The organism is Klebsiella sp. X13 (genome assembly GCF_003323835.1).
Taxonomy (GTDB): Bacteria; Pseudomonadota; Gammaproteobacteria; order Enterobacterales; family Enterobacteriaceae; genus Klebsiella; species Klebsiella ornithinolytica.
Window position 1 is genome coordinate 2117335 of the sequence record NZ_CP030874.1, and the last position, 57671, is coordinate 2175005.

At 58.0% G+C, this 57671-nt stretch carries 53 protein-coding genes, 2 tRNA genes and 1 other RNA gene (2 of these 56 only partly in view); 28 read left to right on the top strand and 28 right to left on the bottom strand.

Translation table 11 applies throughout. The features are described 5' to 3' along the window. The 10 genes from DSD31_RS10070 to DSD31_RS10115 all read right to left on the bottom strand — a co-directional run. Positions 1 to 677 carry the start of an aldehyde dehydrogenase family protein gene (locus DSD31_RS10070; protein WP_004863602.1) on the bottom strand. 838 nt of this gene lie to the left of the window's left edge, so 677 of the gene's 1515 nt are visible here — the first part of the coding sequence; it begins with the start codon at positions 675 to 677; its stop codon lies off the left edge, out of view. Positions 678 to 718: 41 nt separating this feature from the next. Next, on the bottom strand, positions 719 to 1504 hold the full coding sequence (gene pduB, locus DSD31_RS10075) for a propanediol utilization microcompartment protein PduB (RefSeq protein ID WP_015584072.1): 786 nt from the start codon (positions 1502 to 1504) through the stop codon (positions 719 to 721). Positions 1505 to 1525: 21 nt separating this feature from the next. Continuing rightward, a complete protein-coding gene (grpH, locus tag DSD31_RS10080; RefSeq protein WP_004863596.1) occupies positions 1526 to 1807 on the bottom strand; it encodes a propanediol utilization system shell hexameric protein GrpH in 282 nt (93 codons plus the stop codon). 203 nt (positions 1808 to 2010) lie between these two features. Continuing rightward, positions 2011 to 3222 carry a propionate kinase gene (gene tdcD, locus DSD31_RS10085; protein WP_004863591.1) on the bottom strand — a complete coding sequence of 404 codons (1212 nt, stop codon included), beginning with the start codon at positions 3220 to 3222 and terminating at the stop codon, positions 2011 to 2013. A gap of 25 nt (positions 3223 to 3247) precedes the next feature. Further along, on the bottom strand, positions 3248 to 3757 hold the full coding sequence (locus DSD31_RS10090; protein ID WP_048025091.1) for a GlcG/HbpS family heme-binding protein: 510 nt from the start codon (positions 3755 to 3757) through the stop codon (positions 3248 to 3250). 18 nt (positions 3758 to 3775) lie between these two features. Next, on the bottom strand, positions 3776 to 4048 hold the full coding sequence (locus DSD31_RS10095; RefSeq protein ID WP_004863583.1) for a EutN/CcmL family microcompartment protein: 273 nt from the start codon (positions 4046 to 4048) through the stop codon (positions 3776 to 3778). Beyond that, entirely contained in the window at positions 4030 to 4785 is a 756-nt protein-coding gene (locus DSD31_RS10100; RefSeq protein WP_044347083.1) for a hypothetical protein, read from the bottom strand. The genes DSD31_RS10095 and DSD31_RS10100 overlap by 19 nt, the downstream gene beginning before the upstream one ends. A gap of 11 nt (positions 4786 to 4796) precedes the next feature. Then, positions 4797 to 5615 (bottom strand): ethanolamine utilization protein EutJ, encoded by an 819-nt coding sequence (gene eutJ, locus DSD31_RS10105; protein WP_113991017.1) that lies wholly within the window; start codon positions 5613 to 5615, stop codon positions 4797 to 4799. Continuing rightward, positions 5608 to 6300: a phosphate propanoyltransferase gene (pduL, locus tag DSD31_RS10110; RefSeq protein ID WP_004863576.1), complete on the bottom strand. Its 693-nt coding sequence runs from the start codon at positions 6298 to 6300 to the stop codon at positions 5608 to 5610. The genes eutJ and pduL overlap by 8 nt, the downstream gene beginning before the upstream one ends. Before the next feature lie 124 nt (positions 6301 to 6424). Next, complete coding sequence (locus DSD31_RS10115) at positions 6425 to 7540, bottom strand: 1-propanol dehydrogenase PduQ (RefSeq protein ID WP_004863575.1); 1116 nt, start codon at positions 7538 to 7540, stop codon at positions 6425 to 6427. A 587-nt stretch (positions 7541 to 8127) separates the two neighbouring features. Between DSD31_RS10115 and DSD31_RS10125 the strand changes: the two genes are divergently transcribed. Beyond that, entirely contained in the window at positions 8128 to 8529 is a 402-nt protein-coding gene (locus tag DSD31_RS10125; protein WP_113991019.1) for a RidA family protein, read from the top strand. Here DSD31_RS10125 and DSD31_RS10130 read toward each other — a convergent pair. Beyond that, complete coding sequence (locus DSD31_RS10130) at positions 8473 to 9435, bottom strand: LysR family transcriptional regulator (protein WP_004863566.1); 963 nt, start codon at positions 9433 to 9435, stop codon at positions 8473 to 8475. The two genes, DSD31_RS10125 and DSD31_RS10130, sit on opposite strands and share 57 nt — an antisense overlap. Before the next feature lie 93 nt (positions 9436 to 9528). Here DSD31_RS10130 and DSD31_RS10135 point away from each other — a divergent pair, with 93 nt between their 5' ends. Then, the gene (locus DSD31_RS10135) at positions 9529 to 10347 is read left to right on the top strand and encodes an SDR family oxidoreductase (protein ID WP_113991020.1); all 819 of its coding nucleotides are present in this window, start codon (positions 9529 to 9531) and stop codon (positions 10345 to 10347) included. A 350-nt stretch (positions 10348 to 10697) separates the two neighbouring features. Next, positions 10698 to 11741 (top strand): fructose-asparagine asparaginase, encoded by a 1044-nt coding sequence (gene fraE, locus DSD31_RS10140; RefSeq protein ID WP_004863557.1) that lies wholly within the window; start codon positions 10698 to 10700, stop codon positions 11739 to 11741. A 390-nt stretch (positions 11742 to 12131) separates the two neighbouring features. On the opposite strand, the gene ychF is transcribed toward fraE, so the two are convergent. Further along, entirely contained in the window at positions 12132 to 13226 is a 1095-nt protein-coding gene (gene ychF / locus DSD31_RS10145; RefSeq protein ID WP_004863554.1) for a redox-regulated ATPase YchF, read from the bottom strand. Between the two features lie 117 nt (positions 13227 to 13343). Further along, entirely contained in the window at positions 13344 to 13928 is a 585-nt protein-coding gene (pth, locus tag DSD31_RS10150) for an aminoacyl-tRNA hydrolase (protein ID WP_004863551.1), read from the bottom strand. Positions 13929 to 14200: 272 nt separating this feature from the next. Between pth and ychH the strand changes: the two genes are divergently transcribed. Both ychH and DSD31_RS10160 read left to right on the top strand, forming a co-directional pair. Continuing rightward, complete coding sequence (gene ychH / locus DSD31_RS10155; protein ID WP_004121828.1) at positions 14201 to 14476, top strand: stress-induced protein YchH; 276 nt, start codon at positions 14201 to 14203, stop codon at positions 14474 to 14476. Between the two features lie 235 nt (positions 14477 to 14711). Next, entirely contained in the window at positions 14712 to 15758 is a 1047-nt protein-coding gene (locus DSD31_RS10160; RefSeq protein ID WP_113991021.1) for a MerR family transcriptional regulator, read from the top strand. On the opposite strand, the gene dauA is transcribed toward DSD31_RS10160, so the two are convergent. The 4 genes from dauA to lolB all read right to left on the bottom strand — a co-directional run bounded on the left by dauA (position 15759) and on the right by lolB (position 20153). Continuing rightward, the gene (dauA, locus tag DSD31_RS10165; protein ID WP_015584087.1) at positions 15759 to 17438 is read right to left on the bottom strand and encodes a C4-dicarboxylic acid transporter DauA; all 1680 of its coding nucleotides are present in this window, start codon (positions 17436 to 17438) and stop codon (positions 15759 to 15761) included. It abuts the gene before it with no gap. 124 nt (positions 17439 to 17562) lie between these two features. Next, entirely contained in the window at positions 17563 to 18510 is a 948-nt protein-coding gene (gene prs, locus DSD31_RS10170) for a ribose-phosphate diphosphokinase (RefSeq protein ID WP_004863536.1), read from the bottom strand. A gap of 180 nt (positions 18511 to 18690) precedes the next feature. Continuing rightward, complete coding sequence (gene ispE / locus DSD31_RS10180; protein ID WP_162786333.1) at positions 18691 to 19542, bottom strand: 4-(cytidine 5'-diphospho)-2-C-methyl-D-erythritol kinase; 852 nt, start codon at positions 19540 to 19542, stop codon at positions 18691 to 18693. Then, positions 19542 to 20153: a lipoprotein insertase outer membrane protein LolB gene (gene lolB / locus DSD31_RS10185; protein WP_004863531.1), complete on the bottom strand. Its 612-nt coding sequence runs from the start codon at positions 20151 to 20153 to the stop codon at positions 19542 to 19544. Before lolB ends, ispE begins: the two co-directional genes overlap by 1 nt. 273 nt (positions 20154 to 20426) lie before the next feature. On the opposite strand from lolB, the gene hemA reads away from it, so the two are divergent. From hemA to kdsA, 6 genes are read left to right on the top strand one after another with little or no spacing between them, the layout of a single operon-like run. Beyond that, positions 20427 to 21683, top strand: a complete 1257-nt coding sequence (hemA, locus tag DSD31_RS10190; RefSeq protein WP_004863529.1) for a glutamyl-tRNA reductase — start codon at positions 20427 to 20429, stop codon at positions 21681 to 21683. A 41-nt stretch (positions 21684 to 21724) separates the two neighbouring features. After that, positions 21725 to 22807, top strand: coding sequence for a peptide chain release factor 1 (prfA, locus tag DSD31_RS10195; protein WP_113991023.1), 1083 nt, complete (start codon positions 21725 to 21727; stop codon positions 22805 to 22807). Next, positions 22807 to 23658, top strand: a complete 852-nt coding sequence (prmC, locus tag DSD31_RS10200) for a peptide chain release factor N(5)-glutamine methyltransferase (RefSeq protein ID WP_015584088.1) — start codon at positions 22807 to 22809, stop codon at positions 23656 to 23658. The genes prfA and prmC overlap by 1 nt, the downstream gene beginning before the upstream one ends. Further along, entirely contained in the window at positions 23655 to 24047 is a 393-nt protein-coding gene (sirB2, locus tag DSD31_RS10205) for an invasion regulator SirB2 (RefSeq protein ID WP_113991024.1), read from the top strand. Before prmC ends, sirB2 begins: the two co-directional genes overlap by 4 nt. A 3-nt stretch (positions 24048 to 24050) precedes the next feature. Further along, the gene (gene sirB1, locus DSD31_RS10210) at positions 24051 to 24863 is read left to right on the top strand and encodes an invasion regulator SirB1 (RefSeq protein ID WP_004863515.1); all 813 of its coding nucleotides are present in this window, start codon (positions 24051 to 24053) and stop codon (positions 24861 to 24863) included. 39 nt (positions 24864 to 24902) lie between these two features. Continuing rightward, a complete protein-coding gene (kdsA, locus tag DSD31_RS10215; protein ID WP_004863512.1) occupies positions 24903 to 25757 on the top strand; it encodes a 3-deoxy-8-phosphooctulonate synthase in 855 nt (284 codons plus the stop codon). A gap of 107 nt (positions 25758 to 25864) precedes the next feature. Here kdsA and chaA read toward each other — a convergent pair whose 3' ends face one another. Then, positions 25865 to 26965, bottom strand: coding sequence for a sodium-potassium/proton antiporter ChaA (gene chaA / locus DSD31_RS10220; protein WP_004863510.1), 1101 nt, complete (start codon positions 26963 to 26965; stop codon positions 25865 to 25867). A 264-nt stretch (positions 26966 to 27229) separates the two neighbouring features. Here chaA and chaB point away from each other — a divergent pair, with 264 nt between their 5' ends. Then, complete coding sequence (gene chaB / locus DSD31_RS10225; protein WP_113991025.1) at positions 27230 to 27460, top strand: putative cation transport regulator ChaB; 231 nt, start codon at positions 27230 to 27232, stop codon at positions 27458 to 27460. A gap of 150 nt (positions 27461 to 27610) precedes the next feature. Then, the gene (locus DSD31_RS10230; protein WP_004863506.1) at positions 27611 to 28291 is read left to right on the top strand and encodes a gamma-glutamylcyclotransferase; all 681 of its coding nucleotides are present in this window, start codon (positions 27611 to 27613) and stop codon (positions 28289 to 28291) included. Positions 28292 to 28322: 31 nt separating this feature from the next. Here DSD31_RS10230 and DSD31_RS10235 read toward each other — a convergent pair whose 3' ends face one another. Together DSD31_RS10235 and DSD31_RS10240 are read right to left on the bottom strand one after the other, a co-directional pair. Beyond that, a complete protein-coding gene (locus DSD31_RS10235) occupies positions 28323 to 28565 on the bottom strand; it encodes a DUF1883 domain-containing protein (RefSeq protein ID WP_004863495.1) in 243 nt (80 codons plus the stop codon). Between the two features lie 240 nt (positions 28566 to 28805). Further along, positions 28806 to 29159 carry a DsrE/DsrF/TusD sulfur relay family protein gene (locus tag DSD31_RS10240; protein WP_004863493.1) on the bottom strand — a complete coding sequence of 118 codons (354 nt, stop codon included), beginning with the start codon at positions 29157 to 29159 and terminating at the stop codon, positions 28806 to 28808. Between the two features lie 70 nt (positions 29160 to 29229). Here DSD31_RS10240 and nasR point away from each other — a divergent pair, with 70 nt between their 5' ends. From nasR to DSD31_RS10275, 7 genes are all read left to right on the top strand, one after another. Then, entirely contained in the window at positions 29230 to 30417 is a 1188-nt protein-coding gene (nasR, locus tag DSD31_RS10245; protein ID WP_113991026.1) for a nitrate regulatory protein NasR, read from the top strand. A 269-nt stretch (positions 30418 to 30686) separates the two neighbouring features. Continuing rightward, complete coding sequence (locus DSD31_RS10250; protein ID WP_032717152.1) at positions 30687 to 31943, top strand: ABC transporter substrate-binding protein; 1257 nt, start codon at positions 30687 to 30689, stop codon at positions 31941 to 31943. Between the two features lies 1 nt (position 31944). Next, positions 31945 to 32829, top strand: coding sequence for a nitrate ABC transporter permease (gene ntrB / locus DSD31_RS10255; RefSeq protein WP_004863487.1), 885 nt, complete (start codon positions 31945 to 31947; stop codon positions 32827 to 32829). 10 nt (positions 32830 to 32839) lie between these two features. Continuing rightward, complete coding sequence (locus DSD31_RS10260; protein WP_004863483.1) at positions 32840 to 33628, top strand: ABC transporter ATP-binding protein; 789 nt, start codon at positions 32840 to 32842, stop codon at positions 33626 to 33628. A gap of 9 nt (positions 33629 to 33637) precedes the next feature. Then, positions 33638 to 37699 carry a nitrite reductase large subunit NirB gene (nirB, locus tag DSD31_RS10265; RefSeq protein ID WP_113991027.1) on the top strand — a complete coding sequence of 1354 codons (4062 nt, stop codon included), beginning with the start codon at positions 33638 to 33640 and terminating at the stop codon, positions 37697 to 37699. Beyond that, positions 37699 to 40299: a nitrate reductase gene (locus DSD31_RS10270; protein ID WP_113991028.1), complete on the top strand. Its 2601-nt coding sequence runs from the start codon at positions 37699 to 37701 to the stop codon at positions 40297 to 40299. Before nirB ends, DSD31_RS10270 begins: the two co-directional genes overlap by 1 nt. Positions 40300 to 40403: 104 nt before the next feature. Continuing rightward, the gene (locus DSD31_RS10275; protein ID WP_015584092.1) at positions 40404 to 41780 is read left to right on the top strand and encodes a YchO/YchP family invasin; all 1377 of its coding nucleotides are present in this window, start codon (positions 40404 to 40406) and stop codon (positions 41778 to 41780) included. Here the strand turns inward: DSD31_RS10275 and narL are convergent. Then, positions 41777 to 42427, bottom strand: coding sequence for a two-component system response regulator NarL (gene narL / locus DSD31_RS10280; protein WP_004863467.1), 651 nt, complete (start codon positions 42425 to 42427; stop codon positions 41777 to 41779). The two genes, DSD31_RS10275 and narL, sit on opposite strands and share 4 nt — an antisense overlap. A gap of 10 nt (positions 42428 to 42437) precedes the next feature. Beyond that, complete coding sequence (gene narX, locus DSD31_RS10285; RefSeq protein WP_004863464.1) at positions 42438 to 44216, bottom strand: nitrate/nitrite two-component system sensor histidine kinase NarX; 1779 nt, start codon at positions 44214 to 44216, stop codon at positions 42438 to 42440. A 311-nt stretch (positions 44217 to 44527) separates the two neighbouring features. Here narX and DSD31_RS10290 point away from each other — a divergent pair, with 311 nt between their 5' ends. From DSD31_RS10290 to narI, 5 genes are all read left to right on the top strand, one after another. Next, positions 44528 to 45919, top strand: coding sequence for a NarK family nitrate/nitrite MFS transporter (locus tag DSD31_RS10290; RefSeq protein WP_004863461.1), 1392 nt, complete (start codon positions 44528 to 44530; stop codon positions 45917 to 45919). Positions 45920 to 46263: 344 nt separating this feature from the next. Next, on the top strand, positions 46264 to 50007 hold the full coding sequence (locus tag DSD31_RS10295; protein ID WP_032717155.1) for a nitrate reductase subunit alpha: 3744 nt from the start codon (positions 46264 to 46266) through the stop codon (positions 50005 to 50007). Continuing rightward, positions 50004 to 51542: a nitrate reductase subunit beta gene (gene narH, locus DSD31_RS10300; protein ID WP_015584094.1), complete on the top strand. Its 1539-nt coding sequence runs from the start codon at positions 50004 to 50006 to the stop codon at positions 51540 to 51542. Before DSD31_RS10295 ends, narH begins: the two co-directional genes overlap by 4 nt. Next, positions 51539 to 52249 carry a nitrate reductase molybdenum cofactor assembly chaperone gene (narJ, locus tag DSD31_RS10305; RefSeq protein WP_004863449.1) on the top strand — a complete coding sequence of 237 codons (711 nt, stop codon included), beginning with the start codon at positions 51539 to 51541 and terminating at the stop codon, positions 52247 to 52249. The genes narH and narJ overlap by 4 nt, the downstream gene beginning before the upstream one ends. After that, positions 52249 to 52926, top strand: coding sequence for a respiratory nitrate reductase subunit gamma (narI, locus tag DSD31_RS10310; protein WP_004863445.1), 678 nt, complete (start codon positions 52249 to 52251; stop codon positions 52924 to 52926). Before narJ ends, narI begins: the two co-directional genes overlap by 1 nt. Before the next feature lie 18 nt (positions 52927 to 52944). Here narI and DSD31_RS10315 read toward each other — a convergent pair whose 3' ends face one another. Further along, positions 52945 to 53841, bottom strand: a complete 897-nt coding sequence (locus DSD31_RS10315) for a DMT family transporter (protein WP_004863441.1) — start codon at positions 53839 to 53841, stop codon at positions 52945 to 52947. A 108-nt stretch (positions 53842 to 53949) separates the two neighbouring features. On the opposite strand from DSD31_RS10315, the gene DSD31_RS10320 reads away from it, so the two are divergent. Beyond that, on the top strand, positions 53950 to 54393 hold the full coding sequence (locus DSD31_RS10320; RefSeq protein ID WP_044350989.1) for an Lrp/AsnC family transcriptional regulator: 444 nt from the start codon (positions 53950 to 53952) through the stop codon (positions 54391 to 54393). Between the two features lie 119 nt (positions 54394 to 54512). On the opposite strand, the gene DSD31_RS10325 is transcribed toward DSD31_RS10320, so the two are convergent. From DSD31_RS10325 to DSD31_RS10345, 5 genes are all read right to left on the bottom strand, one after another. Next, positions 54513 to 54642: non-coding RNA, RtT sRNA (locus DSD31_RS10325), on the bottom strand. A 46-nt stretch (positions 54643 to 54688) separates the two neighbouring features. Further along, a tRNA-Tyr gene (locus DSD31_RS10330) sits at positions 54689 to 54773 on the bottom strand. A gap of 135 nt (positions 54774 to 54908) precedes the next feature. Further along, positions 54909 to 54993: transfer RNA gene (locus DSD31_RS10335), tRNA-Tyr, on the bottom strand. Between the two features lie 159 nt (positions 54994 to 55152). Further along, positions 55153 to 55995 (bottom strand): formyltetrahydrofolate deformylase, encoded by an 843-nt coding sequence (gene purU, locus DSD31_RS10340; protein ID WP_004863432.1) that lies wholly within the window; start codon positions 55993 to 55995, stop codon positions 55153 to 55155. Between the two features lie 43 nt (positions 55996 to 56038). Then, positions 56039 to 56497, bottom strand: a complete 459-nt coding sequence (locus DSD31_RS10345; RefSeq protein WP_032716493.1) for a YchJ family protein — start codon at positions 56495 to 56497, stop codon at positions 56039 to 56041. Between the two features lie 111 nt (positions 56498 to 56608). Between DSD31_RS10345 and rssA the strand changes: the two genes are divergently transcribed. Then, positions 56609 to 57505, top strand: coding sequence for a patatin-like phospholipase RssA (rssA, locus tag DSD31_RS10350; RefSeq protein ID WP_004863428.1), 897 nt, complete (start codon positions 56609 to 56611; stop codon positions 57503 to 57505). A gap of 90 nt (positions 57506 to 57595) precedes the next feature. Further along, positions 57596 to 57671: the beginning of a two-component system response regulator RssB gene (rssB, locus tag DSD31_RS10355; protein ID WP_004863426.1), read on the top strand. It continues 938 nt past the right edge of the window; only the first 76 of its 1014 coding nucleotides appear in the window; it begins with the start codon at positions 57596 to 57598; its stop codon lies beyond the right edge, outside the window.

The window sequence follows — 57671 nt, forward strand, 5'->3', positions numbered from 1 at the left end:
GGGGCGCCAAGTCGGGCCAGCTGTTGATTGATTAGCGTGACGCAGTACAACGACACCTGGCGCGAACGCGGATGCGGGCTAAAGACCACGGCGTTGCCGGCGGCCAGCATACCGAGAGTATTGTTGATAATGGTCTCGGTCGGATTGGTGGTCGGGGTGATCGAACCAATGACGCCATAGGCGGAGTATTCGGTCAGCGTCAGGCCGCCATCTCCGCTGATTGCGGCGGTGATGAGATCTTCAACTCCTGGGGTTTTTTGCGCGGCAACGCGGTTTTTCACCATCTTGTCGGCATAATTTCCCATTCCGGTCTCTTCCACCGCCATGGTCGAGAGCGCGTGCAAAATCTCTTCCTGCAGGAAAAACTGGCGAATGCCGTCAACAAAGCGGGCGCGATCCTGCATTGAGCAGTGGCGATACTGGATGTACGCCTGCTGTGCCGCGGTAATCGCGGCATCCATGGTGGCAAAAACACCGTCACCGGCGCTCCCGTCGACAGGCGCTGCGGGAGCGGCTCCGGCCTGGCTTGCCAGTACGCTGGCCACAATCGCGTCGATGCTGCCGCGATCGAACGGTGTGGCGGCTGCCGGCGCAGGCTGTTCGGGCGCTGGTGCCGTCGTTTTGGTATATTTACTCAGCACGCGGGAGACGGCCTGAGTAATATCAAGATCGTTCATGCTGTATCTTCCTTACTTCGCTTCGCTCGTGGGTGCCACCATCAAATGTACGGCGTCGTGGTCGATTTGATCGGCGCCGGATCGAGCGTAGCCAGCAGCTGTTTCCCGACGTCTCTGGCGGCGATGACCGCCTGGCGTACCGCGCCGGAATCACCGGCAAACGTGAAGATCACTTCGTTACTGAAGCTGGTGCCGTGCGCCGGGCTGGCGTAACCCACCGGCTCGATGACGGCGGCTTTGGCTGCGGCGTCGGCGACTACCACGCCAATCGCCGCCGGTGAAGCGCAGGTCATGCCGAAAGATTTACCCAGCGGGGCACCGAAGGCTTTATTGAGCGCGCTGCTGGCGCGGGCGGTGTACTGGAACTCCAGATGACCGGCCGGCGAGCCATAAACATCGCCCATGGTGCGTTGAATTTCGCCCAACGCGACTTCAACCGCGCGACGAACATCGGAGACATCGGAGGCGCCGAAAATGATCAGGCAACCATGCCCACCGCCGCCCTCGGTATCGCGAGCCAGCTCAATAGAGAGAATTTCACTGTTGGTGGCTTTAATGGCCTCATCCGCGGCAAATATATGCGGGCCGGCCCCGGTCCGGGCGCCAAGAATACCGATAGAGCGATATTTCTTGTCGATATTCATGACTTCATGTAATTGATGATCAACATTGGCAATAACTAATCCAATGGTATGCCCGAGGGCCGTTCCGACAAATTCAGTTAAACCGCAACCGATAAAGCTGGCCGGCGTTTTATTATTTGCGCGATCATCAGTCTGTTTGTGCATTACTTCAGATATAATCTGCTCAACAAGATTATCTCTCATGGTCGGTATCCTCTGGCTTTATTAACTGACAGCTTTCGGCAGGATTTTTTCCACTTCAATATGTGGGCGCGGAATCACATGTACGGAGACCAGTTCACCGACTTTACCTGCCGCCGCTGAGCCTGCGTCCGTTGCCGCTTTGACTGCGCCGACGTCGCCGCGCACCATGACGGTAACCAACCCGGAACCAATTTTTTCATAACCGACCAGGGTGACGTTAGCGGATTTAACCATGGTATCTGCGGCTTCAATTGCGGAAACCAGACCTTTTGTTTCAACCATACCTAATGCTTCTTGTTGCATAACGACCTCAATATTTCCAGGTGAGAGTAAAAGCAAGTTATGAATTAACCGATAAAGGTTGAGTTCATAGACTTAATAAATTCATGCACTACGATGTTATTGCGTCAGAGACAAAATGTTTTGCCCGGCAGAGAGACTTTCTTGTTTTCCCGTTTTCAGCTGGACAATAAAATCCTCCCCGTATGACTACTTTCAGGACGCGCTCAGGCCGCGCCTTCCAGCAAGGGGGCAAGCGCGGCCGCATCCTCGGCAATCATCCGCTCTTCATTGGTGGGAATGACCGCCACAATCGGTGAGCCGGGGCGCGAGATAATGCCCTGCCGGCCGGCAAACATTTGCGCATTGCGCGCGGCGTCAAGCTGCACGCCAAATATCGCCAGCCGTTCGGCGGTCAGCTCGCGGATCAGCGCCGAGTTTTCCCCGATGCCGCCGGTAAAGATCAGCGCGTCAAAGCGATGCAGCGAAGCGAGATGGGCGCCAAGGTGGCGGGCAAGCCGGTGAACCATGACATCAATCGCGAGGGTGGCCCGGGGATCGCCGTTGTCGCGCGCCTCTTGTAACGTGCGGCAATCGCTGGAAAGACCCGACAGACCGAACAATCCCGCCTCGTTATTGACCATCTTGTAAAGTGATTCGATAGTCTGTCCGGTGCAGCGGGCAATATAGGCCGCGGCGCCAAAATCCAGATCGCCGCAGCGCGTTCCCATCACCAGCCCTTCAAGCGGCGTCATGCCCATCGAAGTGTCGACACTCTGCCCGTTTTTCACCGCGCAGACTGACGAGCCATTGCCGAGATGGGCAATAAGCAGGCCGTGGTTAGCGGGGTTGAGACCCAGGCGCGCGACGGCTTCGGCGGCGATAAAGCGATGGGAGGTGCCGTGGAAGCCATAGCGTCTGACCTGATGCTGGTGTAAATACTCCAGCGGGATGGCATAGGTATAGGCTTCCGGCGGTAGCGTCTGATGAAAGGCGGTATCAAACACCGCCACCTGCGGCAGCGCGGGTAACAGCGCCATGGCGGCTTCAATGCCAATCAGGTTGGCGGGATTGTGCAGCGGTGCCAGCGCCGACAGTTCACGGATACGCTCGATGACCGACGCCGTGAGCCGCACCGAATGTTTGAAATCATTCCCGCCGTGCGCCACCCGATGACCGATGGCGCAGACCTGCGGCAGCAGCCCCTGCTCTGCGAGCCGGGCGAACAGCGCCTCCAGCGCGCAGGTATGGCTGGCACCGTCAGGCAACCCGCTGGTCGTCTTCCCTTGCGCATCGTTAAAGGTAATGCAGGCCTGGTGTAGCCCCAGCTTTTCGGCCAGCCCGGAGAGCACCGGGGTCTCCTGATTGCGCGGGATGACGGAGAACTTGAGAGAAGATGAACCACAGTTAATAACCAGAACCAGTGATGCTGACGACATGATGACCCCTGTCTGTATCCGTTTTTTAGAGAGATTCATTGAATGGTGTGAGCAAAAATCGCTCGCGGCTGAAGCGCGCCAGAGTCTGCGTGGCAATCGCGATATCTTCCTCGACGCTCCCGCCGCTGATGCCGATACCGCCGAGCAGCACGCCGGCCGACCAGCAGGGCAGCCCGCCGCCAAAGCAGCAAAGACCTTGCGTATGCGACAAGCCGTACAGGCTGGCGCCAGGTAATACGTCGGCCGCGAGTCGGTGGGTCGGCATCCTGAGCGCCACGGCGGTCCATGCTTTTTGCGTGGCCAGCGTATGGCTGATGAGCAGGGCGTTATCCTGACTAACGAAGTAGCGCTGCAGGCCGTGGGTATCCACCAGGCTAAAAACAATGGGCACATTCGCGTTGTTCGCGGCATCGATGGCACAGTGCGCCAGTAATGCCGCGTCCGTCAGCGTCAGCGAGGCCGGAGACGGCGCTAACTGACGCGAAATGGCCGCGTTGATACGGCGATCCAGTTCGGCGTTCGGGGGGGTGTGCATGTTTTTCCTCCGTGGCGCTTACTGGCCGTTAAGATCGAGCGAGTCAACAATGCCGACTACGGCAGCATCAATCACCGAGTGCTCTTTGCTGGTGGTCATCCGCGCGGAGCTACCGGTGGTGACGATGACCGTTTCCCCGTTTCCGGCGCCGACAAAATCGACGGCGACCTGCGCCGTGCCGGTGGGCTGATAGTGTTCATCCAGGCGGGCGACAATCAGCAGCTTTGCGCCATTGAGCGAAGCATGTTTGGTCGTCGACACCAGTGCCCCGGTTACTTTTGCCAGATACATATTTCCTCCTGGTGGCTCTGCACCATGACAATACCGCGGTCGCGAATTTCATCGCGTGCGGCGGGAGTGATGAGCGTCCGGTGTCCAACCGACAGGACCGCGCCTGCGGGGTGCTGGCGCACATCGCTGAGCGTGATCAGCGGTTTACCGCCGGGCGCCGTCGGCCTCTGTGCCGGGTTCGCCGTGGGGCGGCCGATAATCGTGATGCCATACTCCCCGAGAGTGGCGACGTAACCGGCCAGCCGTGCCCGCAATGCCGGGGGGAGCTGGCTGGCGGCGTCATCCCGGCATTCGGTATTGAGCGTGACGATGATAGGCCTGGCCAGACTCAGGGCGTGAAAAACCCAGCGACACACCCGGTTATCGCGAATACCTAAGGCGATTTTGCTCAGGCTGTTGGTGGACAGCGAGGGCAGATACAGGCCGCTGAACGTCTCTTCTGTCGGGCAGGGATCCCGGTCGTCGCACAGCGCCTCAACATCGCGATGCGCCAGAGCCTCCAGGCAGGTGGAGTGCAACGACGCCTGGATGGCGCTATGGGAAAAGGTCATCACCAGGAGATAGCCGCGCCGGTTCAGTGCCGTCAGACAATCCAGCGTCGTCGGGAGCGTGGCGAGATCCTCGCCGCTTAATACCACGCGCATAACCTTGCCGTGGTCTTGCAGGCGCCGCCGGCGTTGAGCCAGCAGGTCTGCAATGAGGCTGTCGAGCCGGTGTGAGAGTTGCTGTGCATCCATTGTGGTTCTCCTCAGCGGCTGCGCATGGCGATGCCAAGCGGCGTCACCAGCAGCGGCTGCTGCGCCTGAATGACCCGTTTGCCGGTGGCGTGGCGAAAGACGTCGGCAAACTGGCGGAAGCTGCTGGCGCCTCCGACCAGGTAAATGTCGTCGACCGGATAGCCCGCCAGCCAGCCGGCGACCAGATGAGCCATCTTTTCAGCCACCGGACGGACCACGGTAAAGATCTGTTCCTCCTCCTCCGGACACTTTTTCAACGCTTCCGCTTCGGCAAAAGGCATGCCCAGGGCGCCCGCGAGTACCAGGGTCATATGGTTGCCTCCGGTCGGCTCATCGGCGCTGAAAATCACGTTGCCGTCGCGCAGAATGCTGATCCCGGTTGTCCCGCCGCCCACATCAACCACCGCGCCGTGGCGAATGTTTAAGGCCAGCGCGGCGGCTAGCGGTTCATCAACCACGTCGGTCACCTCCAGTCCGGCGGCCTCCACCATATTGACGATCACTTTAGTGTTCCCGGCGGTGATTCCCGGCGGGATGGCCGTCGCCGCGCGGGTGAGGGGGCATCCGAGGCGCTCTTCGAGCGCTGTTTTCAGCCCGCTCACCACCCGGCTGGCGGTCAGGAAATCCACCACCACGCCGTCTTTCACCGCCCGTGAAGGATGGCTGATGCCGGCGACGGGGTTATCGTTTTCATCCAGCACAACCACGGCGATATTGGCCGTGCCCGGATCGACACCCACTTTCAGCGCGCCTGCCCAGGCGCGGCATCCGCCCAGGCTGACCAGCTCCGCCAATGCGTTCAGCCGCCTGGTTGCTGTGCTGTCAGTCATGGTGGCGTTCCGCAAACGCGCGCTGGACGCAGTCGCCGTTACGCAAGCCAAAGCCGTTGGCCTCCTCAACATCAACATGCATTTCCAGCACCGCATCCGCGCTCACCCGGACCACCACGTGGCTGAGAATGCCGCCGCGATAGCCGTCGATACGCACGTCAATCTCCATCCCGTCGCGCAGGGCGTGGCGCTCGGCGTCGGCGGGCGAAATATGAATATGGCGCCAGGCGACAATAGCGCCATCCGTTTTGCTGACCCGTCCGCGCGGGCCAATAATCTCGATCCCCGGCGAGTCCTGTAGATCGCCGGACATTCTTAGGGGGGCTTTGACGCCGAGGATAAAGCTGTCGGAGACGGAGATTTCAACCTGGGTGGCGCTGCGCAGCGGGCCAAGGACGCGTACTCTGGTCAGCTCCCCTTTTGGTCCGCGCAGAGTCACCGTCTCTTCGGCGGCATACTGGCCCGGCTGTTTGACCGCCTTCATGCGGGTGAGGGTGGTGCCATAGCCAAACAGAATGTCCATATCTTCCCGGCTCAGATGAACGTGGCGGTTAGAGATGCCAACGGGGATACGCAACGTCTGTGCGGCGAGTGGGGCACCGGCCGCCGCCCCGGGGCCACGGGACTTGAGTTCCTGAAGAATTTCCCGGGTGATTAATTCGGCTTGCTGCTGGGTGTCATTCATAGCGTCAACAACCTGAAAGTGATGAAAGGTGCGATACAAGCATATTCAGTCCCGCGTTGGCCTTTTTGCTGTTGCGCAGGACTTTTTTGACGGTCCGCCGGGCGCAGGACAATCTTGTCCAGATTTAGCCGGCGATGGCGGTCAGCAAGCGGTCTACATCAGCGGCGCGGGGCTGGCAGGGATTGGTTTGCGTGCAGCCATCCCCTAAGGTCGCCGCGATCAGCGCCTGACGCAGGGATTCCACTGCCGTCCGGTCTTTTCCCAGCGCCTGCAGTGTGGCGGGAATACCAAAATGGTGATTCATATCGCGAATGCTGCCGATTAGCGCGCGCAGAGTTTGCTCCGGCGTGGCGGCCTGGATGCCCATAATGGCGGCGCATTTCAGGTATCTCATCCGCGCGTGCGGGGCGTGGCGGGCATTGTGCTCAATAATCAACGGCAGCAGCATGGCGTTAATTTTGCCGTGTGGGATATGCAACATCCCGCCGATAGCGTGCGCCATACCGTGCACTAATCCCAGCCCCGCCGAATTAAACGCCATGCCGGCCATGCAGGAGGCGTTGTGCATATGGCCCCGCGCCGTAATATTATTCTCATCGCTAAAAACGTCGGGCAGGTGTTGCCAGACCAGCGCAATGGCTTTCTCGGCGAGCGCGTCGCTAAAATCATTGGCCCCCGTCGAAACCAGCGCCTCAATGGCGTGGGTCAGGACGTCCATGCCGGTATCCACCGCGACCTGACGAGGAACCGAGAGAACCAGGTTTGGGTCAAGGATGGCGCAGTCCGGGATCAGTTCATCGGCAATCAGCGGATATTTTCGGCCGTTTTGCGGATCGGAGATGATGGCGTAGGAGGTGACTTCGGAACCGGAACCGCTGGTGGTCGGAATGGCGATAAGTTCTATGGCGTGGCCGGGGAGGAACTCTTCCAGCGTAACCTTGATCCCTTTAGCGGCATCAAGAGCGGAGCCGCCGCCCAGCGCGATAATGACCTGCGGTTTAAAACTTTTAAACTGTGCGGCGCCGGCGTGCAGGATCTCCACGCTCGGGTCGGGTTTCACCTCGCTAAAAATAGAGACGCAGGCCTGCGGCATTTCATTAATCAGGTCGCGTGTTTTACCGGAGCTCACCATAAAGCTGTCGGTCACAATCGCCACCTTTTTATGGTTCAGCCGACGCAAGGTTTGAATTGCGTTTTCACCAAAATAGACGTCAGGAAGAGAAAAGAAATAGCTCGCCATCTTTCGATTACCTTATCCGTTGGGCGGATTGCGGGGAGGCAAATGCCGGATGTAAAAAGAGAGCGTATTGTGTCATGGGGGGATGAATAAGAAGCTGGCTATGCTTGTGCTAAGTCAGGATTTCGTTGCGGTACTCTTTTATTGCGGACAAAAAAGTGCAGGGATGCATCGCGCCAGCGATGGTCTCTGGCCCTGGCCCTGGCCCTGGCCCTGGCCCTGACCCTGATACGGGTCGGGACCGGAATTCTGGCATGCGTGAGGCGCTGGCGGTGCTGAGGCCAGGTGATAGTTTCTACGCTGAAGGCATTGCGTGACCCTACTGTGCTGTCGCTGCATGTGTTCCCGATCTGTTCGCTCCGCCGTTACGGGTTAACGTCCTGCCACTGCCCGGCGTTGTTGCGGTCAGATGAGCGGTTTCAACTTCTCCTGTCTGCCCGGCATGGGTTTTGTTGCCATTCCGCAATGAGCCACCGTTACCCTCTCCAGGTGAAAAATATTCACCGGCTCATGCCAGTCTGCGGGCATAGCGCCAGCAGATGCTGGCGCTTATCATCCCTGAACCCTTACAGGTCAGAGCAGGATAAAAGATGAGAAAGCCAGAAGATATCGTATTCCCCGCCGGGCAGCAGGCGCTGTATGAGCAGAACCGTTACTCTCCGGCGGTTAAATCCGGCGATTTTCTGTTTGTTTCCGGTCAGGTAGGAAGTCGGGAAGATGGTTCAGCGGAACCCGGGCTGGAGCAGGAGATCCGCCGGGCGTTCGATAACCTTAATGCGGTGCTGACGGCCGCAGATTGTACGTTTGCCGATGTGATTGATGTCACCATCTATCTGGTCGATGCGCAATCGACTCTCGACACGCTCTGGAAGGTGTTGCCGGAATACTGGGGAGATGCCCCCTGGCCGACGCTGACGGGCGTCGGCGTGAGCTGGCTATATGGCTTCCGTTTTGAAATCAAGGTCACCGCCCGCTTGCCCTCGCGGCAATGAAAATCGGTTCCGCTCTTTAATGAGATCGATCAGTGCGCGCAGGCTGGCGGGCATATGTCGGTTGGCCGGAAACCAGAGGCACAAACCCGGAATCGGCGGGCACCATGGCTCAAGTACGGTGACCAGTCGGCCATCCGCCAGCGCTGCGCGGGCGTGTACATCCGGGACATACGCGATCCCCAGACCGTTGATCGCGGCGTCTACCATCAGCGGCGAACTGTTTAGCGTCAGCGTTCCGGGCACATCCAGCAGGATGCTTTGACCGTGGCGGGAAAACTCCCAGCGGTAGCGTTTACCGCTGGGTAAACGCTGGCGAATGCACTGATGGTGGGCCAGATCGTCCGGGCTCGCGGGAGCAGGATGCTGGCGCAGGTACGACGGCGACGCCACCGCCAGAAACCGCACATCTTCGCCAAAACGCACGGCCACCATATCCGCAGGGACGTCTTCCGCCAGACGGATCCCCGCATCAAAACCTTCGGCGACAATATCTACCAGCCGGCCATCTACCACCAGATCCAGCGACACGCCGGGATACCGTGTCATATAGTCCGGCACAATTGTCTGCAGCAGCAGGTGAATAGCTTCCTCTCCGCCATTGATACGCAGCGTGCCCACGGCCTGTCCTTGGGTATCGGCGATCTCTTCCAGCGCTTGTTCCAGCCCGTTGAGGTGCGGTGAAATGCGCCGCAGCAGCGCCTCTCCGGCCTCGGTCAGCGCCACGCTGCGGGTGGTGCGATGTAACAGACGGACGCCCAGACGCGATTCCAGCCCGCGAATGGCATGGCTTAACGTGGAACGAGTCACGCCGGAAAAATCGGCTGCACGACGAAAACTACGCTGTTCCGCTACGGCGATAAAGGCTTTCAGATCGGAAAGCGTCGGGGTTTTAACTGGTGATTTCATTTCACCTCTTCATGCCATTTGTTGAGTCTTATCGTGCTAATCATCATGCCATATCCTGTATCGGCGAGTTAAAGACTTTTCTGGAGGATAACGATGAGCAGCAAAACCTGGTTAATTACCGGTACTTCAACCGGTCTCGGACGCCTGCTGGCGCGGGGCGACAAAGTGATTGCTACCCTACGCAAATCCGGCGCGCTGGATGATCTGCAGGCGCAATACAATGGGCGGCTTCATATCCTGCTGCTGGACGTTACGGATACTGACGCTGTACGCCGGACGGTGCAGCAGGCATTCGACTTCGCCGGGCGTATCGATGTGCTGGTCAGTAATGCGGGATACGGGCTCTTCGGCGCGGCGGAAGAGGTGAGCGATGCCCAGATTGACCGGCAGATTGCCACCAATCTCATCGGCCCGATTCAGCTTATTCGGGCCGCGTTACCCGCTCTGCGTCGGCAGGGAGGCGGACGTATTGTGCAGATATCGTCAGAAGGCGGGCAGATTGCCTGGCCGAATTTCAGCCTTTATCACGCTACCAAATGGGGGATTGAAGGATTTATTGAATCCGTCGCCCAGGAAGTGGCGCCTTTTGGCATCGATTTTATGATTGCCGAGCCCGGCCCGACGGCGACGAATTTTGCGGGCGGACTGGATACGGCTGCGCCGATGGCTTGTTATGACAACACGCCCGCCGGCGAAGTGCGTCGCGGTCTGGCGCAGGGAACTCTCGCTATTAACGGCGATGCGTCAAAAACCGTCGCTGTCATCATCGATGCCGCGAGTGGGGAAGCGCCGCCGTTTCGCCTGGCGCTGGGCAGTAAGGCGTACCGATCTATCAACGAGGCGCTGAACAGTCGGTTACAGGTGCTGGAGGATACCCGCGCGCTGGCGCTAAGTGTGGATAAAGATGCGTGATTGTCCGTGGGTAATATACACACCATCTGCAAAGAAGCAGGAGCGAGCATTTTTATTTCGTTTGGTTTTTACTGAAAACAACCGTTCTGCCGCTGAAATCTTAGCTGCCGCAGCTAACCTGCTGGTAAAGGTAAGCGCTGCTTGATGAGATAAGTGAATTAGGCCGGATGGTGAGTTTTTCTGCCCGCTTTTCGTTCATCGCTGCACCAGCAGCGTGCGCAAAATGATTAAAATCCCTTTTTTTGCCTGAAAGTTAATCATATCTGCAGATAAAAAGAAAATTCCTCCTGGCAAGTCTTTTGCAATAGTACCTGGTGAATTTTAATTTTATCTTTTTGGGATGAGTAAATATGAAATTTAGCGCATTACTGGCAATGGCATTGCTGACAATAAGTACTTTCGCGTTAAGTGAGACGCATCTGCCGCATATTGTAATCCTTGCTACTGGCGGTACCATCGCCGGCTCGGCGGCGAGTAATACTCAGACTACAGGATATAAAGCCGGAGCAATTGGCGTACAGACGTTGATTAATGCCGTGCCTGAGATGAGTAAAGTGGCTCGCGTTGATGGAGAGCAGCTGGCAAACATTGGCAGTGAAAATATGACCAGCGAGATAATCCTCAAGCTATCAAAACGCGTCAACGAGCTGTTGGCCCGCGATGATGTGGATGGGGTCGTGATTACCCACGGAACGGACACCCTTGATGAGACGCCTTACTTCCTTAACCTGACCGTAAAAAGCAACAAGCCGGTGGTGTTTACGGCCGCGATGCGTCCGGCAACGGCAATCAGCGCGGATGGCCCGATGAATCTGCTGGAAGCGGTGACTGTAGCGGCTGACCCGGAGGCGAAAGGACGCGGAGTGATGGTGGTTCTTAACGATCGCATCGGCGCTGCCCGTTTTGTCACCAAAACCAATGCCACGACACTGGATACCTTCAAAGCGCCGGAAGAGGGGTATCTCGGGGTGATGGTGAGCGGTAAACCGCAGTTTGAAACCCGTGTTGATAAAATTCACACTGTACGCTCGGTATTTGATGTGCGTAACCTTAACGCATTGCCAAAAGTGGTCATTATCTACGGCTATCAGGACGACCCTGAATATATGTACGACGCGGCAATTGCGCATCATGTAGACGGTATTATTTATGCAGGCACCGGCGCGGGGTCGGTCTCTGTACGCAGTGCTGCGGGAATCAAAAAGGCGGAAAAAGCCGGTATCGTGGTTGTTCGCGCCTCACGTACGGGGAGCGGTGTTGTTCCGGTTGATGACGGCCAGCCTGGACTGGTGTCCGATTCGCTTAACCCGGCAAAAGCGCGAATTTTGCTGATGACGGCACTGACCCAAACTAAAAATCCGCAGCTCATTCAGCAATATTTTCACACTTACTAATTTCATCCGGAGATAGTTCCGGACCGGCCATAGCCGGGGTGGCCCCTGTTCGGGGCTACCCCTTTGTTTAACTGATGCCTGTGTTGATAGTCACCGATATGCTCCCGTATTCCGGGCCTCCGCTCCAGCGGCAGGGCAGGATCGGGGGTTTTCACCTGCGGCGTGGTGACGCTTTCCAGACGACAGAGCCGGATTATCTCAGTCAACGCTGGCTTGAATCGGGTTGGCTCCCACCACGACTGGCTTGCGCGTATGCTCATATTTCTGCCGCGCTTTCATGTAATGTGCCGGTACGATGAAAATAAAAAAATCCACGCAATGGCGTGGATTTTATAAGGTTTTTTTAATCGCTATGAGATTCAATGAAATCTCACGAGACAACAAAAACGATTAGACGTTGAACAGGAAGTTCATGACGTCGCCATCTTTAACGATGTAGTCTTTCCCTTCGGCGCGCATCTTGCCGGCTTCTTTTGCCCCTTGCTCACCTTTGTAAGTGATAAAGTCTTCATAGGCGATGGTCTGGGCGCGGATAAAGCCTTTTTCGAAGTCGGTGTGGATTTTACCTGCCGCCTGCGGAGCGGTCGCGCCCACAGGGATAGTCCACGCGCGAACTTCTTTGACGCCCGCGGTAAAGTAGGTCTGCAGGTTCAGCAGCTCGTAACCGGCACGGATCACGCGGTTCAGGCCCGGCTCTTCAAGACCCAGCTCGGCCATGAACTCATCGCGGTCGGCATCGTCCAGTTCAGCGATATCAGACTCGACGGCAGCGCACACGGCGACCACTACGGAGCCTTCAGCTGCGGCGATCTCACGAACTTTATCGAGGTACGGGTTGTTCTCAAAACCGTCTTCATTGACGTTAGCGATGTACATGGTTGGCTTCAGCGTCAGGAAGCTCAGGTATTTGATAGCGGCCTTGTCTTCTTCGGTCAGGTTTTTCAGCGCGCGCAGCATGCCGGCGTTTTCCAGCTGCGGCAGGCATTTTTCCAGCGCCGCCAGCTCGGCTTTCGCGTCTTTATCGCCGCCTTTAGCTTTCTTCTGTACGCGGTGAATCGCGCGTTCGCAGGTATCGAGGTCGGAAAGCGCCAGCTCGGTGTTGATCACATCGATGTCGTCTGCCGGATCCACTTTGTTATTCACGTGGATGATGTTGTCGTTCTCGAAGCAGCGCACCACGTGACCGATAGCTTCGGTTTCACGGATGTTGGTCAGGAACTGGTTACCCAGACCTTCGCCTTTGGACGCGCCTTTCACCAGGCCCGCGATGTCGACGAATTCCATGGTGGTCGGCAGAATGCGCTGTGGTTTGACGATTTCAGCCAGCTTGTCCAGACGCGGATCGGGCATCGGCACGACACCGGTGTTCGGCTCAATGGTACAGAAGGGGAAGTTGGCCGCTTCAATACCCGCTTTGGTGAGCGCATTGAACAGGGTGGATTTGCCGACGTTGGGCAAACCGACGATACCGCATTTGAATCCCATGATTTAAATCACCTTAATCTTTGGATAATCAACCCGTTACACTGAACAGATTGCAGAAAAGTAAATAGCTTTGCCTATTATACACGGTGCGCGGCAAAAATTCCGCACGTCGACCGGTTATTGCGCTTTAAAAGCGTGTAAACGGTTGGTCGCTTTGGTGAGACCTTCTTTCAGCCACACCTCGGTGCAACGCGCCGCTTCGTCCACGGCTTCATCAATCAGTTTCTGTTCGCTCGCCGGCGGTTTACCCAGCACAAAGCCGACAACTTTGTTTTTATCGCCCGGATGGCCGATTCCGACACGTAAGCGATGAAAGTTGGGGTTATTGCCCAGCTTGCTGATGATATCTTTCAGACCGTTGTGGCCGCCGTGGCCGCCGCCGAGCTTAAATTTTGCCACCCCGGGCGGCAGATCCAGCTCATCGTGCGCCACCAGAATCTCATCCGGATTAATGCGGTAGAAGGTGGCAATGGCCGCCACGGCTTTGCCGCTGAGGTTCATAAAGGTGGTCGGGACCAACAGGCGGACATCTTCGCCGGCAAGGTTAATCCGCGAAGTGTAGCCGAAGAATTTGCTCTCTTCGCGCAGCGGGGCGCGATGGCGGTCAGCCAGTAAATCTACGTACCAGGCGCCAGCATTGTGCCGGGTCGCCGCGTATTCTGCGCCGGGGTTTGCCAGGCCGACAATCAGTTTTATCGTCACTTTTCTATCCTGCTTGGGTCGTTCTCTGGCGCGTAGTGTACTGTTTGCCGAGGCGGTTGACAAAATTCTGCCGCCACAACGGCGGGGAAAGAGATAATTACCCTTATGAACCATTAGAATTTGATGTTGTTCAGTAAGTTATTTGTAAGTTTTTGTTGATTTGATATTAACTAATGTGATCACCGACGCAATCAACCTTATCCCCATTGTCTATACTAGACCTATAAGTTTTGGGGATATTCCCAGGTAGCCCAAGGTTCCGGAGGTGACATATGAAACGCAGAAACGCTTCGTTACTCGGTAATGTACTGATGGGTTTAGGATTGGTCGTCATGGTTGTTGGCGTTGGTTACTCTATTTTAAACCAGCTTCCGCAGCTTGACCTGCCGCAGTTCTTCGCTCATGGCGCGATATTAAGTATTTTTGTCGGCGCCGTTCTCTGGCTCGCAGGGGCGCGCGTTGGCGGGCATGAACAGGTTAGCGACAGATACTGGTGGGTCCGCCATTACGATAAACGCTGCCGTCGCGATCAGCACCGCCATAGCTAAACCGGTTCCTCGCCCCGGCCGTCTCGCGGCGGGTGCGCTTACATAAACTGTTCATCTGCAGCCAGCTGCCCGCCCGGTAGCTGGCTGTTTTATTTTCGCGTCGCCTCTTTTCTTCAGAACAACGCATTTGCTGCCCGGGTTACGCCTTCACGATAAAATACCCTCTCTTTAACACTTGACCCTGACGTAACGTCAGGCGGCAGAGTGGCGCTATGGTCGAACAACAGGAGCAGTTATGTTAATTCAGGTGGGTGAACTGGCGAGACGTGCCGGAATGACCGTCCGCACGCTACATCACTATGAACAAACGGGGCTGCTGATGCCGTCGGCCAGAAGCACGGCGGGTTACCGGCTCTATAACCTGGCGGCGGTTCAGCGTCTGCATATGATTAAGGCGCTGACGCAGACCGGGCTGGAGCTCGCCACTATCAAGGACTACCTTGACCAGGACTCGTTTTCCCTGTCGGACCTGCTGGCACAGCAGATCTCGACGCTGGATAAACAGCTGCGCGCGGTCTCCACGCTGCGCGAACGGCTGGTTCAGCTGCGCGATGAGCTGGCATGCGGTAACGAGCCTGACCTGGAGTCCTGGCTACAGACGCTGGAGTTAATGAAAATGTACGATCGTTGGTTTAGTCCCCAGGAATTACAGGCGCTGCCGTTTGCGGAGCAGGATCAGCAGCGCAACCAGATCTGGCTGGCGCTGGTGACGGAAGTTCGCCAGTTGCTTGCCGAGGCGTGTCCGGCGGACGATCCGCGGGCCATGGCGCTGGCGACCCGCTGGATGGCGCGCCTGGAGCTGGATACGGCCGGGCGGCCGGAGTTTCTCACCCGCCTGAATGAAATGCACGTCGCTGAACCGCAAATGCGCGAGCAAACCGGAATCACCGTGGATGTTGTGGACTACATTACCCGCGCTTTTGCCGAGAGTAAGCTGGCTATCTGGGCGCGTTATCTGAATGCTGATGAGCTGGCTTTCACTCGCGCGCACTATTTTGATCGACTGATGGAGTGGCCTGCGCTGGTGACGGCGCTGCACGAGGCCTGTCGCGAGCATTGCGACCCGGCTTCTCCAGCGGGGCAGGCGCTGGCCAGGCAGTGGCTGGCGTTGTTTCAGTCCTATGCCGGAACCCATCCTCACACCCAGCAGAAATTCCGCCTGGCGATGGAGCGCGAACCGCATCTGATGAAAGGGACCTGGATGACGCCTGAGGTGCTCGGCTGGCTCCAGCAGGCGATTGGCGTGATGATGACGCAGGCGAGCTCGCCCGCGTCACGGTAGTTAAATGTCTGCCAGAGCGGCAGCACGGTCGGGATAGAAGCTCAGGCGCCCTGGAATCGGCTGAACGCCCGCCCGTGCCAGGGTGCGCAGCGGCTGAAACTCGAGATTCGAGACGCGCAGTTCACAGCCTTCCGGCAGTTTGTTGACGAAACGCTGGAAGGCATCCAGTCCGCCGGCATCCAGTACCGGCACCGCATCCCACTTCAGGACCACGATCCGCTTACCGGCAATCCGCGTCTCCAGATCGTTAAACAGCCCTTCGGCAGCGGCAAAGAAGAGGGGGCCGATAACCCGCAGGACCAGCACGTCGTCGGGCACATCAACATTGACCGGCGCCAGATGGGTCATGCGCGCAATGCGGCGCATAAACAGCAGCGAGGCCAGCACGATACCGACGCTGATAGCGATGACCATATCAAACAGTACGGTCAGCGACATGCACATCAGCATCACCACGATGTCGTCCTTCGGCGCGTAACGCAGCAAATTCACCACCTTGTGCGCTTCGCTCATATTCCACGCTACCATCAGCAGCAGCGCCGCCATCGCAGACAGCGGAAGCCAGGAGAGCAGCGGCGCCAGCACCAGCAGCGCCATAATGACCAGCAGCGCATGAATCACGGCGGATACCGGCGATGTTGCGCCGGCGCGGACGTTAGCCGCTGAACGGGCAATGGCGGCGGTGGCAGTAATACCGCCAAAGAAAGGGGCGATGATATTGCCGAGACCCTGGCCTATCAGTTCGCTGTTGGCTTTGTGCTTCGTGCCGGTCATCCCGTCGAGGACCACCGCACACAGCAGTGATTCAATCGCGCCGAGCATCGCCATCGAGAAGGCCGCCGGCAGCAGCGCCTGTAGTGACGCCCAGCTGAGCGTAAAATCGGAGCCAGGCATATCCCACGGCAGCACCAGCTGCGGCAGCAGCTGCGGGATCCCGTTACCCTGGCTACCGTCAGCCAGAATATAGTGGAACTGAGAGCCGATAGTCGCGACGTGGCCCCCCATAAGATTGACGATTGCCATCACCGCACAGCCCGCCAGCAGCGCAGGCAGGTGGCCGGGTAGGCGGATCCCCAGACGCGGCCACAGGATCAGCGTGCCAAGGGTGACAACGCCAATCGCCGCATCGCCAGGATTAGCCGTCGGCAGCGCCATGACCAGGGCGGCGACTTTCTGCAGATAGTGCTCGGGAACGTGCGCCATCTGCAGACCAAGAAAATCTTTTATCTGCATGGTACCGATAGTGATACCAATACCGGAGGTAAACCCGAGGGTAACGGATAGCGGAATATATTCAATTAACCGGCCAAAGCGGGCGAGGCCGAAAAGAATTAAAAAGACCCCGGACATCAACGTCGCCACCAGCAGTCCGGCCAGGCCAAACTGCTGTGACACCGGATAGAGGATCACCACAAAGGCGGCGGTTGGCCCGGATACGCTAAAGCGCGAGCCGCCGGTGAGGGCGATAATAATCCCGGCGACGGCGGCAGTATAAAGTCCATACTGCGGCGCGACACCGCTGCCAATAGCCAACGCCATTGCCAGAGGAATGGCAATAATCCCGACCGTGATCCCGGCGATCAGATCGCGGGTGAAACGGGCTAGCGTGTATTTTTCTTTCCAGCAAGCATCGATGAGGGCGCGGAAAGGCATCACATGTGAGGAAAATAATCTGTTCACAATAATGTTTCATCCATGAGCGCATCATCTGTCAACTAAATGGCAGGTGAAGGAGGCAATGGTCATACAAATTGGTTTAAGAGACAAAAAAACCCGCCGCAGCGGGTTTTTTGGCCGGGCTCGATTAATGTTCGAACATAGCAGAGATAGATTCTTCGTTGCTGATACGACGAATCGCTTCTGCCAGCATGCCAGACAGCGTCAGCGTACGCACTTTTTCCAGCGCTTTGATTTCCGGCGCCAGCGGAATAGTATCGCAGACGACGAATTCATCAATCACAGAGTTTTTAATGTTCTGGATAGCATTGCCGGAGAAGATCGGGTGAGTGGCGTAGGCAAATACGCGTTTCGCACCACGCTCTTTCAGCGCTTCAGCTGCTTTACACAGCGTGCCGCCGGTATCGATCATATCGTCAACCATCACGCAGTCGCGGCCGGCAACGTCACCGATGATGTGCATCACCTGAGAAACGTTAGCGCGCGGACGGCGTTTGTCGATGATAGCCATATCGGTATCGTTCAGCAGTTTGGCGATAGCGCGAGCACGCACCACGCCGCCGATGTCCGGAGAAACCACGATCGGGTTATCCAGGTTCAGCTGCAGCATATCTTCCAGCAGAATAGGGCTGCCGAATACGTTATCAACCGGAACGTCGAAGAAGCCCTGGATCTGTTCTGCATGCAGGTCAACGGTCAGTACGCGGTCAACGCCAACGCTGGACAGGAAATCGGCAACCACTTTCGCGGTAATCGGCACACGCGCAGAACGCACACGACGGTCCTGACGAGCATAGCCGAAATAAGGGATAACAGCGGTGATACGACCCGCCGAAGCGCGACGCAGAGCATCAACCATAACAACCAGTTCCATCAGGTTGTCGTTGGTGGGAGCACAAGTGGACTGGATGATGAAAATATCACCACCGCGTACGTTTTCATTGATTTGTACGCTGACTTCGCCGTCGCTAAAACGACCTACAGCGGCGTCGCCAAGAGAAGTGTACAGGCGGTTGGCAATACGTTGTGCTAGTTCCGGGGTGGCGTTACCAGCAAAAAGCTTCATATCAGGCACGAGAAGAACCTCAGGCATGCGTCCAGTGGTGGATGAAAAGCGCCAGAAACCGTGCGGGCGGCACTCTTCTATCCAGGCGGTGTATTTAAAGAGAACGATGCAACGTCTGGAACAGGGTGACGTTGTCACCGTTACTCAATTTGCCCGGCGTACTAAGGTAATTCGTGCAAAAAAGCAGAACTACCTGGGTAGGGCTAGCTTGAGCGGGGAGATATTAACTCCTCGCGCTACAAAGCCTTGTAGCCATTCCGGGGCTTGCTCCAGCACCTGACGAGCGGCAGATTCGGTGTCAAATTCAGCAAAGACACAGGCTCCTGTGCCTGTCAGGCGCGACGGCGCATATTCTAACAGCCAGGAAAGCGCCGCATCAACCTCGCGAAAACGTTTTCTTGCGATAACCTCGCAATCATTGCGAAATTCACATTTTAGTAACGTACTTATTGACCTTACCGGGGTGTTTCGTGGTAGCTCGGGGTCGCGGAAAATGGTCGGCGTCGGAATACTGACTCCGGGATGAGCGACCAGGTACCACTTTTCTGGCGGTTCGACCGGCGTCAGGATCTCACCAATGCCCTCGGCAAAGGCGGCGTGGCCGCGCACGAATACCGGCACATCGGCGCCAAGACTCAGCCCCAGCATCGCCAGTTGCTCTTCCGACAAACCACAGCCCCACAGATGATTCAGCGCCACCAGTACCGTCGCGGCGTTGGACGAGCCGCCGCCCAGACCGCCGCCCATCGGCAGACGCTTGTCGATGCTGATATCGGCGCCGCTACCGGGAGGAAGCTGTCCGGATGCCGTCGCCGCCTGCATCAGCAGCCTTGCGGCGCGAATAATCAGATTCTCTTCATCGGCTACGCCGGCAACCGGCGTCAGCAGGCGCAGCGCGCCGTCATGACGCGGTTCGATCGTTAAGGTATCGCCATAGTCAAGGAACTGAAACAGCGTCTGCAGGGTGTGATAACCATCGGCGCGCTGTCCAGTGATGTACAAAAACAGGTTCAGCTTTGCAGGAGAGGGCCAGCGGGTCATCATTTCACAATCCAGTTATCCATTTTCAGCTTGATACGCTGACTGCCGTTATTCAGCTCCATGTTGGCCGGCAGCGATGGCTGGGTATCGCTGGTATAGCCGCCGTAGGTGACGTGCCAGGTTTTGCCGTTCTGGGTATAGTTCAGTTCGCTCAGGCGGTATTTATCGTCAAGCGAGTAGTCGGTGGCATCGCCCGGCAGGCCGACGATCCACTGGCGCAGGCTGTTTAGCGGAATCGGCATCCCGGTCAGGCGGCCAATCATCTCTTCGGCATCGGTCGCCGTATAGGTCTGGCCCTTGTTATCGATCAGCGTCACGCTGCCCGGCTGGGCGGTCAGCGACAGTTCGGTGCTGCCTAACGGGTTGGTCAGCAGCAGGCGATAGCGATCCTGGCCGGTTTGCTGCCAGAAGAAGCGGGCGTAAACTTTTTGTTCATCGGAGAGGTAAGCGAAGGCGCCGCGGGTCTGGTACTGGCTCAGATTGCGGACATCCTGCTGGTGCTGACGCCACTGAGGAGAGTCAGGGCTTTTGCCAGGGCCTTTCGGGGCGGTGAGTGTACAGGCGGTCAGGACCAGGCTTGCCAGCGGTAACAGGCGGAGCAGTCGATTCATAATGATGACAAATCCTTGATGTCTACAGTGAAATCCGGCGACGGGGTGGTACGCACACGATTTGTGTAGCGGGTTACAATTATAACCCTTAATGCTAGCGTTGCCCGGCGATAGCGTCTACGTTCAAATTGTCTGAAATCAAAAAATTACCGTTAATGGCTTTTAAGCCCGATGCCTATTACTCCAAAAGGGGAGCGTCTCTTTTATTGATTCCGCGCATCCTGTATGATGCGCTCAGACTAACCTTAGCAACGCTGGTACTACTCCCTCACAATGACCCTTTTAGCTCTTGGCATTAATCACAAAACAGCCCCGGTCGCGCTGCGAGAACGCGTAACGTTTTCGCCGGACACGCTCGATAAGGCGCTGGAGAGCTTGCTGGCTCAGCCAATGGTGCAGGGCGGTGTGGTGCTGTCGACCTGTAACCGCACGGAGCTGTATCTCAGCGTTGAAGAACAGGATAATCTGCAGGAAGCGCTCATCCGCTGGCTGTGTGATTACCACCATCTTAATGAAGAAGACCTGCGTAAAAGCCTGTACTGGCACCAGGATAATGATGCGGTCAGCCACCTGATGCGCGTCGCCAGCGGCCTCGATTCGCTGGTGCTCGGCGAACCGCAGATTCTGGGGCAGGTCAAAAAAGCCTTCGCCGATTCCAGCCGCGGTCACCTCAACGTCAGCGAACTGGAGCGGATGTTCCAGAAGTCGTTCTCGGTGGCAAAACGCGTGCGGACCGAAACCGATATCGGCGCCAGCGCGGTTTCCGTGGCTTTCGCCGCCTGTACCCTGGCGCGACAAATCTTCGAATCCCTTTCAAGCGTGACGGTGCTGCTGGTCGGCGCCGGGGAAACCATCGAACTGGTGGCGCGTCATCTGCGTGAACACAACGTGCGCAACATGGTGATTGCTAACCGTACCCGCGAGCGCGCGCAGGCTCTGGCCGAGGAGGTCGGTGCCGAGGTTATCGCCCTGAGCGATATCGACGAGCGGCTGAAAGAGGCCGACATTATTATTAGTTCGACCGCCAGCCCGCTGCCGATTATCGGCAAGGGGATGGTGGAGCGTGCGCTGAAGGCGCGGCGTAATCAGCCGATGCTGCTGGTTGATATCGCGGTGCCTCGCGATGTCGAACCCGAAGTGGGTAAGCTGGCGAACGCCTATCTGTACAGCGTGGACGACCTGCAAAACATCATTCAGCATAACCTGGCGCAGCGTAAAGCCGCGGCGGTACAGGCGGAAACGATCGTCGAGCAGGAAACCAGCGAATTTATGGCCTGGCTGCGTGCCCAGAGCGCCAGCGAGACTATCCGCGAATATCGTTCCCAGTCCGAGCAGGTCCGTGAGGAGCTGACGGCGAAAGCGCTGGCTGCGCTGGAGCAGGGCGGCGATGCGCAGGAAATCATGCAGGATCTGGCGCGTAAACTGACCAATCGCCTGATCCACGCACCAACCAAATCTCTTCAGCAGGCAGCCCGTGACGGGGATGATGAACGCCTGCATATTCTGCGCAACAGCCTCGGGCTGGAATAGCGCACATTTCTCTTTTTTCAGGACAGGGTGAATTCACGCCTATGAAGCCTTCTATTGTTGCCAAACTGGAAGCTCTGTACGAACGCCATGAGGAAGTTCAGGCGCTGCTGGGTGATGCTGCGACCATCGCCGATCAGGATCGATTCCGCGCGCTGTCGCGGGAATATGCGCAGCTGAGCGACGTGGCGCGCTGCTATACCGAATGGCGCCAGGTGCAGGACGATATCGAAACTGCACAGATGATGCTCGACGATGCGGAAATGCGCGAAATGGCGCAGGAAGAACTGCGCGACGCGAAAGCGAAAAGCGAGGAGATGGAGCAACAGCTGCAGGTGCTGCTGCTGCCGAAGGATCCGGATGATGAACGCAACGCCTTTGTCGAAGTCCGCGCCGGTACCGGCGGTGATGAAGCGGCGCTGTTTGCCGGCGATCTGTTCCGTATGTACAGCCGTTACGCCGAATCCCGCCGCTGGCGCGTGGAGATCATGAGCGCCAACGAAGGCGAACATGGCGGTTATAAAGAGGTGATTGCCAAAATCAGCGGCGATGGCGTGTATGGTCGTCTGAAATTTGAGTCCGGCGGTCATCGCGCACAGCGCGTGCCGGCCACCGAATCCCAGGGGCGTATTCACACCTCCGCCTGTACCGTGGCGGTGATGCCGGAGCTGCCGGAAGCCGAAATGCCGGATATCAACCCGGGCGATTTGCGTATTGATACTTTCCGCTCCTCCGGGGCCGGCGGTCAGCACGTTAACACCACCGATTCGGCGATCCGTATTACCCACTTACCGACCGGGATAGTGGTGGAGTGCCAGGACGAGCGTTCGCAGCACAAAAACAAAGCCAAAGCGCTGTCGGTGCTCGGCGCGCGTATTCGCGCGGCGGAAATCGCTAAGCGTCAGCAGGCGGAAGCGTCAACCCGTCGTAACCTGCTGGGCAGCGGCGATCGCAGCGATCGCAACCGCACCTATAACTTCCCGCAGGGCCGCGTGACCGACCACCGCATCAACCTGACCCTCTACCGTCTGGACGAAGCGATGGAAGGGAAACTGGATATGCTGATTGAGCCGATTGTTCAGGAATATCAGGCCGATCAGCTGGCCGCGCTTTCCGAGCAGGAATGATGACCTTTCAACAGTGGCTGGCGCAGGCGATTGCCCGACTGAGCGCGAGTGAAAGCCCGCGACGCGACGCCGAGATCCTGTTAGGGCACGTCACCGGCAGGGCGCGGACCTGGCTCCTCGCCTTCGGTGAGACGGTGCTGACGCTGGAACAGCAGGCGCAGCTGGAGACGCTGCTGAGCCGCCGCCAGCGCGGCGAGCCGGTGGCCCATCTGGTGGGCGAGCGTGAGTTCTGGTCGCTGCCGCTGCTGGTTTCCCCCGCAACGCTCATTCCGCGCCCGGATACCGAATGCCTCGTCGAGCAGGCGCTGGCGCGGCTGCCGGCTACGCCGTGCCGGATTCTGGATTTAGGTACCGGCACCGGCGCGATCGCCCTGGCGTTGGCCAGTGAACGCCCGGACTGCCAGGTCACGGCGGTGGATTTCATGCCCGATGCGGCGGCATTAGCCGCGCGTAACGCCGAGCGCCTTGCCATCACGAACGTTAGCGTCCTGCAAAGCCACTGGTTCAGCGCGCTGGCCGGGCAGCGGTTCACCATGATTGTCAGCAACCCGCCCTATATCGACGAAACCGATCCGCATCTTGAGCAGGGCGATGTTCGTTTTGAGCCAAAAACGGCGCTGGTTGCTGCCGATAACGGCCTTGCCGACCTCGCGCATATCATCCGGGAAGGACGCCGTTTCCTGACCTCCGACGGCGTGATGCTGCTGGAACACGGCTGGAAGCAGGGGGACGCGGTACGGGCGCTGTTCCGGGAAGCGGGTTACCACGATGTGACGACCTGCCGTGACTACGGCGATAACGATCGCCTGACGACAGGGCGATTTTCCGGCATGGAGAAAGCGGGCATATGAATCTGTTTAGCGCGGTGCTGTATCTGCATATAGCGTGTGTGGTGGTTTCCGTCAGTTTATTTACCTTACGCTACTGGTGGACCTACAGCGGCAATGCCCGGCTGAACCAGCGCTGGGTGCGCATTGCGCCGCACTGCAGCGACACGCTGTTATTGCTGAGCGGCGCAGGATTAATGGCCATAACGCACTATCTGCCTTTCACTGAAGACGGCTCATGGCTGACTGAAAAGCTGTTTGGCGTTATTATTTACATCGCATTGGGTTTTATCGCGCTGGGCCGTCGTCGCCCGCGCAGCCAGCAGAGCCGGTTTATTGCCTTTCTGCTGGCTTTGGTGGTGTTGTTCTTCATCATACAACTCGCCATTACAAGAACACCGTTACTGGGGTAAGTCATGAGGTCATTAGCTGATTTCGAATTTAATAAAGCGCCATTGTGCGATGGCATGGTCCTCATTTCTGAATTAATCCGCGACGATTTTCCGACGCACTATGTGCAGGATGAACTGGAGCGGCTGCTGGGTCTGGCGCAGGAGGAAATTGCCTCTTCCTGGGATCAGGAGCGTCAGCTGGAGCGGCTACTGGAGCTGTTCTACCATGAGTGGGGCTTTCGCGATTCCCACGGCGTTTACCGGCTGTCTGATGCTTTGTGGATCGACAAAGTCCTGATTAATCGTCAGGGGAGCGCGGCGTCATTAGGCGCTATCGTCCTGTGGATTGCTCAGCGCCTGTCGCTGCCGCTGGTCCCGGTTATCTTCCCGACGCAGCTGCTGCTGCGCGCCGACCCGGAAACCAGCGAAGAGATGTGGCTGATTAACCCGTTCAACGGTGAAACGCTCAACGAACACACGCTGGAAGTCTGGCTGAAGGGCAATATTAGCCCGGTTGCCGAGCTGTTCAACGAGGATCTCGACGAGGCGGATAACGCCGAAGTGATCCACAAGCTGCTCGACACCTTAAAATCGGCGCTGATGGAAGAGCGGCAGATGGAGCTGGCCCTGCGCGCCAGCGAAGCGCTGCTGCAGTTTAATCCGGAGGATCCGTATGAGATCCGCGATCGCGGGCTGATCTACGCCCAGCTTGAGTGCGATCATGTTGCGCTGCTGGACCTGAACTATTTCGTCGAACAGTGTCCGGAGGACCCGATCAGCGAAATGATCCGCGCGCAAATTAACACCATTTCGCATAAACAAATTACTCTTCACTAATCTGGAATGAATCCGGTTACACCCTGATAAGGCGATCTTATGAAACAAAAAGTGGTTAGCATTGGTGATATCAACGTAGCAAACGACCTGCCTTTCGTCCTGTTTGGTGGGATGAACGTGCTGGAATCCCGCGATCTCGCGATGCGCATCTGCGAACACTATGTGACCGTCACGCAGAAGCTGGGCATTCCTTACGTGTTCAAAGCCTCTTTTGATAAAGCCAACCGTTCTTCCATTCACTCCTATCGTGGTCCGGGTCTGGAAGAAGGGATGAAAATTTTCCAGGAGCTGAAGCAGACCTTCGGCGTGAAAATCATCACCGACGTTCATGAAGCAAGCCAGGCGCAGCCGGTTGCCGACGTGGTTGACGTTATCCAGCTGCCGGCATTCCTGGCGCGCCAGACCGACCTGGTCGAAGCGATGGCAAAAACCGGCGCGGTGATCAACGTGAAGAAACCGCAGTTTGTCAGCCCGGGCCAGATGGGTAACATCGTCGACAAGTTTATCGAAGGCGGTAACGACAAAGTTATCCTCTGCGATCGCGGGGCGAACTTCGGCTATGACAACCTGGTTGTCGACATGTTGGGCTTTGGGGTGATGAAGAAAGTGTCCAACAACTCGCCGGTTATCTTCGACGTGACCCACGCGCTGCAGTGCCGCGACCCGTTTGGCGCCGCGTCCAGCGGTCGTCGTGCTCAGGTGACCGAGCTGGCGCGTGCCGGTATGGCAACGGGCCTGGCAGGCCTGTTCCTCGAAGCGCATCCGGACCCGGAACATGCGAAATGCGACGGCCCGTCCGCGCTGCCGCTGGCTAAACTGGAGCCATTCCTGAAGCAGATCAAAGCAATTGACGATCTGGTGAAGAACTTTGAAGAGCTGGATACCAGCAACTAATTCATCGCTCCTGAGCGCGAAAAGCCTGCCCGTTGTAAAACCGGCAGGCTTTTTTTTGCGCCAGTAACGGCGCAGAACTCTCCCCGGTCGACGCCGGGGAAGAGCGGTCAGGCAAAAATGGTCATCAGATAAGCGGCGAAGAGCGCCAGGTGCGCGGCGCCGTTCAGCACATTGGTGCGCCCGGTAGAGAAGGAGATCTGGCACAACAGCAGCGAGGCGACCATCACAATCATTTCCGGTGCGCCAAGCCCGAATTGCAGCTCATTGCCGGTTAAGAAGGCGATTAAGGTGACCACCGGCACAGTCAGCGAAATCGTCGCCAGCACCGAACCGAAGAACAGGTTCATCGCGCGCTGCACCTGATTGTTGAGTACCGCTTTCAATGCACCGAGCCCTTCCGGCGAGAGAATCAGCAGCGCGACCAGGAAACCGGTAAAGGCCACCGGCGCGTTCATGCTGGTCAGCAGCGTCTCCAGCGGGTTCGCATTCATCTTAGTGACCGCGATAACCGCGACCAGGTGAATTAACAGCCACGCGGTGTGCCAGGCGCTGCTGTGGGCGGACGGTTTGCCGTGATGCGGGTCGTCGTCGTCGCCGTCGTCTTCATGCTCATAAATAAACAGGCTCTGGTGCGTTTTGGTCTGAATCAACAGAAATACGCCGTACATGGCGGCGGAAATCAGCGCAACCAGCAGCGCCTGCCCGGTGCTGAAATTCGCGCCCGGTAGCGCCATCGGAAAGACCAGCACAATAATCGCCAGCGGAAACAGGGCGATGAGATACTGCTTAATACCAAACAAATTCATGTACTGGGTGGCGAATTTACGTCCGCCCAGCAGCAGGGCAAAGCCGACCAGGCCGCCGGTGACAATCATAATGATTGAATAGAGCGTATCGCGCATCAGCGTCGGGGCTGCGTCGCCGGTGGCCATTAATGCAGAAATCAGGCTGACTTCAAGAATCACCACGGAAAGACTTAAAATTAACGAACCGTACGGCTCGCCGAGGCGGTGGGCGAGAACGTCCGCGTGGCGTACAACGCTGAATGCGCTACACAGAATACCCACTAAGGCCAGAATGTTAATGCCAATGACCGCTGGCAGTGACTGACTACTTCCGAAGAAGATAAGCACCGCCAGCGCCAGAATCGGGAAAACAAGCGATGTCTCCTTGTGGCGGGTTTTCACCGCCTCATGTACATGCGTCATGAACCATCTCCATTTATGCAGGTGTTATAATTATAGATACCGTAAGTAGATAAAATAACAGACATTTTGCTATCTGAATTGTTTTTTTACTTAAATTTACGGCTATTGGTAACTAATGCCTTGAGATTGTCATAATTTATCATTATTGCGATTTTGTATTTATTATTCAGATAATTACTAAAAATACTTCTGGATTATATCCCGCCTTGAAAACCCGGAATTAACGTCCCAGACTTATCTTTTTACCACCATCCGGAGGTGCATATGCCTTATCGCAGTAAACAAGCGCTACCCGATAGCGTCCGGCACGTGTTGCCGGCGCATGCCCAGGAGATCTATAAAGAAGCGTTTAATAGCGCCTGGGAGCAGTATAAGAGCCAGGCGGACCGGCGGGACGACGCCAGCCGTGAAGAGACGGCGCATAAGGTCGCCTGGGCGGCGGTCAAGAATGACTATCAAAAAGGAGACGATGATAAGTGGCATAAGAAAAAATAATCGTTCCTGCTGCCTCATCTGCTGCTCCGCGCCTTGCCAGCGTGTCGTTCATTGCTTATTGTCGATGAAAGCTGGATAATAATTCGGCAATATTTCACGGATGCCATCAGATAATCGCCGGGAAGCGGGCAGTGGCGGAGGTAGTAGAAAGTGTTAACACGTGATTTCTTAATCAATGCGGATTGTAAGACGGCGTTTGGTGCTATTGAGGAATCGCTTCTCTGGTCGGCAGAGCAACGGGCCGCTTCCCTGGCGGCAACGCTGGCCTGTCGTCCTGATGCTGGCTCAGTATGGATTTTTGGCTACGGTTCGCTGATGTGGAACCCGGCTCTTGAGTATCGCGAAACCTGTACCGGTACGCTTCCGGGCTGGCACCGCGCCTTCTGCCTGCGGCTGACCGCCGGGCGCGGCAGCGCCTGCCAGCCGGGGCGCATGCTGGCGCTGAAAGAGGGCGGGCGTACCACCGGCGTGGCCTATCGACTCCCTGATGAGACGCTGGAAGAGGAGCTGACGCTGCTGTGGAAGCGGGAGATGATCACCGGGTGCTATCTGCCGACCTGGTGTAAGCTGGAGCTCGATGACGGGCGGACGGTGAACGCGCTGGTGTTTATTATGGATCCTCGTCATCCGCTGTTCGAACCGGATACCCGCGCCCAGGTCATTGCGCCGCTGATCGCTAAAGCCAGCGGGCCGCTCGGCACCAATGCCCAGTACCTGTTCTCTCTGGATCAGGAGCTACGCAAACTCGGTATGCACGATGATTGTCTTGACGATCTGGTCGGGACGGTACGGACGCTGCTGGGAGAAAACAGCCAGCCGGGGCTGGCCTGAAAAATGCCCGGGCTATCCCGGGCAGGTGATATCAGGCGGGAACGTAGCTAATGGAGTGCTCCAGTGACTGGCTGTGGCTATCGATCAGTACGTTCCAGGTGCCGTTATACGGCACGGTCAGATAGGCGCTGTCGCGATCCTGGACGCTCAGAATATCCGCATGGCTGTCGCCGGCAGCCTTCGCGCTCATCAGGTGAATATGGCAGCGTTCAGAACAACGAACCACCAGCGTATCACCGCCAAACAACATCAAACTTGCTTTAACCATCGCCATTTATCTACCCCGTTGTTGTCTGTCTACAGCATCCTGCCTGCTCAATCCCGCGCGTGATATTGTTCACACTTTACTCATGGCATAACACCAAATGGGGAGCAGACGAATGCTGATTTTGATCAAAAAAAGGGATAAAGATTAAACAAAAATGATGTTGTGCCTGAAAGCATTCAGCTGACTTAGTTTTTTGATTAACAAACGCTGCCTCGGTGATATTAAATCCCGCCAGAGGCCCTTTCTTCAGAAGGTCAGGATTTTATCGGCCGCCAGCGTCCACTGCGCCAGCTCCACCAGAGTGCCAATCTCCACGCCGTCAATCAGCGGCAGCGCGGTGATCCCGCGGCCGTCGGCGCAGGTTTTGCACAATTTCACCGGGACATTCTGGGCGGTGAGGATCTCCAGCATTTGCTGAATGTTATAGCCTTCCGCCGGCTTTTGTCCGCGCAGGCCTGCCGTCACCGCGTCAGACATTAAAAACAGTTTCAGATCGAGTTCAGACTGCTGTTCGCGCAGGGCAATCGCCAGGCGCAGGCTATTAAACAGCGATTCGCTACCGTAGGCAGCACCGTTGGCGATAATCACAATACTTTGCATAAGGACTCCTTGGTATAAGGCACGGTTATTGCTTGTGGTTAAAGTATAAAGCGTTGACCCGGGAGGGGGTATGAATAATACGGCTGGCATCACGCCTGAGGCCAACAGGTGGTTTCACCGCGCGCGGCAGCTGCAAAAAGAGCAGCTACGCCAGCTGGCGCAGCAGGGTACGCTGGCAAGCCGGATAAGCGCGCTGGTACACATGCTACAGTGCGAACGCGGTGCGTCCAACCTTTGGCTCTGCTCCGCTGGACGGCTCTATGCCGCGGAGTGCCGGGCGGGCTCGGCACTGGTGGATGAGCAGCTTATCGCCTTTCGCGAGGCGCTGGAAGCGGTGCGGGAGTGCGCCAGCGGCGCGCTATGCTGGCGGATTGCCAGCGCGCTCTGGTACCTGGAGCAGTTGCTGACGCTGCGCCACGCCGTGCGCGGCCGCGCTATCATCGCCGAAGAGGCGACAAACCAGTTTAGTCGCATTATCCGCCACTTATTAAATATTGTCCCGCAGCTCAACGACAGCATTGACGACCCGCAAATTGCCGGGCGCATGGTGGCGCTCTACAGCTTTATGCAGGGGAAAGAGCTGGTGGGGCAGGAGCGCGCGCTGGGGGCATCCGGCTTTGCCCGCGGCCAGTTTAGCGATGAGCTCCGCCAGCTGCTGGTGGACAGAATCGATGGTCAGCAGCCCTGTTTTGAAAGCTTCCAGGCGCTGGCGGAGGCGCCGCAGACTGCGCTGTTTATGACCCAGTGCCAGGCCAGTCTGGAAATTGAGCAGCTGCGGCGGATCGCCTGTACCCGACAGCCCCCGGCAGATGAGGGGGAGACGGCGCTGCGTTGGTTTTGCGCCCAGACGCAGCGTCTGGAGCAGATGCGAGGTCTGGAAGAGCGGCTGATTGACGACCTGCTGAGCGTCGCCGATAACCTGCTCAGCGGCGAAGCGCCGCCCGCCAGCTGGCCGGAGGAAGAGGGTGACGACGGCATCGCGCGCCGTCTCGATAAACAGCTGCTGCCGCTGGTTCGCCAGCAGGCCTTTGAGCTCCAGCAGCTCTCCGGGCAACTGGCCTCGCTAAAAGATACGCTCGAAGAGCGCAAGCTGATTGAAAAAGCGAAAAGCGTGCTGATGGTTCATCAGGGAATGCAGGAAGAGCAGGCCTGGCAGGCGTTGCGGAAAATGGCAATGGATAAGAATCAGAGGATGGTGGAAATCGCCCGCGCGCTGCTGACGGTAAAGGCGTTGTGGTCCATAACCCCAAAGGAGTAGATGCACGATGGTTGGGCAGCGGCTGCCTGTCAGCGGTGCAATGAGCGGCGGGAAGCCGCCCGGCGCACAGCGGAAAACGGCCTGACACCGCCTCTGTGAACATTGGCATCTGTTTTGCAATATCCTGCAGACAACGGTTAATGCGTTAAATCGTTCAGTAAACAATTTTGGGCAACAGGCCAACGGCGGTTTGTGTGTCCATGGATAAAGGCGTCCTGCAGTGCATCAGCACTGTCGGGCGCTTTTTTTTTGCGTGTTCTGGAGCGGGTATGGGCGATAAATTTTCGATTTCACGACGGCATTTTTTACAGGCAGGCGCCGCGCTGGGCGGGGCGATGTTGTTGCCCGGCGTGATGCAGAGCGCATGGGCGGCAGGATCCGATAAGCCGGAGCAATCTACCGTACGAGTCGGATTTATTCCGCTGACGGACTGCGCGCCGATCGCGATCGCGTCGCTGAAAGGGTTCGATAAAAAATATGGCATTACCCTGGTACCGACCAAAGAAGCCAGCTGGGCGGCGGTGCGCGACAAACTGATCGCCGGTGAACTCGATGCGGCACACATTCTCTACGGCCTGCTGTATGGCCTCGAACTGGGGATCGCCGGCAAGCCGCACGCAATGGCAAACCTGATGACCCTCAACCGCAATGGCCAGGCGATTACGCTCTCCAGCGACCTGCGGGAGAAAGGGGTGACCGACCTCGGGGGGGTGAAACGGCTGATCGGCCAGCGCGCGCCGGGCAGCTACACCTTTGCCCACACCTTTCCCACCGGGACGCACGCGATGTGGCTCTATTACTGGCTGGCCAGCGGTGGCATCGACCCGTTTACGGACGTACGCACCGTGGTGGTGCCGCCGCCGCAAATGGTGATGAACATGCGTATCGGCAACATGGTTGGTTTTTGCGTCGGCGAACCGTGGAACGCGCGGGCGATCAACGACCGTATCGGTTTTACCGCAGCCACTTCGCAGGCCATCTGGCCGGAACACCCGGAAAAAATTCTCGGCACCCGCAGCGAATGGGTCGAACGCAATCCGAACACCGCCCGCGCGCTGGTCGCGGCGGTGCTGGATGCGGCGCGCTGGATTGACGCCTCGGAAGAGAACAAACGAGAGACGGCGCGCATTCTGGCAAAACGCGCCTGGCTGAATACCAAAGAGCAGTATCTCACCGGGCGGATGCTCGGGGAGTACGACAACGGGCTGGGACAGCGCTGGCAGGACGCACACCCGATTCGCTTTTACGACCAGGGAGAGGTGAGTTTTCCCTGGCTGTCGGACGGAATGTGGTTTTTAACCCAGTTCCGCCGCTGGGGATTACTAAAAACGGCCCCGGATTATCAGGCGGTGGCCGGGCGCATCAACCGCATTGACGTCTGGAAAGAGGCGGCGCAGGCGGTGGGCGGCATCTCTACGCCGGCTGCGCTCATGCGCAGCAGCACATTAATAGACGGTACGGTCTGGACGGGGGCCGATCCGGAAGGTTACGCCCGCGGCTTCGCGATTCAACGTAAGGGGGCATGAAATGAAACACGCGCACAGTACGCAACCTGTTATTGCCACAGAAAAAACGCCGGGCGAAGTGATTGTCCTGCCACCGGTACAGGTCCGACGTCCGACGCCGCCCGTCAGGCGCTGGCTACGTGAAACCGTACAGCGGCTCCTGCCACCCCTGCTCGGGCTGGGGCTGCTGTTGCTCTGCTGGCAGCTGGCGGCGATCAACGGCAAGGGCTTTCCGACGCCGCTGAGTACGCTCGATTCCGCGCTGACCCTGTTTGCCGATCCTTTCTATCAGGACGGGCCGAACGACATGGGCATCGGCTGGAACGTGTTGGCGTCACTGCAGCGGGTGGCGGTGGGCTTTGGGCTGGCGGCGCTGGTGGGGATCCCGCTGGGCTTTTTGATTGGCCGCTCGCTGTTCTTTGCCCGCATGTTTAATCCGCTGATTGCGCTGCTGCGCCCGGTCAGTCCGCTGGCGTGGCTGCCTATTGGCCTGCTGCTGTTCCAGAAGGCGGAGCCGGCGTCGAGCTGGACCATTTTTATCTGCTCTATCTGGCCAATGGTGATTAACACTGCCGAAGGGGTACGCCGCATTCCGCAGGATTATCTCAACGTGGCTCGCGTTTTACAGCTGTCGGAGTGGACGGTGATGCGGCGCATTCTCTTCCCGGCCGTGCTGCCCGCGGTGCTGACCGGCGTGCGTCTCTCTATTGGCATTGCCTGGCTGGTGATCGTCGCTGCTGAAATGCTGACCGGCGGACTGGGGATCGGCTTCTGGATCTGGAATGAATGGAACAATCTCAACGTGGAAAACATCATCATCGCCATCGTCATTATCGGCGTCGTCGGCCTGCTGCTGGAGCAGGGGCTGATGTTGATCGCTCGTCGCTTCAGCTGGCAAGAAAAATAGGGGAATCGCTATGAAACCATTAATTCAGGTGCAGGCCGTCAGCCAGCGCTTCCATACCGCCAGCGGCGAATTTCTGGCCCTGCAAAACGTCTCTTTCGACATTTATGAAGGGGAGACCGTGAGCCTGATTGGCCACTCAGGATGCGGTAAATCCACGCTGCTGAACCTGATTGCCGGCATTACCTTACCCACGGAAGGCGGACTGCTGTGTGATAACCGCGAAATCGCCGGGCCGGGTCCCGAGCGCGCGGTAGTCTTCCAGAACCACTCCCTGCTGCCGTGGCTGACCTGCTTTGACAACGTGGCGCTGGCGGTCGACCAGGTTTTTCGCCGCACCATGAGCAAAGCCGAGCGCAAGGCGTGGATCGAACACAACCTTGAGCGGGTGCAAATGGGTCATGCGCTGCACAAGCGTCCGGGGGAGATCTCCGGCGGCATGAAGCAGCGGGTAGGGATTGCCAGAGCGCTGGCGATGAAGCCGAAGGTGCTGCTGCTGGATGAACCGTTTGGCGCGCTCGATGCCTTGACCCGCGCCCATTTGCAGGATGCGGTGATGCAGATTCAGCAGGCGCTGAACACCACCATCGTGATGATTACCCATGATGTTGATGAGGCGGTGCTGCTCTCTGACCGCGTCATGATGATGACCAACGGCCCGGCGGCGACGGTGGGCGAGATTCTCGCTATCGACCTGCCCCGGCCGCGTAATCGTGTTCAGCTGGCGGATGACAGCCGTTATCACCACCTGCGTCAGCAGATTCTCCATTTCCTCTACGAAAAACAGCCGAAGGCGGCGTAAGGGGCGGCGATGAAGCGGCGACTGGTGATTATCGGCAATGGTATGGCGGCCACCCGGCTGGCGGAGACGCTGGTGGCGCGGGGGGGCGACAAATTTCAGATAGTGATTATCGGGGATGAACCCTGGCAGGCCTATAACCGTATCCAGCTGTCACCGGTACTGGGTGGGGAAAAAACGCTGGCGCAAACGCGGCTGCTGCCAGAGGAGTGGTATCACCAGCACGGCGTGACGGTACGCAGCGATGAATCGGTGCTGGCGGTGGAGATGACGACGCGAACGCTACGCACCACCCGCGGCGAGCTCTCCTGGGATGAGCTGATTTTCGCCACCGGTTCACAGGCTTTCATCCCGCCGCTGCCCGGTGTGGCGCTGCCGCACGTCTACGCATTTCGCACCTTTGCCGATGTGGCCGCCATTCTGGCAACCGGTGGCCCGGCGGTCGTGATCGGCGGTGGGGTGCTCGGCGTCGAGGCTGCGGCTGCGTTACGACGTCATGGTGACAATGTCACTTTGCTGCATCGCGGCGACCGGCTGATGGAACAGCAAACCGATGCCTTTGCCGGTCAGCAGCTACAGCAACAGCTGGAGGAGCGAGGGATCCAGTGCGTCACCGGCTGCGGGATTGCCGCGATTCGCGAGCATGAGGTTGTGCTGGAGGATGGCCGGGCGTTTGCCGCCAGTCGCGTAGTGCTGGCGACCGGCGTGCGCCCCAACATTCAGCTGGCGCAGCGAAGCGGCCTGGCCTGTCGGCGCGGCATTATCGTGGACCGTCAGCTGGCGACCGCGCTGCCGGGGGTTAGTGCTCTTGGCGAATGTTGCGAAATTGACGGCCAGACCTGGGGACTGGTGGCGCCCTGTCTGCGCCAGGCTGAGGTGCTGGCCGGGCGGCTATGCGGCACGCCGGAGGCGGATTTTCACTGGCAGGATAGCGGTACCCGCCTGAAAGTCACCGGCATCGCGCTGTTCAGCGCCGGCGATCCGCAGGCCAGCGACCACGATGAGATCTGGACCAGCTGGGACCCGCTGGCCCGCCACTACCGCCGTCTGCTGGTCCGCGACGGCAAACTACAGGCTGTTTTGCTGCTGGGCGACTGCGCAAATGCCGCGCCGCTCACCGCGCTGCTGGCTACCCCCGCGCAGCCAGACTGGCTTTTTGATCCTTCTTCAACGCAGCCGCGCGCTGCAGGTGAATTTTCTATGACAAAACCTGTTTTGGTGCTGGTCGGACACGGCATGGTCGGCCACCATTTTCTCGAGCAATGCGTCAGCCGTAACCTGCATCAACAGTTTCGGATCGTGGTGTTTGGCGAAGAGCGTTACGCCGCCTACGACCGGGTGCATTTATCAGAATATTTTGCCGGTCGTAGCGCGGAATCGCTGTCGCTGGTGGACGGCGATTTCTTCGCCCGGCACGGAATTGAACTGCGGCTGTCCGAGACGATTACGGCCATTGACCGTGAAGCGCGGGTGGTACGCGATACCTGCGGCCATGAAACCCACTGGGATAAACTGGTGCTGGCGACCGGCTCATATCCATTCGTTCCGCCGGTGCCGGGCCACGATCTGGAGGGCTGTTTCGTCTACCGCACCCTCGACGACCTCGACCGTATTGCCGCCTGCGCCAGCAGCGCAAAACGCGGGGTGGTGATTGGCGGCGGGCTGCTGGGGCTGGAGGCCGCCAACGCGCTCAGACAGCTGGGGCTGGAAACCCACGTGGTGGAGTTTGCGCCGAATCTGATGGCGGTCCAGCTGGATAGCCCGGGCGCCGCGATGCTGCGGGAGAAAATCAATGATATTGGCGTCGGTGTCCATACCAGCAAGACGACTCAGAGTATTGCGCGCGGTGACAATGGCCTGGAGCTGAACTTTGCCGATGGCGGATCGCTGGCTACCGACATGGTGGTCTTTTCCGCCGGGATTCGTCCTCAGGATACGCTGGCGCGCGGCAGCGGACTGATGGTAGGAGAGCGCGGCGGGATCGTCATCGACAATCAGTGCCGCACCTCCGATCCGCAGGTGCTGGCGATTGGCGAATGTGCCCTGTGGGAGGACAAAATCTATGGCCTGGTGGCGCCGGGCTACCAGATGGCGAGAACGGCGGCGGCAATGTTGGCTGGAGAAGAGGCGAGCTTCAGCGGCGCCGATATGAGCACCAAACTGAAACTGCTGGGCATCGATGTAGCCTCTTTCGGCGACGCCCAGGGACGCACGCCCGGTAGCCAGAGCTACCAGTGGACGGATGGTCCGGGGCAAATCTACAAGAAAATTGTCGTCTGCCAGCAGAACAAAACGCTGCTGGGCGGCGTGCTGGTGGGCGATGCCAGCGATTACGCCACGCTGCTGCAAATGATGTTGAACGCGATGGCGCTGCCCGCGCGCCCGGAAAGCCTGATTCTGCCGGTGCAGGAGGGGAGCGCGCCAAAAGCGCTGGGGGTAGCGGCGCTGCCGGACAGCGCGCAGATCTGCTCGTGCCACAACGTCACTAAAGGTGATATCTGCCGGGCGGTCAGCGCGGGCGCCAGCGATATCCCGGCGATAAAAAGCTGTACCCGGGCGGCGACCGGTTGCGGTGGATGCAGCGCGCTGGTCAAGCAGGTGATGGAATATCAGCTCTCGGCGCAGGGCGTGGAAGTGAAAAAAGATATCTGCGAACACTTTCCGTGGTCGCGTCAGGAGATCTATCACCTCGTGCGCGTGAATCATATCCACACCTTTGATCAGCTGATTAGTCGTTACGGTCAGGGACACGGCTGCGAAATCTGTAAGCCGCTGGTGGCTTCAGTTCTGGCCTCCTGCTGGAATGAGTATCTGCTGAAACCGGCGCATTTACCGCTGCAGGATACCAATGACCGCTACTTCGCCAATATTCAGAAAGATGGCACCTATTCAGTGGTCCCGCGTATGGCGGCAGGCGAAGTGACACCGGACGGACTGATTGCCATCGGACAAATTGCCAAACGCTACCAGCTGTACAGCAAAATTACCGGTGGCCAGCGTATCGATCTGTTTGGCGCCCGGCTCGAAGAGCTGCCGGCTATCTGGCGCGAGCTGGCGGAGGCCGGCTTTGAAACCGGTCACGCCTACGGCAAGTCGCTGCGAACGGTGAAATCCTGCGTCGGCTCGACCTGGTGTCGCTACGGCGTTCAGGACTCGACGGCGCTGGCGGTCACCCTTGAACATCGTTACAAAGGATTGCGTGCGCCGCACAAGATAAAAATGGCGGTCTCCGGTTGTACCCGCGAATGCGCCGAGGCGCAGGGGAAAGATATCGGGGTGATTGCCACGGAAAAAGGCTGGAATCTTTACGTCTGCGGCAACGGCGGGATGAAGCCGCGACATGGCGATCTGTTTGCCAGCGACCTCGACGACGCGACGCTGATCCGCACGGTTGATCGGCTGCTGATGTTCTATATTCGCACTGCCGATCGGCTGCAGCGAACCAGCACCTGGATGGATAACCTCGAAGGCGGAATCGACTACCTGCGCGAGGTGATCCTGGAAGACAGCCTCGGGATTGGCGAAGAGCTGGAGCAGGAGATGGCGCGGGTGGTGGCGAGCTACCAGTGTGAATGGCAGACCACTCTGAACGATCCGCAGCGGCTGGCGCTGTTCCGTTCCTATGTTAACAGCGATCGGCCGGATGAGGCCGTGCAGCGGCAAATGTTGCGCGGTCAGCCTCAGCCGGTCGTCGCGCCGGTACGCCGCGAAGGTGAGGTGTCGACCCGACCATGGCAGGCCATTTGCGAACTGGCGGCGATTCCCACCCAGGCCGGGATCGGCGCGCGGCTGGGCGAACGGCAGATTGCGCTGTTTCGTTTTGGCGAACAGGTTTATGCCCTCGACAACCTGGAGCCCGGTAGCGACGCCAACGTGCTGTCGCGCGGCATGCTGGGCGATGCCGGCGGGGAGCCGATGGTCATTTCGCCGCTGTATAAACATCGTATCCGGCTGCGCGACGGGCGTCCCTGCGATGGCGGTGAACCGATGGTCCGCGCCTGGCCGGTGAAGATCGAAAACGGCACGGTGTGGGTCGGGAACCAGCTTCTGCTGGCGCGTGCGGAGGCCTCCTGATGGATGAAATACGCACCACCTGTCCCTATTGCGGCGTGGGCTGCGGCGTGCTGGCACGAAGGGAGGAAAATGGCCTGGTCAGCGTGCGCGGCGATGAGCACCATCCGGCAAACCTGGGACGCCTGTGCGTAAAGGGCGCGGCGCTCGGCGAAACCACTGGCCTGGAGGGGCGATTGCTGAGGCCAGAACTGGAGGGGGAACCTGTCAGCTGGTCACGGGCGCTGACGGTTGCCGGTAGCCGGCTGCGGCAAATCATTGAGCAACACGGGCCGCAGGCGGTGGCGTTTTACGCCTCCGGACAGCTGCTCACCGAGGACTACTACGCGGCGAATAAACTGATGAAGGGATTTATCGGCGCCGCCAATATCGATACCAATTCCCGGCTCTGTATGTCCTCGGCGGTGACCGGATATAAGCGCGCCTTTGGCGCCGACGTGGTGCCGTGCAGCTATGAGGACGTGGAAAACAGCGATCTGGTGGTGCTGGTGGGTTCGAACGCCGCCTGGGCGCATCCGGTGCTCTATCAGCGGCTGGTTCAGGCGAAACGTGATAATCCGCGGATGAAAGTGGTGGTGATTGATCCGCGTCGAACCGCCACCTGCGATATCGCCGATAGCCACCTGGCGGTTGCGCCCGGCAGCGATGGCGGACTGTTTGTCGGTTTACTGAGCGCCATTGCCGAGGCCGGTGCGCTGACGGGCGATTTTCGCGACCAGGCGCAGGCGCTGGCCGCCGCTGCAGCCTGGGACTCGGCACAGGTGGCCGAATTCTGCGGGCTGGACATGGAGCAGGTCGCCGGGTTCTATCGTGATTTCATCGCTGCGCCGCGGGCGATAACGCTCTACACCATGGGGATCAATCAGTCGGCCAGCGGTAGCGACAAGTGTAATGCCATTATTAACGTCCACCTCGCCAGCGGGAAGTACGGGCGTTCGGGCTGCGGGCCGTTTTCGCTGACCGGACAGCCAAATGCGATGGGCGGCCGCGAGGTGGGCGGCCTGGCGACGATGCTGGCCGCCCATATGAATTTTGAGCCGCAGGATCTGCACCGGCTGTCGCGCTTTTGGGGCAGCGAACGGCTGGCGCAGACGCCGGGACTGACGGCGGTGGACCTGTTTGCCGCCATTGGCCGCGGTGAGGTGAAAGCGGTGTGGATTATGGGCACCAATCCGGTGGTGTCGCTGCCGGACAGCCTTGCCGTCAGCCAGGCGCTGGCCGGCTGTCCGCTGGTGATCGTTTCCGATGTGAGCGCCCGGACGGATACGGCAGCGTTTGCCCATATCCGTTTCCCGGCGCTGGCGTGGGGAGAAAAAAATGGCACCGTCACCAACTCGGAACGCCGTATTTCCCGTCAGCGCAGCTTTCTGCCGCCGCCGGGGGAAGCCAAAGCCGACTGGTGGATAATCGCGCGCATGGCCGAACAGCTCGGCTTTGGCGCCGCCTTTGCCTGGCGCCATCCGCACGAAGTCTTTAGCGAGCATGCCGCGCTTTCGGGGTTTGAAAATAACGGCCGGCGGGCGTTCGATATCGGTGGGCTGGCGGATCTCAGCCGTGAGGCGTGGGACAACCTGGCGCCGGTTCGCTGGCCGGTCAGCCGCAGCGGCAGCGGTCTTGATTTACAGCAGGGCTGGCACGGCGATGGCAAATTGCGCATGGTGCCGGTGACGCCCCAGGCCACGCGTGCCGCGACCGACGCCTTTTATCCGCTGATCCTCAATAGCGGCCGCATTCGCGATCAGTGGCACACCATGACCCGTACCGGCAGCGTGCCGCGCCTGATGCAGCATATTGCCGAACCGATCGTGGAGATCGCGCCAGCGGATGCCCGACGCCTGCAGCTGCGCGAGGGAGAACTGGCGCGAATCTGGTCGCGCAATGGAGTGATGGTGGCCAAAACGGTGGTCAGCCGCGGGCAGCGTCCCGGCTCGCTGTTTGTGCCGATGCACTGGAATAATCAGTTTGCCCGACGGGGGCGGGTCAACGACCTGCTGTCGGCGGTAACGGATCCCTGGTCCGGACAACCGGAAAGCAAACAGGTGGCGGTGGCGATTGCACCCTGGCGTCCCGCCTGGCACGGTGAACTATTTTGTCGCCAGCCGGTTCCGCTGCCGGTCGCGGTCCACTGGCGTCGGCGGGCCGCGCTGGCGGTAAACCATCTCTCTTTAGCCGGAGAACACCCTCCGCAGGGATGGCTAACCGACTGGTGTCGTCAGCAGGAGTGGCAAATACAAACCGCGCAGGCCGGGGCAGTATGGAGCCTGCTGGCCTGGCATGAGGGAAGGCTGATGTTGGGCTGGTGGAGCAATCCTGGCGAGCCGCAAATCGATGCCGGGTGGATCGCCGATGCGTTTCACTCTCCGCCGCAGACGCCCGAGCAGCGGCACGCGCTGCTCGGCGGGAGAAAAAGCGGCGAGACAGCCCCTGCGGGGCGGATTGTCTGCAGCTGCATGAGCATTGGTGAACGCGCGATTGGTGAGGCCATCGCCAGCGGTTGCCGCACGGTCGGCGAACTGGGCAAGGTGCTGAAATGCGGTACCAACTGCGGCTCTTGTATTCCCGAGCTCAAAGCGCTGCTGGCAGAGGAGCAGATACGGGCATGAGGTTCGGGTTATTCCTGGAATTGCCTTTGGGGCTACGGGAGAGGGAAAAAAACGGTAAACTTAAAGACTGTCATTATCCTACGTGAGCCAATGTAACCGATTTAATGCCTGTGTCGTACCGCGTGACCCCACTCCTTTCAATACTCCTGCTGCTGGCAGGCGTTCCTGCTCGTGCTCTGCAGGGAAATACGGCGTTCAGTGAAAAACAGGCGGCGCTGCCGGATCTGGGGATTGCGCCGCAGGTGGATGACGACGCCCGCCATTTTGCCGAAGTCGCGAAAAAGTTTGGTGAGGCCAGCATGAGCGATAATGGCCTGACGACCGGCGAACAGGCGCGAATGATGGCCATCGGCAAGCTTGGCAATGAGCTGAGTCATCAGCTGGAAAACTGGCTCTCGCCGTGGGGCAATGCCAATGTCGATCTGCGGGTGGATAAAGAAGGCAACTTCACCGGCAGTCAGGGCAGCTGGTTTATCCCGCTGCAGGATAACGGCGATTACCTGACCTGGAATCAGTATTCCGTCACCCGGCGGGAAAACGATCTGGTGGGGAACATCGGTCTGGGACAGCGCTGGCGAACGGGCGACTGGCTGCTGGGCTATAACTCGTTCTACGACAAAGTGCTGGGTGAAAACATGGCGCGAGGCAGCGTTGGTGCCGAAGCCTGGGGCGAATATTTGCGCCTGTCGGCCAACTATTACCATCCCGTCGGGAGCTGGCAGCAGGGCGAAAGCCTGACCCAGGAACAGCGGATGGCAAGCGGCTACGATGTCACCGCCCAGGCGCGGCTACCGTTCTATCAGCATATTAATACCAGCGTCAGCGTCGAGCAGTACTTTGGCGATAGCGTCGACCTGTTCCATTCCGGTACCGGCTACCGTAACCCGGTGGCGGTGTCGGTGGGGCTGAACTATACCCCCGTGCCGTTAGTGACTATGACCGCAAAACATAAGCAGGGCGAAAGCGGGCTCAGTCAAAACAACGTCGGACTGAATCTGAACTACCGTTTTGGCGTGCCGCTTAAACAGCAGCTGGCGGCCGATGAGGTGGCGGTCAGCCGCTCCTTGCGCGGCAGTCGTTACGACAGCCCGGAGCGCGATCATTTACCGGTGGTCGAGTATCGTCAGCGTAAATCGCTGTCGGTCTACCTGGCGACGCCGCCGTGGGATTTACAGCCGGGGGAGACGGTTCAGCTGAAGCTGCAAATTCGTAGCCTGCATGGGATAAAGTCGCTGAAATGGCAAGGCGATACGCAGTCGCTGAGCTTAACGTCTCCCGTGGATACCCGCAGCCCGGACGGCTGGAGCGTGATTCTTCCGGCCTGGAACAGCGAGCCGGGAGCGACCAATCTGTGGCATCTGTCGGTGGTCGTGGAAGACAAAACGGGTCAGCGCGTTTCATCCAATGAGATCGCGCTGGCGCTGACCGAGCCGCTGGTCAAATTCTCGGCCGACGGCGTCACCTGGCGGGATGCTCCTTAGAAAATCCGCTCCTGGTGTACCCATACCGCCGCTTCAACACGTGATTTCAGCTTCATTTTCTTCAGCATATGCTTAACGTGCACCTTCACGGTACTCTCGGTTATCTCCAGACGACGGGCGATCATTTTGTTCGGCAGCCCCTGGGCGATGAGCTTGAGAATATCCCGCTCGCGCGGCGTCAGCTGGCTGATATCGCGGTCTGAGGTGGCGCGGTTGGCGCGCAGGCTGGCTGCCAGCACCGGCGTGAGCGCTTCGCTGAGGACCATCTCGCCTGCCGCGGCCTGCTGCAATGCTTTTAAGAGATCTTCTGGCTCCATGTCTTTCAGCAGGTAGCCGTCAGCGCCGCGTTTGAGGGCGGTGACCACATCTTCTTCGTGGTTAGAGACGCTGAATACCACGATTCGGCCGGAGAGCGACTTTTCACGCAGCTTATCGAGGGTTTCCAGACCGTTCATGCCGGGCATGTTGAGATCCAGCAGGATCAGATCGGGGTCCAGCGTCTCCGCGAGGGCGATACCTTGTTCACCGTTGCTGGCCTCGCCAATAACCTGAATATCGCTGGCCATACTGACCAGCTGTTTGACGCCGGTGCGCAGCATCGGATGATCGTCAATGAGAAGGATGGTGGCCCGTTCCTGTTGACTCATAGGGTTCTCCTTATTGGATTGAAAACGATTTTTCCGGGATAAAAGTGACGACCACTTCGGTACCGCCGTTTTCCCGGCGACGAACCTGACAGTCTCCGCGCAAACTCTGGGCGCGATCCCGCATGATAATTAAGCCGTAATGGTTGCTTCGTTCCGCCTGATCGGGCACGCCGCGGCCGTTATCTGCAACCACCAGCCGTACCTGGTTGTCCCGTAGCGAAACGGTCACGGTCACTTCGGTCGCCTGCGCGTGCTTCAGCGCATTGCTCAGCGCCTCACGAGCGATTTGCAGGACGTGAATAGCCTGATGAGACGGGACAAAGCGCGGCGGTAGCTGGTAATCAAGCTGGACGGTAAAGCCAAAATGGGCGCTATACTCCTGGCAGCTGGACTCCAGCGCCGGGCGCAGTCCTGGTTCGGTTAATTGCAGGCGGAAGGTCGTCAGCAGTTCACGCAGCTGTGCCCACGACGTATTCAGCTCATTGCGAATCTGGCCCAGCAGCTGGCGGCTCTCTTCCGGCAGGTTTTCGCCCTGCATTTGTAAACAGCTGACCTGCATTTTCATACAGGAGAGCGATTGGGCGATGGAGTCGTGCAGCTCGCGGGCGATGGTGGCGCGCTCCTCCATCACGATCAGCTGCTGCTGATGCTCCTGGTGTCTGTCGAGCGCCAGCGTGGAGGTTAGCTGCTCGACTAACGTATCGACCAGCTGCTGCTGATCGTGACTCAGGTGACGGCCTACGGGCAACGTCGCCAGCAGGATCCCGTACTGGTTGTGGGCATCGGACAGCCGCCATTTCAGCGTGGTGCCGGCATCCGGCAGCGGCGGCAGATCGCGCGGACATAAATAGCAGCCTTTGTCATCGCACTCTAAGTCTGAGTGACAGGCGAACTCCTGATGATTGTCCTCATCTTCGAAGTCGTACACCCGCACCTCAATATCACGCAGCAGCGTCAGCCCCTGCAGGCCGTTGAGCACCGGTGAAATACGTTCACAAAGCGGGGCGCTGGAGTGCAGACGACGGTTGGCCTGCCACAAAAAGGCGAGGATTTCATTTTTCTGCTCCAGGCCGGCGGTTTTTTCCTGTACTCGTCGTTCGAGTACCGAATAGCTTTCCGCCAGCTCTTTTGACATGTTGTTAAGCGCCATACCGAGGCTGGCCATCTCATTGCGGCCGCTGATATGGACGCGTTGGGTAAAATCACGATGGCTGACCGCCCGGGCCATGGCCAGCAGCTGTTTCCACGGGCGCAGCAGACGGGCCCGCAGCCAGACGATAGTGAACAGAAACAGCAGCGCCATGCCGATAGCCATCACCCGCTGCAGCCAGACGACGTAGCGGATGCGCTGCTCGGTGGTGTGATCAAAAGAGGTGACCAGGTGGTCTATCCGGTCGACAAAGCTGGCGACGTCCGTGGCGACGGTAGCCTGATTCTGCGCATGTTTCATCCCCGGCGCCAGTTCCAGCTGCCAGTACTGCTGTAGCGCTTTAAGCTGGCTATCCTGGCCGTCTCTGAGGGCGGCATTCTGCAGCTCTTCGCTGAAGACGGTGGCGTTCATGTCGTCGAGCAGCTTGCTATCGCCCTCGGTGAGCGGGATTGCCGCCAGCAGACGATAGCTTTGCATTCTCAGCGAACCGGCTTTATTGATCGCGTGTGCGCTGCCCTGTACGCCGTGTACCAGACGGGCAGAGATACCGATTCCTGCGACGCCAATCGCTGTCGATAGCAGCACGATTAACGCCAGTTGATTCACTAACGTAAGCGGGGTAAAAAGACGTTTTAACATAGCGTGCGTGGCTCCTGACCGGCAAACCATCCGGGAGTGGCGTCTATTCTCGGATATCCCATGGAGTATACCCATACCCATAAGGGATTACCCCTTAATTGTCGGTGATGGGTAGGTTTGCGGGAGACGATGGCTTAAACCCGGCAGCCATGTGAAAAACCACACTTTTTTTAGCGAAAATGGCTACTCACTTCGGGTGATGGGCTTTTTTTAAGCAATTTAATGACCACTTTTCCTTTGATTTATATCAACTTACCGCCCTCTGTAACCCCTAAGGTAGCGGCAGGATATATGAATAATCAGAGGTATTTATGAGTCAATCTTCCCTACCGGAGAAGGCCAGTACTTCAGTCATCACCGACTGGCGTCCTGAAGATCCCGAGTTCTGGCAGCAGCGCGGCCACCGCGTTGCAAGCCGGAATTTGTGGATCTCCGTTCCCTGTCTGCTGCTGGCGTTTTGCGTCTGGATGTTGTTCAGCGCGGTGGCGGTCAATCTGAATAAGGTCGGCTTCCAGTTCTCGACCGACCAGCTGTTTATGTTGACCGCGCTGCCGGCGCTCTCCGGGGCGTTATTGCGTGTTCCCTATGCCTTTATGGTTCCGCTGTTTGGTGGCCGTCGCTGGACCGCCTTCAGTACCGGGATCATGATCGTCCCCTGCGTGTGGCTGGGCTTCGCGGTGCAGGATACCTCTACGCCGTTCAGCGTCTTTGTGATCATCTCTCTGCTTTGCGGTTTTGCCGGGGCGAACTTTGCTTCCAGCATGGCCAACATCAGCTTCTTCTTCCCGAAACAGAAGCAGGGCGGCGCCCTCGGTCTTAACGGCGGCCTTGGCAATATGGGCGTCAGCGTGATGCAGCTGGTTGCCCCGCTGGTGGTTTCACTGTCTATTTTCGCCGTCTTTGGCGGTACGGGCAGCGAGCAGCCGGACGGTTCCATGCTGTATCTGGAAAACGCGGCGTGGATCTGGGTGCCGTTCCTGATTATCTTCACCCTGGCGGCGTGGTTCTTTATGAACGATCTGTCGGCGTCGAAGGCATCGTTGAGCGAGCAGCTGCCGGTACTGAAGCGCGCCCATCTGTGGGTTATGGCGCTGCTCTATCTGGCCACTTTTGGCTCATTCATCGGCTTCTCGGCGGGCTTTGCGATGCTGTCGAAAACCCAGTTCCCGGATGTTCAGATTCTGCACTTTGCCTTCTTCGGGCCGTTTATCGGCGCGCTGGCGCGTTCGATGGGCGGGGCTATCTCTGACCGTCTGGGCGGTACCCGCGTCACGCTGGTGAACTTTGTGGTGATGGCTATCTTCAGCGGCCTGCTGTTCCTGACGCTGCCAACGAATGGCGTCGGCGGCAGCTTCATTGCCTTCTTCGGCGTGTTTATGGTGCTGTTCCTGACCGCCGGTCTGGGCAGCGCGTCTACCTTCCAGATGATTTCGGTTATCTTCCGTAAAATGACGATGGAACGCGTAAAAGCGCAGGGCGGTAATGAAGAGCAGGCGATGCGTGAAGCCGCAACGGATACGGCGGCAGCGCTGGGCTTTATCTCTGCCATCGGCGCTATCGGCGGGTTCTTTATCCCGAAAGCGTTTGGTATTTCTCTGGAACTAACCGGTTCTCCGGCTGGCGCCATGAAGATCTTTTTCGTCTTCTATGTCGCCTGCGTTCTGATTACCTGGGCGGTTTACGGTCGTAAGCAGAAGTCTTAAGCCATCTCTGTTTGCTCACGGGGCGCAATGTATATTGCGCCCCTTTTTTATGTCGTCAGGACTGAATTCAACCCGCCGACAGGGGTATCTACCCCTTAATACCCTGGCGCACGCCACAGGCGTACAACAATCGCTCATTTTTCATTAAATTCCTTAAAAAACATAAAGATAAAAAATAGAAAATGCTACCACTTCGGAGGTATTTGTCGCTTGAGGGGCTATTTATAAGCCCTATCGCATTGATCGTTATCAATTCTCTCCCTCTTTCATAGCGTTACCTTCGCTGCAAATCCAGCAATGTCGATTTATCAGAGAGCCGTCAGGCTCCAAACAGGAGAAACCCGATGAGTAAATTCCTGGACCGGTTTCGCTACTTCAAACAGAAGGGTGAAACCTTTGCCGATGGGCATGGCCAGCTTCTAAAAACCAACCGGGACTGGGAGGATGGATACCGCCAGCGCTGGCAGCATGACAAAATTGTGCGCTCCACTCACGGGGTAAACTGCACCGGCTCATGCAGCTGGAAGATTTACGTTAAAAACGGTCTCGTCACCTGGGAAACCCAGCAGACCGACTATCCGCGTACTCGCCCGGATATGCCAAACCACGAGCCTCGCGGCTGCCCGCGTGGCGCCAGCTACTCCTGGTATCTCTACAGCGCCAACCGTCTGAAGTATCCGCTGATGCGCAAACGGCTGATGAAAATGTGGCGCGAAGCGAAAGCGCAGCATTCAGATCCGGTGCATGCCTGGGCGTCCATTATTGAAGACGCCGATAAAGCCAAAAGCTTCAAACAGGCGCGTGGGCGCGGCGGTTTCGTTCGTTCCTCCTGGCAGGAAGTGAATGAGCTGATCGCGGCTTCTAACGTCTACACCGTCAAAACCTACGGCCCGGACCGCGTGGCCGGCTTCTCGCCAATCCCGGCGATGTCGATGGTCTCCTATGCCTCCGGCGCGCGCTATCTGTCGCTGATTGGCGGCACCTGTCTCAGCTTCTATGACTGGTACTGCGATCTGCCGCCGGCCTCCCCGCAGACCTGGGGCGAGCAGACCGACGTCCCTGAATCAGCCGACTGGTATAACTCCAGCTACATTATCGCCTGGGGCTCCAACGTACCGCAGACCCGTACGCCGGACGCGCACTTCTTCACCGAAGTTCGCTATAAAGGCACCAAGACCGTGGCGATTACTCCGGACTACGCCGAGATCGCCAAGCTGTGCGACCTGTGGCTGGCGCCGAAGCAGGGCACCGATGCGGCGATGGCGCTGGCGATGGGCCACGTCATGCTCCGCGAATTCCACCTCGATAAACCGAGCCAGTATTTCACCGACTACGTTCGCCGTTACAGCGATATGCCGATGTTGGTGATGCTGGAAGAGCGAGACGGCTATTACGCCGCGGGCCGCATGCTGCGCGCGGCCGACCTGGTGGATGGTCTGGGCCAGGAAGAACATCCGGAATGGAAAACCGTCGCCTTTGATGAAAAAGGTGAAATGATGGCGCCGAACGGCTCTATCGGCTATCGCTGGGGTGAAAAAGGGAAATGGAACCTTGAGCAGCGTAACGGTACCACCGGCGAAGAGGTTGAACTGCGCCTGAGCCTGCTCGGCAGCCACGACGATGTGGCGCAGGTTGGCTTCCCGTACTTCGGCGGTGACGGCACCGAACACTTCGCCAGCGTTGAACTGGAAAACATTCTGCTGCACAAGCTGCCGGTGAAACGCCTGCAGCTGGCGGATGGCACCACCGCGCTGGTGACTACCGTCTACGATCTGACCATGGCCAACTACGGTCTGGATCGCGGCCTCAACGATGAAAACTGCGCAACCAGCTACGACGATCTTAAAGCGTATACCCCGGCGTGGGCTGAAAAAATTACCGGCGTCTCCCGCGCGCACATCATTCGTACCGCGCGTGAATTTGCCGATAACGCCGATAAGACCCACGGTCGTTCGATGATCATTGTCGGTGCCGGTCTGAACCACTGGTACCACCTCGATATGAATTATCGTGGTCTGATCAACATGCTGGTCTTCTGCGGCTGCGTCGGCCAGAGCGGCGGCGGTTGGGCGCACTACGTGGGCCAGGAAAAACTGCGTCCGCAGACCGGCTGGCAGCCGCTGGCGTTTGCACTCGACTGGCAGCGTCCGGCGCGTCACATGAACAGCACCTCTTACTTCTATAACCACTCCAGCCAGTGGCGTTATGAAACCGTCACCGCGCAGGAGCTGCTGTCGCCGCTGGCGGACAAGTCGCGCTACAGCGGCCACATGCTGGACTTCAACGTACGCGCGGAACGCATGGGCTGGTTACCGTCGGCGCCTCAGCTGGGCACCAACCCGCTGCGCATTGCCGATGCGGCGAAAAAAGCTGGCATGAGCGCGGTGGATTACACCGTTAAATCCCTGAAAGAAGGCTCGATTCGCTTTGCGGCGGAGCAGCCGGAAAACGGCAAAAACCATCCGCGCAACCTGTTTATCTGGCGTTCCAACCTGCTGGGCTCCTCCGGTAAAGGCCACGAGTACATGCTGAAGTACCTGCTGGGTACCGAGCACGGTATTCAGGGACTGGATCTGGGCAAGCAGGGCGGCGTGAAGCCGGAAGAGGTGGAGTGGCGGGATAACGGCCTCGACGGCAAACTGGATCTGGTGGTGACGCTGGACTTCCGTCTGTCGAGCACCTGTCTCTATTCTGACATCGTGCTGCCGACCGCCACCTGGTACGAAAAAGACGACATGAATACCTCGGATATGCATCCGTTTATTCACCCGCTGTCTGCCGCCGTCGACCCGGCCTGGGAATCGAAAAGCGATTGGGAAATCTACAAAGGCATCGCGAGGAAATTCTCCGAAGTCTGCGTCGGTCATCTGGGTAAAGAAACCGACGTGGTTACGCTGCCTATTCAGCACGACTCCGCCGCCGAACTGGCGCAGCCCCTGGACGTCAAGGACTGGAAAAAAGGCGAGTGCGACCTGATTCCCGGAAAAACCGCGCCGCATATCATTCCGGTTGAGCGCGACTACCCGGCAACCTATGAACGCTTCACCTCTATCGGTCCGCTGATGGAGAAAATCGGTAACGGGGGCAAAGGTATCGCCTGGAACACCCAGAGCGAAATGGACCTGCTGCGTAAGCTCAACTACACCAAGGCGGACGGCCCGGCAAAAGGCCAGCCGATGCTGGATACGGCGATTGACGCGGCAGAAATGATCCTCACGCTGGCGCCGGAAACCAATGGCCAGGTGGCGGTGAAAGCCTGGGCGGCGCTGAGCGAATTTACCGGTCGCGACCATACTCACCTGGCGCTCAACAAAGAAGACGAGAAGATCCGCTTCCGTGATATTCAGGCGCAGCCGCGCAAGATTATCTCCAGCCCGACCTGGTCTGGCCTGGAAGACGAGCATGTCTCCTACAACGCCGGTTATACCAACGTTCATGAGCTGATTCCGTGGCGTACGCTTTCTGGTCGCCAGTCCCTCTATCAGGATCATCAGTGGATGCGCGACTTCGGTGAAAGCCTGCTGGTGTACCGTCCGCCGATCGACACCCGCTCGGTGAAATCGGTGATGGGAGAGAAGTCCAACGGCAACCCGGAGAAGGCGCTGAACTTCCTCACGCCGCACCAGAAATGGGGCATTCACTCCACCTACAGCGACAACCTGCTGATGCTGACTTTAGGTCGCGGTGGGCCGGTCGTCTGGATGAGCGAAGAAGATGCCAAAGAGATTGGGGTTGAAGACAACGACTGGATTGAAGTTTTCAACAACAACGGCGCGCTGACCGCACGAGCGGTAGTGAGCCAGCGTGTGCCGGCCGGGATGACCATGATGTACCACGCGCAGGAACGTATCGTAAACCTGCCGGGGTCAGAAATTACCGGGCAGCGCGGCGGTATTCATAACTCGGTGACGCGTATTACGCCGAAACCGACCCATATGATCGGTGGCTATGCGCACCTGGCATATGGCTTTAACTACTATGGCACCGTCGGTTCTAACCGCGATGAGTTCGTAGTAGTCCGTAAGATGAAGAACATTAACTGGCTGGATGGCGAAGGCAATGACCAGGTACAGGAGAGCGTAAAATGAAAATTCGTTCACAAGTCGGCATGGTGCTGAATCTCGATAAATGCATCGGCTGTCATACCTGCTCAGTGACCTGCAAAAACGTCTGGACCAGCCGTGAAGGAACCGAGTACGCGTGGTTCAACAACGTTGAAACCAAGCCCGGTACCGGCTTCCCGACCAACTGGGAAGATCAGGAAAAATGGAAGGGCGGCTGGATCCGTAAGATCAACGGCAAGCTGGTGCCGCGCATGGGTAACAAAGCGCTGCTGCTGGGTAAAATCTTTGCTAACCCGCATCTGCCGGGTCTGGACGATTACTACGAGCCGTTTGATTTTGACTACCAGACGCTGCACAACGCGCCGGCAGACAGCAAGGCGCAGCCCATCGCGCGCCCGCGCTCGCTGATTACCGGTCAGCGGATGGACAAGATCGAGAAAGGCCCGAACTGGGAAGACGATCTGGGCGGTGAGTTCGAGAAGCTGTCGAAAGACAAAAACTTCGAGAACATGCAGAAAGCGATGTACGGCCAGTTCGAAAACACCTTCATGATGTATCTGCCGCGCCTGTGCGAGCACTGCCTCAACCCGGCGTGCGTGGCAACGTGCCCGAGCGGCGCTATCTACAAACGTGAAGAAGACGGCATTGTGCTGATCGATCAGGACAAATGCCGCGGCTGGCGGATGTGTATTACCGGCTGCCCGTACAAGAAGATCTACTTCAACTGGAAGAGCGGCAAATCCGAGAAATGTATCTTCTGCTACCCGCGTATTGAAGCGGGTCAGCCGACGGTCTGCTCTGAGACGTGCGTCGGGCGTATTCGTTACCTTGGCGTGCTGCTGTACGACGCGGATGCGATTGAGCAGGCGGCCAGCACCGAGAACGAGAAAGACCTGTACCAGCGTCAGCTGGACGTGTTCCTCGATCCGCACGATCCGAAAGTGATTGAGCAGGCGCAGAAAGACGGCATTCCGCTGAGCGTCATTGATGCGGCGCAAAAATCGCCGGTCTATAAAATGGCGATGGACTGGAAGCTGGCTCTGCCGCTGCACCCGGAATATCGCACGCTGCCGATGGTCTGGTATGTGCCGCCTCTGTCGCCGATCCAGTCCGCCGCCGATGCGGGGGAACTGGGCAGCAACGGCATCCTGCCGGATGTCGAAAGCCTGCGTATCCCGGTCCAGTATCTGGCCAACCTGCTGACCGCAGGCGATACCCAGCCGGTGCTGCTGGCGCTGAAACGCATGCTGGCGATGCGTCACTTCAAACGTACGGAAACCGTCGATGGGGTTATCGATACGCGGGCGCTGGAAGAGGTCGGGCTGACCGAAGCGCAGGCGCAGGAGATGTACCGCTATCTGGCGATTGCCAACTACGAAGACCGTTTCGTGGTGCCGAGCAGCCATCGTGAGCTGGCGCGCGAAGCCTTCCCGGAGAAAAACGGCTGTGGCTTTAGCTTCGGTGACGGCTGTCACGGGTCTGATTCGTCCTTCAACCTGTTCAACAGCCGCCGCATCGATGCCGTGGATGTGACCAGCAAAACGGAGCCGCACGCATGATCGAACTCGTGGTTGTTTCACGTCTGCTTGAGTACCCGGATGCGGACTTATGGCAGCATCAAAATGAACTCTTCGACGTTCTGGCTACGTCAGAGAAACTGGAAAAAGCGGATGCCCAGGCCCTGGGCGTCTTCCTGCGTGATTTAACCGCGCAGGATCTGCTGGATGCCCAGGCCGCCTACAGCGAACTGTTTGACCGGGGGCGCGCAACCTCGCTGCTGCTGTTTGAGCACGTGCACGGCGAATCTCGCGACCGCGGGCAGGCGATGGTCGATCTGCTGAACCAGTATGAGCAGCACGGTCTGGTGCTCGACAGCCGCGAGCTGCCCGATCATCTGCCGCTGTATCTGGAATATCTCGCGCAGCTGCCGGAGAGCGAAGCCATTGGCGGTCTGCAGGATATCGCGCCGATTCTGGCGCTGCTTTGCGCGCGTCTGCAGCAGCGTGAAAGCCGCTATGCCGTTCTGTTTGAACAGCTGCTGAAGCTGGCAAACAGTGCGCTAGATGAAGCGAAAGTTGCGGAAAAAATCGCTGATGAAGCGCGTGACGATACGCCGCAGGCGCTGGATGCCGTCTGGGAAGAAGAACAGGTGAAATTCTTTGCCGATCAAGGCTGCGGTGAGTCCGATATCGCCGCTCACCAGCGTCGTTTTGCCGGAGCCGTGGCCCCGCAATATTTGAATATCTCTAACGGAGGACAGCAATAATGCACTTCCTGAATATGTTCTTCTTTGACATCTATCCCTACATTGCCGGAGCGGTGTTCCTGATTGGGAGCTGGCTGCGCTACGATTACGGACAGTACACCTGGCGCGCCGCCTCCAGTCAGATGCTGGATCGCAAAGGGATGAATCTGGCGTCTAACCTGTTCCACATCGGGATTCTGGGGATTTTCGCCGGACACTTCCTTGGGATGCTGACGCCGCACTGGATGTATGAAGCGTGGCTGCCGCTGGAAGTGAAGCAGAAAATGGCGATGTTTGCCGGCGGCGCCTCCGGCGTGATGTGTCTGGTGGGGGGCGTGCTGTTGCTGAAACGTCGTCTGTTCAGCCCGCGCGTACGGGCAACCACGACCGGTGCCGATATTCTGGTGCTCTCCGTGCTGATTCTCCAGTGTGCGCTGGGCCTGCTGACTATTCCGTTCTCCGCCCAGCATATGGATGGCAGCGAAATGATGAAGCTGGTGAACTGGGCACAGTCCGTGGTGACGTTCCACGGCGGGGCGTCCGCACACCTGGACGGCGTCGCCTTTATTTTCCGTATGCACCTGGTGCTGGGGATGACGCTGTTCCTGCTGTTCCCGTTCTCCCGTCTGGTACATATCTGGAGCGTGCCGGTAGAATACCTGACGCGCAGATATCAGATAGTCCGCGCCCGCCGCTGATCGCCCGGTCCGGCAGAATTATACCCCGCTCTGGCGGGGTTTTTTGTGGCCAGACGCCAGCCTGTCGCCCCAGCCGAGATTATTTCCCGCCGCCGCAAACAGAATCAGCAGGCCTCCGACCAACTGCACCGGCGTCAGCGCATGATGGAAGAGTAGATAATCGACAACCATCGCCACAAGCGGATAGATAAAGGAGAGCGTACCGGTTATGGGCGTCGGCAGTTTCTGAATCGCGCTATAGAGCAACTGGTACATAATGCCGGTATGCACAATGCCCAGAATCAGCAGGTAATGCCAGGGGAACGCGGCGGTGAAATCGGGGGCGTGAACCAGCGGTAGCAGCATGATTGTCCCGACGATAACCTGAATAAAGGCGATATGCTGAGGCGGAAGCGGACGCAGCTTGCGGGCGATCATCGCAGTCAAGGCGTAGAAAAAGGCGGCGCCAAGGGCCAGCGCAATACCCGTAGCCAGCTGGCTACCATGAGCCTGCATCAGCTCGCTGGAGAGCAGGACGACCACGCCGAAAAAAGCCAACGTTAGCCAGCCCCATTTAATCAGCGTCACCCGCTCGCCTGTCAGCATTCCCATCAGTACCAGCATAAACGGCTGAGTGTTATACACCACGGTAGCCATGCCAATCGAAATTCGGGCGTAAGCGGCAAACAGCAGCAGCCAGTTAATGACCAGCGCGATGCCACCGAGGATCGCCAGCAGTAGCGTTAGCCGCGTGAGCTGGCTGAACGGCTGTCGGCTGAAAGAGATAAACCCCAGTAAGGTCAGGGCGCCAATCAGGCAACGCCAGAAGACCACATCGATAACCGGCAAGCCGGAGAGTAAAACGAAGGCGCCGATCGAACCCGAAATGATCATCGCCAGACTCATTTGCCAGACGCCCGTTACTGTATGTGCCATTTTTCTACCTCCGTGATGATGCCGATATTGTCGTTAATCTGCTGACAGGTTGACATGCATGATCTAAGGTAAAAGACGAGTATTGCTTTTATTTATCAGGTAAAACGAATGGAACACTTAATTGATAATATCGATCGCGCCATTCTGGCCTGTCTGGCAGAAGATGCGCGTGTATCGCTCAAGGTGTTGAGCGCGCGGGTGGGATTGACGTCACCCAGTACCGCAGAGCGGGTGAAGCGACTGGAGGAGCGCGGGGTGATTCAGGGATACGGCGCCCGGGTTAACCTTGCGGCGCTCGGTTATACCCTACAGGCGCTGGTTCGCGTCAGACCGCTACCGGGCTTGCTGCAGAAGGTCGATAAATATATCCAGGCAATGCCAGAATGCATTGAATGTGACAAGGTCACAGGCGAGGATTGCTTTGTGATGCGCCTGGTGGTGCGGGATATTGCGCAGCTTGATACCCTGCTGGATGGTCTGGCCGAGCATGCCCAGTGTAATACCTCGATAGTAAAAAGCTCGCCGGTAACCCGCCGTCTGCCGCCGATGTAACGTCACCTGAATAGCAGCATCAATGTGTTAACCGTTTCGCTTGATGCGGAGCTAATTCCCATACGGGCAGAATATAGTGCAAACGAGATGGGTATAACGAAGAAGTCGCAGGAAAGTGATGGTGGCGGGGGAAGGATTATTCGTCGCTTCGCGCCTCACCCTTCGGGTCGTTGCCTGCGGCAACGCTTTCTCGCTGCGCTCGAATCGAACCTGGTCGAAGCTTCTCATCCTTCCCTGCACGGGCAGAATATGGTGCAAACGAGAGGGATATAATGAATAAGTCACAGGAAATTGATGGTGGCGGGGGAAGGATTCGAACCTTCGAAGTCGATGACGGCAGATTTACAGTCTGCTCCCTTTGGCCGCTCGGGAACCCCGCCAGGGGTATGAACTACTTGAGCGTAATACTTTTGATGGTGGTTGAAGGATTATTTATCGCTTCGCGCCTCACCCTTCCCGATAAGTGCAAACCTCGCTAAGGCCTACCGGGGTTACCACGTTGCTGTGGTGAATAATGGTGGTGGGGGAAGGATTCGAACCTTCGAAGTCGATGACGGCAGATTTACAGTCTGCTCCCTTTGGCCGCTCGGGAACCCCACCACGGGGCAATGCTTAATACTGGCCTGCTTCCTTCTGGGGAAGCGGGGCGCATCATATCAAATGATGCGCCCCTGTAAAGCTTTCCGTTGATAAAATTAAACTGGTTGCCTGAAATTTACGCGTAAAGACGCAATGCTAACCAGTTCATTTCATTATCGATTAAAGAATAATCGTTCGGTTGCCGTAAACAAACACGCGCTGGGCCAGAACCTGATACAGCGCGCGGCTCAGCACATTCTTTTCCACATCGCGGCCCGCGCGCATCATATCTTCCGCCGTATAGGTGTGATCGACATGAATAACATCCTGCATAATGATCGGGCCTTCATCCAGGTTGTCATTAACGTAGTGGGCGGTAGCGCCGATGATCTTCACGCCGCGCTCATAGGCCTGATGATAAGGACGGGCGCCAATAAAGGCTGGCAGGAAGGAGTGATGAATGTTGATAATCTGGTTCGGGAAGCGGGAAACGAATTCCGGCGTCAGAACGCGCATATACTTCGCCAGCACCACATAATCCGGCGCGTAAGATTCAATGGCATCGCCCATCAGCTTGTCGTGTTCTTCGCGCGTCAGCCCTTCGTGACTGACCAGCTGGAACGGGATATCAAAACGTTCGACCAGCGAGCGCAGGGTTTCATGATTGCCGATGACGGCCGCAATCTCAACATCCAGGCCGCCATAGTTGGCTTTCATCAGCAGATCGCCCAGACAGTGCGCTTCTTTGGTGACCAGGATCACCACGCGACGGCGGCCGGCGGGCGTCAGTTCGCGTATAGAGCCTTCCGGCAGCGCGCTATCAAGGTCGGCGAGCAGAATGGCATCATTAAAAATACCTTCCAGTTCGGTACGCATAAAGAAGCGACCGGTACGGTGATCGACAAACTCGTTGTTCTGCACGATATTCAGCTCGTGCTTGTAACAAATATTCGTGATACGCGCGATGAGTCCTTTCTGGTCAGGGCAAATGGTGCGTAGTACTTTACGTTGTAATGAATGCATCGCGAGGAAAATCCTGTAGTGTTTGCTATTGCCGGCGCCAGCTTTACTGGCCGCAGCATTTTTTAAATTTTTTACCTGAACCGCAAGGGCAGGGGTCGTTACGACCAATCAGCGGTCGTGTGCCGTCGATATAATACCACCGTCCATTTTCTTTTAAGAATCTGGAACGTTCAATAATCGCGCCGGGGCGGTTATCGTCGTGATATCGCGCGATGAAACTGACGAAACCCTCGTCGGGGTGACGGCCTTCATCGGTAGCAAATACGGTTAAGCCTTGCCATTGCGTTTTAGCGAACCCCTTTTCCAGATCGTCCCGGAAGTGCTGCGGCTGGCAGGAAGGGTGCCAGGTGGCGATCAGGTAATCGGCATCCTTCATGACAAACGCGCTGTAGCGGGATCGCATCAGCTGTGAGGGATCCGGTGCGGGCAGCGAGCCGCTCAGATATCGCTGACAACATGAGCTATACTCCAGAGCGCTGCCACAAGGGCATAATGGCGACAAATCGGCCTCCATGGAAAAAGAATCACGGCGCATCGGCGCCAAAGTGTTTTATGTTAACTGAGCTGTGGCAATGATGCCATGCTCGGAGTGGAAGGAAGTATACCGGTCATAATGAGAAAGCTTAAAATTGGTCTGGCGTTAGGGGCGGGAGCTGCCCGCGGATGGTCGCATATCGGGACGATTAAAGCGCTACAGCGCGCGGGCATTGAAATTGATATCGTCGCAGGATGTTCAATCGGTGCGCTGGTGGGGGCCGCCTTTGCCTGCAACCGGCTTCCGGTCCTTGAGAAATGGGTCTCCTCTTTTAGCAACTGGGACGTGCTGCGATTGATGGATCTTTCCTGGCGTCGCGGTGGACTGCTGCGCGGTGAGCGCGTATTCAACCGCTTTCGACAGGTATTGCCCGTCTCCGATATTGAGCGCTGCGACCGTCGCTTTGCTGCGGTGGCGACTAATTTAAGCACCGGGCGCGAACTGTGGTTTACCGAGGGCGATCTGCACCAGGCCGTGCGCGCCTCCTGCAGCATGCCGGGCCTGATGTCACCGGTTATGCATAATGGCTACTGGCTGGTCGATGGCGCGGTGGTCAACCCCGTTCCGGTTTCCCTGGCGCGCGCGCTGGGGGCGGATATCGTGATTGCCGTCGACTTACAGCACGATGCGCACCTGATGCAGCAGGATTTGTGGTCAATTGAAAAACCTCAGCCTGAAGAAGACAAAGATTTTTCCTGGCATGCGAGGATTCGCGCGCGTCTGAGCGGAATGACCTCCCGCCGCGCGGCGACGCCAACGGCGATGGAGATTATGTCGACCTCTATTCAGGTGCTGGAAAATCGCCTGAAACGCAATCGTATGGCGGGCGATCCTCCCGATATTCTGCTACAGCCTTTTTGCCCACAAATATCCACGCTTGATTTTCATCGTGCCGGGGAGGCGATTGCTGCCGGACATCAGGCGGTTGAAAAGAAGATGGATGAGCTACTACCCTTGGTGCGCACCGCGGTGTGACGCCATTTAACCAGGACTTAAGTAAATTCTGACAGGCGATAGTGTGAATTGCATGCCACTATTTAACTATCGTCAGCCAGAGGAGAGATCATGACGCAGCCATTGGCGGGAAAACTGATTCTGATAGTTGAAGACGAAGCCGTTTTCCGCTCGCTCTTGCACTCCT

Bases quoted from the DNA above. Each gene is read 5' to 3' on its own strand.
- pduB (WP_015584072.1), bottom strand. From the start codon at position 1,504: ATGAGAGATAATCTTGTTGAGCAGATTATATCTGAAGTAATGCACAAA.
- grpH (WP_004863596.1), bottom strand. From the start codon at position 1,807: ATGCAACAAGAAGCATTAGGTATGGTTGAAACAAAAGGTCTGGTTTCC.
- tdcD (WP_004863591.1), bottom strand. From the start codon at position 3,222: ATGTCGTCAGCATCACTGGTTCTGGTTATTAACTGTGGTTCATCTTCT.
- DSD31_RS10090 (WP_048025091.1), bottom strand. From the start codon at position 3,757: ATGCACACCCCCCCGAACGCCGAACTGGATCGCCGTATCAACGCGGCC.
- DSD31_RS10095 (WP_004863583.1), bottom strand. From the start codon at position 4,048: ATGTATCTGGCAAAAGTAACCGGGGCACTGGTGTCGACGACCAAACAT.
- DSD31_RS10100 (WP_044347083.1), bottom strand. From the start codon at position 4,785: ATGGATGCACAGCAACTCTCACACCGGCTCGACAGCCTCATTGCAGAC.
- eutJ (WP_113991017.1), bottom strand. From the start codon at position 5,615: ATGACTGACAGCACAGCAACCAGGCGGCTGAACGCATTGGCGGAGCTG.
- pduL (WP_004863576.1), bottom strand. From the start codon at position 6,300: ATGAATGACACCCAGCAGCAAGCCGAATTAATCACCCGGGAAATTCTT.
- DSD31_RS10115 (WP_004863575.1), bottom strand. From the start codon at position 7,540: ATGGCGAGCTATTTCTTTTCTCTTCCTGACGTCTATTTTGGTGAAAAC.
- DSD31_RS10125 (WP_113991019.1), top strand. From the start codon at position 8,128: ATGAGAAAGCCAGAAGATATCGTATTCCCCGCCGGGCAGCAGGCGCTG.
- DSD31_RS10130 (WP_004863566.1), bottom strand. From the start codon at position 9,435: ATGAAATCACCAGTTAAAACCCCGACGCTTTCCGATCTGAAAGCCTTT.
- DSD31_RS10135 (WP_113991020.1), top strand. From the start codon at position 9,529: ATGAGCAGCAAAACCTGGTTAATTACCGGTACTTCAACCGGTCTCGGA.
- fraE (WP_004863557.1), top strand. From the start codon at position 10,698: ATGAAATTTAGCGCATTACTGGCAATGGCATTGCTGACAATAAGTACT.
- ychF (WP_004863554.1), bottom strand. From the start codon at position 13,226: ATGGGATTCAAATGCGGTATCGTCGGTTTGCCCAACGTCGGCAAATCC.
- ychH (WP_004121828.1), top strand. From the start codon at position 14,201: ATGAAACGCAGAAACGCTTCGTTACTCGGTAATGTACTGATGGGTTTA.
- DSD31_RS10160 (WP_113991021.1), top strand. From the start codon at position 14,712: ATGTTAATTCAGGTGGGTGAACTGGCGAGACGTGCCGGAATGACCGTC.
- ispE (WP_162786333.1), bottom strand. From the start codon at position 19,542: ATGACCCGCTGGCCCTCTCCTGCAAAGCTGAACCTGTTTTTGTACATC.
- lolB (WP_004863531.1), bottom strand. From the start codon at position 20,153: ATGAATCGACTGCTCCGCCTGTTACCGCTGGCAAGCCTGGTCCTGACC.
- hemA (WP_004863529.1), top strand. From the start codon at position 20,427: ATGACCCTTTTAGCTCTTGGCATTAATCACAAAACAGCCCCGGTCGCG.
- prfA (WP_113991023.1), top strand. From the start codon at position 21,725: ATGAAGCCTTCTATTGTTGCCAAACTGGAAGCTCTGTACGAACGCCAT.
- prmC (WP_015584088.1), top strand. From the start codon at position 22,807: ATGACCTTTCAACAGTGGCTGGCGCAGGCGATTGCCCGACTGAGCGCG.
- sirB2 (WP_113991024.1), top strand. From the start codon at position 23,655: ATGAATCTGTTTAGCGCGGTGCTGTATCTGCATATAGCGTGTGTGGTG.
- sirB1 (WP_004863515.1), top strand. From the start codon at position 24,051: ATGAGGTCATTAGCTGATTTCGAATTTAATAAAGCGCCATTGTGCGAT.
- kdsA (WP_004863512.1), top strand. From the start codon at position 24,903: ATGAAACAAAAAGTGGTTAGCATTGGTGATATCAACGTAGCAAACGAC.
- chaA (WP_004863510.1), bottom strand. From the start codon at position 26,965: ATGACGCATGTACATGAGGCGGTGAAAACCCGCCACAAGGAGACATCG.
- chaB (WP_113991025.1), top strand. From the start codon at position 27,230: ATGCCTTATCGCAGTAAACAAGCGCTACCCGATAGCGTCCGGCACGTG.
- DSD31_RS10235 (WP_004863495.1), bottom strand. From the start codon at position 28,565: ATGGCGATGGTTAAAGCAAGTTTGATGTTGTTTGGCGGTGATACGCTG.
- DSD31_RS10240 (WP_004863493.1), bottom strand. From the start codon at position 29,159: ATGCAAAGTATTGTGATTATCGCCAACGGTGCTGCCTACGGTAGCGAA.
- nasR (WP_113991026.1), top strand. From the start codon at position 29,230: ATGAATAATACGGCTGGCATCACGCCTGAGGCCAACAGGTGGTTTCAC.
- DSD31_RS10250 (WP_032717152.1), top strand. From the start codon at position 30,687: ATGGGCGATAAATTTTCGATTTCACGACGGCATTTTTTACAGGCAGGC.
- ntrB (WP_004863487.1), top strand. From the start codon at position 31,945: ATGAAACACGCGCACAGTACGCAACCTGTTATTGCCACAGAAAAAACG.
- DSD31_RS10260 (WP_004863483.1), top strand. From the start codon at position 32,840: ATGAAACCATTAATTCAGGTGCAGGCCGTCAGCCAGCGCTTCCATACC.
- nirB (WP_113991027.1), top strand. From the start codon at position 33,638: ATGAAGCGGCGACTGGTGATTATCGGCAATGGTATGGCGGCCACCCGG.
- DSD31_RS10270 (WP_113991028.1), top strand. From the start codon at position 37,699: ATGGATGAAATACGCACCACCTGTCCCTATTGCGGCGTGGGCTGCGGC.
- DSD31_RS10275 (WP_015584092.1), top strand. From the start codon at position 40,404: ATGCCTGTGTCGTACCGCGTGACCCCACTCCTTTCAATACTCCTGCTG.
- narL (WP_004863467.1), bottom strand. From the start codon at position 42,427: ATGAGTCAACAGGAACGGGCCACCATCCTTCTCATTGACGATCATCCG.
- narX (WP_004863464.1), bottom strand. From the start codon at position 44,216: ATGTTAAAACGTCTTTTTACCCCGCTTACGTTAGTGAATCAACTGGCG.
- DSD31_RS10290 (WP_004863461.1), top strand. From the start codon at position 44,528: ATGAGTCAATCTTCCCTACCGGAGAAGGCCAGTACTTCAGTCATCACC.
- DSD31_RS10295 (WP_032717155.1), top strand. From the start codon at position 46,264: ATGAGTAAATTCCTGGACCGGTTTCGCTACTTCAAACAGAAGGGTGAA.
- narH (WP_015584094.1), top strand. From the start codon at position 50,004: ATGAAAATTCGTTCACAAGTCGGCATGGTGCTGAATCTCGATAAATGC.
- narJ (WP_004863449.1), top strand. From the start codon at position 51,539: ATGATCGAACTCGTGGTTGTTTCACGTCTGCTTGAGTACCCGGATGCG.
- narI (WP_004863445.1), top strand. From the start codon at position 52,249: ATGCACTTCCTGAATATGTTCTTCTTTGACATCTATCCCTACATTGCC.
- DSD31_RS10315 (WP_004863441.1), bottom strand. From the start codon at position 53,841: ATGGCACATACAGTAACGGGCGTCTGGCAAATGAGTCTGGCGATGATC.
- DSD31_RS10320 (WP_044350989.1), top strand. From the start codon at position 53,950: ATGGAACACTTAATTGATAATATCGATCGCGCCATTCTGGCCTGTCTG.
- purU (WP_004863432.1), bottom strand. From the start codon at position 55,995: ATGCATTCATTACAACGTAAAGTACTACGCACCATTTGCCCTGACCAG.
- rssA (WP_004863428.1), top strand. From the start codon at position 56,609: ATGAGAAAGCTTAAAATTGGTCTGGCGTTAGGGGCGGGAGCTGCCCGC.